The sequence below is a fragment of the Novosphingobium sp. FG90 genome (assembly GCF_057808725.1).
In genome coordinates, this window is record NZ_JBMDIO010000036.1 from 1 (window position 1) to 49,638 (window position 49,638).

The 49,638-nt window shown below is 66.6% G+C and carries 48 protein-coding genes, 1 tRNA gene and 1 pseudogene; 28 read left to right on the forward strand and 22 right to left on the reverse strand.

The window, feature by feature from the left end; genetic code table 11:
* Positions 1-1,417 (forward strand): glycerol-3-phosphate dehydrogenase (locus ACODRZ_RS22060; RefSeq protein ID WP_488986237.1); only part of this gene is annotated, 1,417 nt, incomplete at its 5' end.
* Positions 1,418-1,421: 4 nt separating this feature from the next.
* Positions 1,422-2,900: pseudogene (locus tag ACODRZ_RS22065) on the forward strand (FGGY family carbohydrate kinase).
* A 311-nt stretch (positions 2,901-3,211) separates the two neighbouring features.
* Here ACODRZ_RS22065 and ahpF read toward each other — a convergent pair.
* The 4 genes from ahpF to aroC form a co-directional block, all read right to left on the reverse strand.
* Positions 3,212-4,810: an alkyl hydroperoxide reductase subunit F gene (ahpF, locus tag ACODRZ_RS22070; protein WP_488972574.1), complete on the reverse strand. Its 1,599-nt coding sequence runs from the start codon at positions 4,808-4,810 to the stop codon at positions 3,212-3,214.
* Positions 4,811-4,952: 142 nt separating this feature from the next.
* On the reverse strand, positions 4,953-5,519 hold the full coding sequence (ahpC, locus tag ACODRZ_RS22075) for an alkyl hydroperoxide reductase subunit C (protein WP_008831739.1): 567 nt from the start codon (positions 5,517-5,519) through the stop codon (positions 4,953-4,955).
* 256 nt (positions 5,520-5,775) lie between these two features.
* Complete coding sequence (locus ACODRZ_RS22080) at positions 5,776-6,231, reverse strand: YaiI/YqxD family protein (protein WP_488972573.1); 456 nt, start codon at positions 6,229-6,231, stop codon at positions 5,776-5,778.
* A gap of 148 nt (positions 6,232-6,379) precedes the next feature.
* On the reverse strand, positions 6,380-7,459 hold the full coding sequence (aroC, locus tag ACODRZ_RS22085; RefSeq protein ID WP_488972572.1) for a chorismate synthase: 1,080 nt from the start codon (positions 7,457-7,459) through the stop codon (positions 6,380-6,382).
* Between the two features lie 156 nt (positions 7,460-7,615).
* On the opposite strand from aroC, the gene ACODRZ_RS22090 reads away from it, so the two are divergent.
* From ACODRZ_RS22090 to ACODRZ_RS22105, 4 genes are all read left to right on the forward strand, one after another.
* Complete coding sequence (locus ACODRZ_RS22090) at positions 7,616-7,936, forward strand: antibiotic biosynthesis monooxygenase family protein (protein WP_488972571.1); 321 nt, start codon at positions 7,616-7,618, stop codon at positions 7,934-7,936.
* 108 nt (positions 7,937-8,044) lie between these two features.
* Positions 8,045-8,392, forward strand: coding sequence for an arsenate reductase (locus ACODRZ_RS22095; RefSeq protein WP_488972570.1), 348 nt, complete (start codon positions 8,045-8,047; stop codon positions 8,390-8,392).
* Between the two features lie 55 nt (positions 8,393-8,447).
* Complete coding sequence (pnuC, locus tag ACODRZ_RS22100; RefSeq protein ID WP_488972569.1) at positions 8,448-9,023, forward strand: nicotinamide riboside transporter PnuC; 576 nt, start codon at positions 8,448-8,450, stop codon at positions 9,021-9,023.
* Positions 9,020-9,535 carry an AAA family ATPase gene (locus tag ACODRZ_RS22105; protein ID WP_488972568.1) on the forward strand — a complete coding sequence of 172 codons (516 nt, stop codon included), beginning with the start codon at positions 9,020-9,022 and terminating at the stop codon, positions 9,533-9,535. The genes pnuC and ACODRZ_RS22105 overlap by 4 nt, the downstream gene beginning before the upstream one ends.
* Positions 9,536-9,668: 133 nt before the next feature.
* On the opposite strand, the gene ubiG is transcribed toward ACODRZ_RS22105, so the two are convergent.
* A complete protein-coding gene (ubiG, locus tag ACODRZ_RS22110; RefSeq protein ID WP_488972567.1) occupies positions 9,669-10,418 on the reverse strand; it encodes a bifunctional 2-polyprenyl-6-hydroxyphenol methylase/3-demethylubiquinol 3-O-methyltransferase UbiG in 750 nt (249 codons plus the stop codon).
* Positions 10,419-10,500: 82 nt separating this feature from the next.
* On the opposite strand from ubiG, the gene ACODRZ_RS22115 reads away from it, so the two are divergent.
* Complete coding sequence (locus ACODRZ_RS22115) at positions 10,501-11,760, forward strand: aspartate kinase (RefSeq protein WP_008832616.1); 1,260 nt, start codon at positions 10,501-10,503, stop codon at positions 11,758-11,760.
* Between the two features lie 262 nt (positions 11,761-12,022).
* Complete coding sequence (locus ACODRZ_RS22120) at positions 12,023-14,236, forward strand: glycoside hydrolase family 3 N-terminal domain-containing protein (protein ID WP_488972566.1); 2,214 nt, start codon at positions 12,023-12,025, stop codon at positions 14,234-14,236.
* 197 nt (positions 14,237-14,433) lie between these two features.
* On the opposite strand, the gene ACODRZ_RS22125 is transcribed toward ACODRZ_RS22120, so the two are convergent.
* Positions 14,434-15,957 (reverse strand): catalase, encoded by a 1,524-nt coding sequence (locus tag ACODRZ_RS22125; RefSeq protein ID WP_488972565.1) that lies wholly within the window; start codon positions 15,955-15,957, stop codon positions 14,434-14,436.
* Positions 15,958-16,092: 135 nt separating this feature from the next.
* Between ACODRZ_RS22125 and ACODRZ_RS22130 the strand changes: the two genes are divergently transcribed.
* The 5 genes from ACODRZ_RS22130 (at position 16,093) to ACODRZ_RS22150 (ending at position 19,972) form a co-directional block, all read left to right on the forward strand.
* A complete protein-coding gene (locus tag ACODRZ_RS22130; RefSeq protein ID WP_488972564.1) occupies positions 16,093-16,497 on the forward strand; it encodes a hypothetical protein in 405 nt (134 codons plus the stop codon).
* 116 nt (positions 16,498-16,613) lie between these two features.
* Positions 16,614-17,639 (forward strand): NAD(P)H-dependent flavin oxidoreductase, encoded by a 1,026-nt coding sequence (locus tag ACODRZ_RS22135; protein WP_488972563.1) that lies wholly within the window; start codon positions 16,614-16,616, stop codon positions 17,637-17,639.
* Positions 17,640-17,650: 11 nt separating this feature from the next.
* On the forward strand, positions 17,651-18,505 hold the full coding sequence (gene purU, locus ACODRZ_RS22140) for a formyltetrahydrofolate deformylase (protein ID WP_488972562.1): 855 nt from the start codon (positions 17,651-17,653) through the stop codon (positions 18,503-18,505).
* A 162-nt stretch (positions 18,506-18,667) separates the two neighbouring features.
* The gene (locus ACODRZ_RS22145; RefSeq protein ID WP_488972561.1) at positions 18,668-19,069 is read left to right on the forward strand and encodes a VOC family protein; all 402 of its coding nucleotides are present in this window, start codon (positions 18,668-18,670) and stop codon (positions 19,067-19,069) included.
* A gap of 51 nt (positions 19,070-19,120) precedes the next feature.
* Positions 19,121-19,972 carry a dienelactone hydrolase family protein gene (locus ACODRZ_RS22150; protein WP_488972560.1) on the forward strand — a complete coding sequence of 284 codons (852 nt, stop codon included), beginning with the start codon at positions 19,121-19,123 and terminating at the stop codon, positions 19,970-19,972.
* A 27-nt stretch (positions 19,973-19,999) separates the two neighbouring features.
* On the opposite strand, the gene ACODRZ_RS22155 is transcribed toward ACODRZ_RS22150, so the two are convergent.
* Genes ACODRZ_RS22155 through ACODRZ_RS22165 form a run of 3 tightly spaced genes read right to left on the reverse strand, consistent with a single transcriptional unit; the run spans position 20,000 to position 21,391 of the window.
* Positions 20,000-20,266 (reverse strand): hypothetical protein, encoded by a 267-nt coding sequence (locus tag ACODRZ_RS22155; protein ID WP_488972559.1) that lies wholly within the window; start codon positions 20,264-20,266, stop codon positions 20,000-20,002.
* Positions 20,267-20,268: 2 nt separating this feature from the next.
* Positions 20,269-20,472, reverse strand: a complete 204-nt coding sequence (locus ACODRZ_RS22160; protein WP_488972558.1) for a type II toxin-antitoxin system antitoxin — start codon at positions 20,470-20,472, stop codon at positions 20,269-20,271.
* A 7-nt stretch (positions 20,473-20,479) separates the two neighbouring features.
* On the reverse strand, positions 20,480-21,391 hold the full coding sequence (locus ACODRZ_RS22165; RefSeq protein WP_488972557.1) for an SPFH domain-containing protein: 912 nt from the start codon (positions 21,389-21,391) through the stop codon (positions 20,480-20,482).
* Between the two features lie 287 nt (positions 21,392-21,678).
* On the opposite strand from ACODRZ_RS22165, the gene ACODRZ_RS22170 reads away from it, so the two are divergent.
* From ACODRZ_RS22170 to trxC, 5 genes are all read left to right on the forward strand, one after another.
* Positions 21,679-21,861 carry a DUF465 domain-containing protein gene (locus ACODRZ_RS22170; protein WP_488972556.1) on the forward strand — a complete coding sequence of 61 codons (183 nt, stop codon included), beginning with the start codon at positions 21,679-21,681 and terminating at the stop codon, positions 21,859-21,861.
* Positions 21,862-21,909: 48 nt separating this feature from the next.
* Positions 21,910-22,896: a TerC family protein gene (locus ACODRZ_RS22175; RefSeq protein WP_488972555.1), complete on the forward strand. Its 987-nt coding sequence runs from the start codon at positions 21,910-21,912 to the stop codon at positions 22,894-22,896.
* A gap of 78 nt (positions 22,897-22,974) precedes the next feature.
* Complete coding sequence (locus ACODRZ_RS22180) at positions 22,975-23,922, forward strand: DMT family transporter (RefSeq protein ID WP_488972554.1); 948 nt, start codon at positions 22,975-22,977, stop codon at positions 23,920-23,922.
* 4 nt (positions 23,923-23,926) lie between these two features.
* Positions 23,927-24,475, forward strand: a complete 549-nt coding sequence (locus ACODRZ_RS22185; protein ID WP_488972553.1) for a pseudouridine synthase — start codon at positions 23,927-23,929, stop codon at positions 24,473-24,475.
* 51 nt (positions 24,476-24,526) lie between these two features.
* Entirely contained in the window at positions 24,527-24,970 is a 444-nt protein-coding gene (gene trxC / locus ACODRZ_RS22190) for a thioredoxin TrxC (protein WP_488972552.1), read from the forward strand.
* Positions 24,971-25,267: 297 nt separating this feature from the next.
* Here trxC and ybaL read toward each other — a convergent pair whose 3' ends face one another.
* The 7 genes from ybaL to ACODRZ_RS22225 all read right to left on the reverse strand — a co-directional run bounded on the left by ybaL (position 25,268) and on the right by ACODRZ_RS22225 (position 31,574).
* Positions 25,268-26,947, reverse strand: a complete 1,680-nt coding sequence (ybaL, locus tag ACODRZ_RS22195) for a YbaL family putative K(+) efflux transporter (protein WP_488972551.1) — start codon at positions 26,945-26,947, stop codon at positions 25,268-25,270.
* Between the two features lie 93 nt (positions 26,948-27,040).
* Positions 27,041-27,379 (reverse strand): hypothetical protein, encoded by a 339-nt coding sequence (locus ACODRZ_RS22200; protein ID WP_008833587.1) that lies wholly within the window; start codon positions 27,377-27,379, stop codon positions 27,041-27,043.
* 234 nt (positions 27,380-27,613) lie between these two features.
* Complete coding sequence (gene nadA / locus ACODRZ_RS22205) at positions 27,614-28,600, reverse strand: quinolinate synthase NadA (protein ID WP_488972550.1); 987 nt, start codon at positions 28,598-28,600, stop codon at positions 27,614-27,616.
* A gap of 349 nt (positions 28,601-28,949) precedes the next feature.
* Positions 28,950-29,660, reverse strand: coding sequence for a hypothetical protein (locus ACODRZ_RS22210; protein ID WP_488972549.1), 711 nt, complete (start codon positions 29,658-29,660; stop codon positions 28,950-28,952).
* A 78-nt stretch (positions 29,661-29,738) separates the two neighbouring features.
* Entirely contained in the window at positions 29,739-30,653 is a 915-nt protein-coding gene (locus ACODRZ_RS22215) for an MBL fold metallo-hydrolase (protein WP_488972576.1), read from the reverse strand.
* 94 nt (positions 30,654-30,747) lie between these two features.
* Positions 30,748-31,239 (reverse strand): DUF1465 family protein, encoded by a 492-nt coding sequence (locus ACODRZ_RS22220; protein ID WP_488972548.1) that lies wholly within the window; start codon positions 31,237-31,239, stop codon positions 30,748-30,750.
* Between the two features lie 137 nt (positions 31,240-31,376).
* Complete coding sequence (locus ACODRZ_RS22225) at positions 31,377-31,574, reverse strand: YdcH family protein (RefSeq protein WP_232492982.1); 198 nt, start codon at positions 31,572-31,574, stop codon at positions 31,377-31,379.
* 249 nt (positions 31,575-31,823) lie between these two features.
* Here ACODRZ_RS22225 and ACODRZ_RS22230 point away from each other — a divergent pair, with 249 nt between their 5' ends.
* The 5 genes from ACODRZ_RS22230 to tilS all read left to right on the forward strand — a co-directional run bounded on the left by ACODRZ_RS22230 (position 31,824) and on the right by tilS (position 37,674).
* On the forward strand, positions 31,824-31,979 hold the full coding sequence (locus ACODRZ_RS22230) for a YdcH family protein (protein WP_488972547.1): 156 nt from the start codon (positions 31,824-31,826) through the stop codon (positions 31,977-31,979).
* 143 nt (positions 31,980-32,122) lie between these two features.
* Positions 32,123-34,399 carry a phosphoenolpyruvate--protein phosphotransferase gene (gene ptsP, locus ACODRZ_RS22235; protein WP_488972546.1) on the forward strand — a complete coding sequence of 759 codons (2,277 nt, stop codon included), beginning with the start codon at positions 32,123-32,125 and terminating at the stop codon, positions 34,397-34,399.
* Between the two features lie 151 nt (positions 34,400-34,550).
* Complete coding sequence (locus ACODRZ_RS22240; protein ID WP_488972545.1) at positions 34,551-35,510, forward strand: helix-turn-helix domain-containing protein; 960 nt, start codon at positions 34,551-34,553, stop codon at positions 35,508-35,510.
* Between the two features lie 204 nt (positions 35,511-35,714).
* A complete protein-coding gene (locus ACODRZ_RS22245) occupies positions 35,715-36,707 on the forward strand; it encodes a tetratricopeptide repeat protein (RefSeq protein ID WP_488972544.1) in 993 nt (330 codons plus the stop codon).
* Entirely contained in the window at positions 36,688-37,674 is a 987-nt protein-coding gene (tilS, locus tag ACODRZ_RS22250) for a tRNA lysidine(34) synthetase TilS (RefSeq protein ID WP_488972543.1), read from the forward strand. Before ACODRZ_RS22245 ends, tilS begins: the two co-directional genes overlap by 20 nt.
* A 9-nt stretch (positions 37,675-37,683) precedes the next feature.
* Here the strand turns inward: tilS and ACODRZ_RS22255 are convergent, their stop codons facing one another.
* A complete protein-coding gene (locus ACODRZ_RS22255; RefSeq protein WP_488972542.1) occupies positions 37,684-38,331 on the reverse strand; it encodes a L,D-transpeptidase family protein in 648 nt (215 codons plus the stop codon).
* A 151-nt stretch (positions 38,332-38,482) separates the two neighbouring features.
* Positions 38,483-39,100 (reverse strand): TetR/AcrR family transcriptional regulator, encoded by a 618-nt coding sequence (locus tag ACODRZ_RS22260; protein ID WP_488972541.1) that lies wholly within the window; start codon positions 39,098-39,100, stop codon positions 38,483-38,485.
* 111 nt (positions 39,101-39,211) lie between these two features.
* On the opposite strand from ACODRZ_RS22260, the gene ACODRZ_RS22265 reads away from it, so the two are divergent.
* The 3 genes from ACODRZ_RS22265 to ACODRZ_RS22275 all read left to right on the forward strand — a co-directional run bounded on the left by ACODRZ_RS22265 (position 39,212) and on the right by ACODRZ_RS22275 (position 43,794).
* Positions 39,212-41,575, forward strand: coding sequence for a TonB-dependent receptor (locus ACODRZ_RS22265; protein WP_488972540.1), 2,364 nt, complete (start codon positions 39,212-39,214; stop codon positions 41,573-41,575).
* A 70-nt stretch (positions 41,576-41,645) separates the two neighbouring features.
* Complete coding sequence (locus ACODRZ_RS22270) at positions 41,646-42,512, forward strand: alpha/beta fold hydrolase (protein ID WP_488972539.1); 867 nt, start codon at positions 41,646-41,648, stop codon at positions 42,510-42,512.
* 1 nt (position 42,513) lies between these two features.
* A complete protein-coding gene (locus ACODRZ_RS22275) occupies positions 42,514-43,794 on the forward strand; it encodes a spinster family MFS transporter (RefSeq protein WP_488972538.1) in 1,281 nt (426 codons plus the stop codon).
* 8 nt (positions 43,795-43,802) lie between these two features.
* Here ACODRZ_RS22275 and ACODRZ_RS22280 read toward each other — a convergent pair.
* The 4 genes from ACODRZ_RS22280 to ACODRZ_RS22295 form a co-directional block, all read right to left on the reverse strand.
* A tRNA-Thr gene (locus tag ACODRZ_RS22280) sits at positions 43,803-43,878 on the reverse strand.
* Between the two features lie 77 nt (positions 43,879-43,955).
* The gene (locus ACODRZ_RS22285; protein ID WP_488972537.1) at positions 43,956-45,710 is read right to left on the reverse strand and encodes a DUF885 domain-containing protein; all 1,755 of its coding nucleotides are present in this window, start codon (positions 45,708-45,710) and stop codon (positions 43,956-43,958) included.
* 39 nt (positions 45,711-45,749) lie between these two features.
* Positions 45,750-46,634 (reverse strand): hypothetical protein, encoded by an 885-nt coding sequence (locus ACODRZ_RS22290; RefSeq protein WP_488972536.1) that lies wholly within the window; start codon positions 46,632-46,634, stop codon positions 45,750-45,752.
* A gap of 196 nt (positions 46,635-46,830) precedes the next feature.
* A complete protein-coding gene (locus ACODRZ_RS22295; protein WP_488972535.1) occupies positions 46,831-48,150 on the reverse strand; it encodes a replication-associated recombination protein A in 1,320 nt (439 codons plus the stop codon).
* 82 nt (positions 48,151-48,232) lie between these two features.
* On the opposite strand from ACODRZ_RS22295, the gene ACODRZ_RS22300 reads away from it, so the two are divergent.
* Both ACODRZ_RS22300 and ACODRZ_RS22305 read left to right on the forward strand, forming a co-directional pair.
* Positions 48,233-48,679 (forward strand): hypothetical protein, encoded by a 447-nt coding sequence (locus tag ACODRZ_RS22300; RefSeq protein WP_488972534.1) that lies wholly within the window; start codon positions 48,233-48,235, stop codon positions 48,677-48,679.
* An 82-nt stretch (positions 48,680-48,761) separates the two neighbouring features.
* The gene (locus ACODRZ_RS22305; protein ID WP_488972533.1) at positions 48,762-49,574 is read left to right on the forward strand and encodes a sugar phosphate isomerase/epimerase family protein; all 813 of its coding nucleotides are present in this window, start codon (positions 48,762-48,764) and stop codon (positions 49,572-49,574) included.
* Positions 49,575-49,638 lie beyond the last annotated feature (64 nt).

Genomic DNA, 49,638 nt, shown 5'->3' on the forward strand with positions numbered 1-49,638 from the left:
CCCCCCCCCCCCCCCCCCCCCCCCCCCCGGGCGCGGGGCGAAGGTGCTGGTGCTGGAGCAGGGCGACCTGGCCGGCGGCACCTCGTCCGCCTCGACCAAGCTGATCCACGGCGGCCTGCGCTATCTGGAGCACTACGAGTTCGCCCTCGTGCGCGAGGCGCTGACCGAGCGCGAGCGGCTGTGGAAGATCGCCCCGCACATCATCCACCCGATGCGCTTCGTGCTGCCGCATGTGCAGGGCCTGCGCCCGCGCTGGCTGCTGCGCCTCGGCCTGTTCCTCTACGACCACATCGGCGGTCGCAAGGCGCTGCCCGCCACGGAGTCCATTGACCTGCACCGGCACTCGGCGGGCAAACCGCTCAAGCCGGGGTTCGGCAAGGCTTTCGTCTATTCCGACGGCTGGGTGGACGATGCGCGGCTGGTGGTCCTGAACGCCCGCGACGCGGCGGACCGGGGCGCGACGATCCTGACCCGCACCGGCGTTCAGAAGCTGGAGCGCGAGGGCGGCGTCTGGACCATCCATACCACTGGCGGCACCTTCCGCGCGAAGGCGGTGGTGAACGCAGCAGGCCCCTCGGTGCTCGACCTCGTCGGCCGCGCCGGTGAGCGGACGAAACGCGCGATGCGGCTGGTGCGCGGCTCGCACATCGTCGTGCCGCGCCTGTTCGAGCATCCTTACGCCTACTTCTTCCAGATCCCCGACGGGCGCATCTTCTTCGCGATCCCCTACCAGCACGACTTCACCCTGATCGGCACCACCGACCGCGACCACACCGGCCCGTTGAGCGAGGTGAAGGCGAGCGAGGAGGAGATCGCCTACTTGTGCGAGGCGGCCAACGCCTACTTCGCGAAGTCGATCACCCCCGCCGACGTGGTGTGGACCTACTCCGGCGTGCGCCCGCTGGTGGACGACGGCTCCGGCAAGCCTGAGGCGGCGACGCGCGGCTACGACTTCGACCTCGATCTGGACGGGGAGGGCGGCGCGCCGTTCCTCTCGGTGTTCGGCGGCAAGATCACGACGTATCGCCATCTCGCCAAGGATGCGGTGGAGAAGCTGCAGCCGCTGGTCCCGGCGCTGTCCGGCAAGGACTGGACCGCCACCGCGCCGCTGCCCGGCGGCGACTTCGCGATGGGTGCGATCGATGCGCTGAAGGCCGACCTCGCGCGCGACTACCCGCGCCTCGATGCGGCGACGGTGGACCGCGTGGCGCGGGCCTATGGCACGAAGGCGCGGGAATGGCTGGCGATGGACCCGGGCGAGGACTTCGGCCACGGCCTGACCGGGGCGGAAGTCGATTACCTCAGGGCCAACGAATGGGCGCTGACGGCCGAGGATGTGCTGTGGCGCCGCACCAAGCTGGGCCTCAGGCTCGACGCGGCACAAGCGGCGCGACTGAAAACATACATGGGTGAGTGAGCAAGTGAACGGCGAACACATTCTGGTCCTCGACGAAGGGACCACCTCGACCCGCGCGATCGTCTACGGCGCGGACGGTAGGGTCCTGCACGTCGCGCAGAAGGAACTGACACAGCATTATCCCGCCCCCGGCCGCGTCGAGCACGATGCCGCCGAGATCTGGGACAAGACCTTCGCCTGTGCGCGCGAGGTGATCGCCAAGATGGGCGGCGCGGACCGCATCGCCGCGCTCGGCATCACCAACTAGCGCGAGACGGTGGTGGCCTGGGATCGCCAGACCGGCGAGCCGATCACCCGCGCCATCGTCTGGCAGGACCGCCGCACCGCCGAGATGTGCGCCACGCTGCGCGACGGCGGCCATGAAGCGATGCTGCAGGAGCGGACGGGCCTCGTCGTCGATCCCTATTTCTCCGGCACCAAGATGCGCTGGGTGCTCGATAATGTGCCCGAGGCGCGCGCCTTGGGCGAGCGGCTGGCGCTGGGGACGGTGGAGAGCTGGCTGGTCTGGAAGCTGACCGGGGGCTTGCATGTCACTGACGCCAGCAATGCCAGCCGGACGCAGTTGATGGCGCTGGACGGCGCGGACTGGGATGACGACCTGCTCGGTCTGTTCGGGGTGCCGCGCGGTGCGCTGGGCCGGATCGTCGATACCGCGGGGACGGTGGGCACTTGCGATCCCCAACTGCTTGGCGCGCCGATCCCGATCAGCGGGCTCGCGGGCGACCAGCAGGCGGCGACGATCGGCCAGCACTGCCTCAAGGCGGGTCAGACCAAGGCCACTTTCGGCACCGGCGCCTTCATCCTCACCAACATGGGCGAGACTTTGCCGCGTTCCTCGCACCGTCTGCTCGGCACCGTGCTGTGCCAGCAGGACGGGCGGCGGACGTATGCGCTGGAAGGCTCGATCTTCGTGGCGGGGAGCCTCATCAAGTGGCTGCGCGACGAACTCGGCGTGATCCGCACCGCAGCGGAGAGCGAGACGCTTGCCCGCGCGGTGGCGGACAACGGAGGGGTGCTGTTCCTGCCTGCGCTGGCCGGGCTGGGCGCGCCGCACTGGCAGCCGGATGCGAAGGGCGTCGTCACCGGGCTGACGCAGGGGACCAGCCGGGCGCATATCGTGCGCGCGGCGATGGAATCGATGGCGCACCAGTGCCACGATCTGCAGGCCGCCTTCGCCGCCGACGGTGCTGCATGGACCTCGCTGCGCATCGACGGCGGGATGAGCGCTAACGACTGGATGGCGCAGGATCTCGCCGACGTGCTCGCGCTGCCGGTGGAGCGACCTGCGGACATTGAGACGACCGCGCTTGGTGCGGCGATGCTGGCAGGGGTTGGCGTCGGGCTCCATGCCTCGCTGGAGGACGCGGTGGCGATGGGCAGCGCGTCGAAGCGGTTCGTGCCGGATATGGCCGAGGCGGTGCGCGAAGGCCGGATCGCGATGTGGCAGGCGGGGTTGAAGCGGCATATCGACGGGGTGGGGTAAGGCTTCGTTCAAACGCCCGTCGTTCAAACCCCGTCATCCCAGCGAAGGCTGGGACCGCTGGCCCCATAAAACCCAACCCTCGGCAGGGCTTCTTGACGATAGTTGGTCGTAACAGGCCAGCGGTCCCAGCCTTCGCTGGGATGACGAAGGTGTGCCCTGCGCGCGGGGGCTTCGACAAGCTCAGCCTGAGCGGTTTTAGAGGTGTTCTCTCAAACCCGCTCAGGCTGAGCTTGTCGAAGCCCCATCCGCCCACGAAAACGGGCGGGAATCTTACGATCCCCGCCCGCCTCTCGTTATAACCTCAGCGTCGGTCAGGCCGCCTGAGCCGCCTGCGCGATCTCCTCGGGAGCCTCGTTGCGGATCAGATAGTCGAACGCGGAAAGCGCCGCCTTCGACCCTTCGCCCATGGCGATGATGATCTGCTTGTAAGGCACCGTGGTCACGTCGCCCGCCGCGAAGACGCCCGGCAGGTTGGTGGCGGCCTTCTCGTCGATGACGATTTCGCCGCGGCCCGACAGTTCGACACCCGAGTCCTTGAGCCACTCGGTGTTGGGCACCAGACCGATCTGGACGAACACGCCTTCCAGCTCGACCTTGCGCTCTTCACCCGTGTTGCGGTCCTTGTAGACCAGCGCGTTGACCTTCTCGCCGTCGCCTTCGACCTCGGTGGTCTGGGCGCTGGTGAAGATGTCGACGTTCTTCATCGACTTCAGCTTGTCGACCAGCACCTGGTCGGCGCGCAGCTTGGCGTCGAATTCGATCAGCGTCACGTGGCCGACGATGTTGGCAAGGTCGATCGCCGCTTCGACGCCCGAGTTGCCGCCGCCGATCACCGCCACGCGCTTGCCCTTGAACAGTGGACCGTCGCAGTGCGGGCAATAGGCCACGCCCTTGTTCTTGTACTCGGCCTCACCGGGGACGCCGAGGTTCCGCCAGCGCGCGCCGGTGGTCAGCACTACGGAGCGGGCTTTCAGCGAAGCTCCGTTGGCGAACACGACCTCGTGGTAGCCGCCGACTTCGCTGGCCGGGATCAGCTTCTCGGCGCGCTGCAGGTTCATCACGTCGATGTCGTATTCAGCGACGTGCGATTCCAGCGCGGCGGCGAGCTTGGGGCCTTCGGTGTAGGGGACCGAGATGAAGTTCTCGATGCCCATGGTGTCCTGCACCTGACCGCCGAAACGTTCAGCCGCGATCCCGGTGCTGAAACCCTTGCGGGCGGTGTAGACCGACGCGGCGGCACCAGCGGGACCACCGCCGACGACGAGCACTTCGAAAGGCTTCTTCTCGGCCAGCTTGGCAGCGGCCTTGGCGTCCGCGCCGCTGTCGAGCTTGCCGAGGATTTCCTCGATGCTCATCTTGCCCGAACCCCACATCGCGCCGTTCAGGAAGACGGCGGGCACGGCCATCACGCCGCGCTCCTCGACTTCGGCCTGGAACGTGCCGCCTTCGATCAGCGTCACGTCGGCGTGCGGGTTGTTGAGCGCGATCAGCGTCAGCGCCTGCACCACGTCGGGGCAGTTGTGGCACGAGAGCGAGAAGTACATCTCGAACGTCAGCGAGCCTTCGAGCGCCTTGGCCTGCTCCAGAACTTCGTCCGAGACCTTGGGCGGGTGGCCGCCGGTCCACAGCAGGGCGAGGACGAGCGAGGTGAATTCATGGCCGAGCGGCAGGCCCGCAAAGCGCACCCATGCGCTCGCGTCGCTGGCGCGGCGGATGATGAAACTGGGGCGGCGCGTGTCGTCGCCGTCGAAAGTGGCGGTGACCTTGTCCGAGAGCGAGGCGATGGTGGTCAGCAGCTCGCGGGTCTCGGTGGACTTTGCGTCATCGCCAAGGGAGGCGACGAGCTCGATCGGCTCGCGCAGCATGCCGAGGTATTGCGAGAGCTGTTGCTTCAGGTTGGCGTCGAGCATTGTCTTGGGTCCTTTGGGATTTCGGTGTGAACGGGGCGGTCCGGGGTCCGGGTCCGCGAAAGGCGCACAGGGTGCGGCTCCGGGGAGAGGGAGCCCCGGGCCGCACACCGTCAGTACGCGACCCTAAGGTGTCGCGCGGGTCTTAGATCTTGCCGACGAGGTCGAGCGAGGGAGCGAGCGTTGCTTCGCCTTCTTCCCACTTGGCCGGGCAGACCTGGCCGGGGTGCTCGCGCCAGTACTTGGCGGCCTTGATCTTGCGGACCAGTTCCTTGGCGTTGCGGCCCACGCCCTCGGGGGTGATTTCGACCAGCTGGATCACGCCGTCCGGATCGACAACGAAGGTCGCGCGGTCAGCAAGGCCGACGCCTTCGCGCAGCACGCCGAAGTTGTTGGCAAGGTTGTGGTTCTGGTCGCCAAGGAAGGCGTAGGTGCACTTGCCGATGGCGTCCGAGGTGTCGTGCCATGCCTTGTGGCTGAAGTGCGTGTCGGTCGAAACGCCGAACACTTCGACGCCGAGGCCCTGAAGCGTCGCGTATTCACCGGCGAGGTCTTCCAGCTCGGTCGGGCACACGAAGGTGAAGTCCGCCGGGTAGAAGAAGAACACGGCCCACTTGCCCGCGATGTCGCCTTCGGTGACGTCGAAGAAGTCCTTACCGGCCTGGAAGGCGGTGTTCTTGAACGGCTTGATGGTGCTGCCGACGATACCCATGGATGTAATTCCCTCAGTTGGGTGGTTGAAACTGGTGAAGCTCAGATAGGCCGGGGGTGTGACGATTGTAAGCACGATGATCCGATTGGGCTCATCGGTTCAGGCGATCAATCGGAGACGGATTGTGCGGCTCTGTCGATGAGATGTGGTTTGTGCCGATGGGGCTTCGACAAGCTCAGCCTGAGCGGGTTTCAAAGACTTGCTTTCAACTCCGCTCAGGCTGAGCTTGTCGAAGCCCCCTCCGCTAGACGCGACCTCAGGTTCGGGGTGCTCTCAGCAACCGCACCAGCACTTCGTCCAGCGCCGAGAGAAACCGCGAGCGGTCCTGCTTCGCAAACGGCGGCGGTCCGCCGATGACGTCACCGCCCGCGCGCAAGTCCGCCATGATCGCGCGGGTGGCGATGGCGCTGCCGATCGAACTGGTGGTAAAGGGCTTGCCGTTGGGCGCCACCACGCTCGCGCCCAGCTTCAGACAGCGGTCGGCGAGGAGAATGTCGGCGGTGATCACCACCGAGGTTGCATCCGTATTTTCGACGATCCAGTCGTCGGCTGCGTCGAAGGCGTCGCTTACGACCTTGCGCGAGATCAGCGTGCTTTGCGGCACCCGGATCGGGCTGTTGCTGACGACGACCACCGGCACCTTGTGGCGCAGGGCGACCTTGTAGGTCTCCTCCTTCACCGGGCAGGCGTCGGCGTCGATCAGGATGCGCACGCAAATCCTCCCTGTTCCGCAGGAATGGGGAGGGGGACCGCCGACGCAGTCGGTGGTGGAGGGGTTGAAGCCCCCTCCGTCAGCCCTGCGGGCTGCCACCTCCCCATTGCTTCGCAACAGGGAGGATTCTGCCTAATCAACCGGCCAATCAACCGCACTGGCCGCGGTGGAGCAGCTTGTGGTCGGCCAGCACCAGCGCCATCATCGCCTCGACCACCGGCACGCCGCGAATGCCGACGCAGGGGTCGTGGCGGCCCTTGGTGAACATCTCGGCTGCCTCGCCGTCGCGGGTGATGGTCTGCTGCGGGGTGAGGATCGAGCTGGTCGGCTTGAACGCCACGCGGCAGGTGACCGGCTGGCCGGTGGAGATGCCGCCCGCGATACCGCCTGCGTGGTTCGCCAGGAACTCCGGCGCGCCGTCGGGACCTTCCGCATTAGGCCGCATCGGGTCGGCATTCTGTTCGCCGGAGAGGCGCGCGGCGGCGAAGCCGTCGCCGATCTCGACGCCCTTGACCGCGTTGATGCCCATCATCGCCGCCGCAAGATCGGCATCGAGCTTGGCGTAGAGCGGGGCGCCCCAGCCTGCGGGCACGCCGCTGGCGTAGCATTCCACCACCGCGCCGACCGACGAGCCGGACTTGCGGGCATCATCCACGATCTTCTCCCAGCGCACGGCGGCCGCCGCGTCGGGGCAGAAGAACGGATTGTTGGCGATCTCGGCCTCGTCGAACTTGCCCGGATCGATCATGTCGCCGCCGATCTCGGAGACGTAGGCGAGGATCTTGACCTCGGGGATCACCAGACGCGCCACCGCGCCCGCCGCCACGCGGCTGGCGGTCTCGCGCGCCGAGGAGCGCCCGCCGCCGCGATAGTCGCGGAAGCCGTACTTGGCGTCGTAGGCATAGTCGGCATGGCCGGGGCGATAGGCGACCGCGACCTCGGAATAATCCTTGGAACGCTGGTCGACGTTCTCGATCATCAGGCTGATCGGGGTTCCGGTCGTGCGCCCTTCGAACACGCCCGAGAGGATGCGGACCTGGTCCGGCTCCTGCCGCTGGGTGGTGAACTTCGACTGGCCGGGACGGCGCGCGTCGAGGAAGGGCTGGATCACGCCCTCGTCGATGGCGAGGCCCGGCGGGCACCCGTCGACGACGGCGCCGATGGCGGGTCCGTGGCTCTCACCCCAGGTGGTGAAGCGGAAGAGGCGGCCGAAGCTGTTCATGCTCATGGTGCCTCGCGCCTTGTCGGGAATCGCGCGATTTGTCCAGTGGAGCGCGCATTGTGGCCGAAGCGGCTGCGATCTTCCCGAAGCGGGACAAATCGCAAGTCACAATGGTGCTTTTGATCACTTGTGCAACCGATTGTATCGATGCAGGGAGCAGCCATGTTCCTTGTCATTTTCCGCAACCGCAAGCGCGCCGATATCGACGTTGACGCCTATATCCACGACGCCGTCGCCATGGAGGCATCGGCCGCCGAGCAGCCCGGATTCCTGCTGTTCCGCAGTTATACGGCCGACGACGGCGAAGTGCTGTCGATGTCGGAATGGGAGACGGCCGAGCACGCCGCGGCCTGGTCGCGCAATGCCGAGCATCTCATGGTCCAGCGGCGCGGGCGCGCGGAGTATTACGAGAGCTACACGCTCTACACGTGCGACATGCCGCGCGTGCACCGCTTCGACATGAAGGCCGCGCTTCCGGGGTAAAACTGCGCCGCTTGCCGGTAGGCAGCGCGCCTGGCTTGGTGTATCGCCGCCTTTGAAGCGGGCTCTTTACCATAAATTGTGCCTGCGTTTCAGGACGACAGGTACGGCATGGCGATCGAGTTCTACGGCATCCCCAATTGCGACACGGTGAAGAAGGCGCGCGTCTGGCTCGACGCGAAGGGGATCGCGTACACGTTCCACGACTACAAGAAGGAAGGCGCGGACCCTGAAAAGCTCGCGGCGTGGATCGACGCCGCCGGGCTGGACAAGGTGCTGAACCGCGCCGGGACCACCTTTCGCAAGCTGCCCGATGCCGACAAGGCCGACCTCGACGCCGAAAAGGCGATCGCGCTGATGGTCGCCAATCCCAGCATGATCAAGCGGCCGGTGGCGGAGCATCCCGGCGGCGTGCTCGTCGGCTTCAAGGAGCCGGAATGGGCGGCGGCGCTCGTCTGATCTGGGGGCCTGATCGGGGCCTGATTCGGGGACTGTTTCGGGGGCTGTCGGGGCAATGAACACCGTCGAATGGATCGCGGCCGCGCTGGGTCTTGCCAACATTGCGCTGCTGGTGCGGCGCAGTGTGTGGAACTATCCGTTCGGCATGGCCATGGTCGCGCTCTACGTCGCCGTGTTCTTCGAGGCGAAGCTCTACGGCGAGGCGGGGCTGCAGGTCTTCTTCTTCGTGGCGCAGGGCTGGAGCTGGGTGCTCTGGCTGCGCGCGGCGAAGACCGGCGGCGAGAGCGACGACCGCGTGCCCGTTCGCGTGCTGAGCAACCTCAGCCGGGTCGTCTGGCTGACCGCCACCGCAGCGCTGGCGCTCAACCTCGGCTGGGTGATGCACCGCTTCACCGACGCCTCGCTCCCTTACGCCGACACCGCGATCGCGGGGGCCAGCATCGCCGCGCAGATCCTGCTCGCGTTCCGCCGGATCGAGAACTGGGTGCTGTGGATCGCCGTCGATGTGGCCTCGATCGCGGTCTATGTTCACAAGGACTTGTGGGCGACGGCGGGGCTCTACGTCGTATTTCTCCTGATGTCGGTGCTGGCCTTGCGCGAATGGATCGTCGCCTACAGGACGCAGGCATGAAGACCGTCTGCCTCCATGGCGCCGAGAGCACCGGCAAGTCGGTGCTGTGCGAGCGCCTGCTCGTCACGCGCGGCTGGCCTTTCGTGCCGGAGTACGGCCGCACCTACTGCGAGGAAAACGGTATCGACCTGACGATGACCGACCTTCTCGTCATCGCCGAGGGGCAGGCCCGGCACAACCGCCGGGCGCTGTCGGACGATGACGGCGCGCCGGTGCTGCTGTTCGACACCGACCAGTTGATGACCGCGGCCTGGGCGCAGATGCTGTTCGGCGAAGTGCCCGAAGCGCTGCTGGCCTATCCCAAGGCCGACCTCTACCTGCTGTTCGAGCCCGACGTGCCCTGGCAGGAGGACGGCACCCGCTTCTTCGGCACCGACGACACCCGCGCCCGCTTTGCCGCACTGGCTGAGGAGATGCTGGTGCGTGCGGGGGTGGCGTTCGTGCGTATCGCCGGAACCTGGGCCGAGCGTGAGGCGAAGGCGGTAGCGGCGATCGAGGGGTTGCTGGGGTAAGGTCCCCGAATCCTCCCTGTCGCGAAGCGATGGGGAGGGGGACCGCCGACGCAGTCGGTGGTGGAGGGGGAGAAACCCCTCCGTCAGCGCTACGCGCTGCCACCTCCCCATTCCTGCGGAACAGGGAGGATGCTTACTTCTTCCGCGCCGTCGCGATGAAGTTCAGCGCCAGATCGTCGGACAGGTGCAGCCCCTTGAGCGGCGACCAAGCGATGCCGCGCGGCGTGCCCAGTTCCAGCCCGGCGCCGTCCGCAAGCTCGCGCAGTTCATCAGGCGTCACGAACTGGCTCCATTCGTGCGTGCCCTTAGGAACATGGCCGAGCCGCTCTGCCGCCTCGACCAGCAGCACGCGCGAGCGGGCGGTGCGGTTGGGGCAGGAGAGGATCATCAGCCCGTCGTCCGCCAGCGCAGCGGACAGGTCACCGATGAAGGCGGCCTTGTCGGTGACGTGTTCGATCACCTCCAGCGAGCAGACGAGGTCGTAGCCGGTCAGGCCCAGCGATCCCAGTTCGCCCGCGCGGTAGTCGATCGCCAGCCCGCCCGCCTCGGCATGGGCGCGCGCGGCGGCGGCGTTTTCGGGGGCGGCGTCCACGCCCGTCACCGCCGCGCCCATGCGCGCCAGCGGCTCGCACAGCAGGCCCGCGCCGCATCCGGCGTCGAGCGCGCGCTTGCCCGCCAGCGGCCTGAGCCCGCGCGAATCGGTGCCGAAATGCCCGTCGATCGCCTCGCGGATGAAGCCGAGGCGCACCGGGTTCAGCTTGTGCAGCATCGCCGAAGTGCCCTTCGGATCCCACCACTCGGCGGCGAGGGCGCCGAAGTGCGCGGCCTCCTTCGGATCGATTGTTGCGCGCGAAGCGGGAAGAGAGGCAGTTGCATTGTCCATGATCCCCCCCTAACAGCGCCGCCGACTCTTATCCACACCGGGGCATGTCGCGCCGGTCTTTTCGCAGGGGAGCAACGGCGCCTTGGCACGTATCGTGATGAAATTCGGCGGCACTTCCATGGCCGGGTCCGAGCGCATCCGGCGCGTGGCGGGTATCGTCAAACGCCAGCAGGAAGCCGGGCACGAAGTGGCCGTGGTCGTCTCCGCGATGGCGGGCGAGACCGACCGCCTCGTCAACTTCTGCCGTGAAGCCGATGCGCTCTACGATCCCGCCGAATACGACGTCGTCGTCGCCTCGGGCGAGCAGGTCACGTCCGGGCTCCTCGCGCTGACGCTGCAGTCGATGGGCTGCAAGGCGCGCTCGTGGCTGGGCTGGCAGGTGCCGATCAAGACCGACGACGCCCACGCCAAGGCCCGCATCGAGGACATCGACGCCGAAGCGCTGATCGCCTCGATGGCGTCGGGCCAGATCGCCGTGATCCCCGGTTTCCAGGGCGTTTCGCCCGACAACCGCGTGACCACGCTGGGGCGCGGCGGCTCGGACACTTCGGCGGTGGCCGTGGCGGCGGCGGTGAAGGCAGACCGCTGCGACATCTATACCGACGTCGACGGCGTCTACACCACCGACCCGCGCATCGTCGCCAAGGCGCGCAAGCTGCCGCTGGTGACTTATGAGGAAATGCTGGAACTGGCCTCGGTCGGCTCCAAGGTGCTGCAGACCCGCTCGGTCTCCCTCGCCATGAAGGAGAACGTGCGCGTGCAGGTGCTGTCCTCGTTCATCGACGAGAACGCGCCCGCCGCCGATACCATCCCCGGAACCCTGATCGTCAGTGACGAAGAGCTTGAAGGAAGCGACATGGAACGCCAGCTGATCACCGGCATCGCTGCCGACAAGAACGAAGCCAAGATCACCCTGACCCGCATCGCCGACCGTCCGGGCGCGGTGGCGTCGATCTTCGCGCCGCTCGCGGATTCGAACATCAACGTCGACATGATCATCCAGAACGTCGCCAAGGACAAGGGCGAGACCGACGTGACCTTCACGGTCCCGCAGGCCGACCTCGCCCGCGCGCAGGCGCTGCTGGAAGAGCGCAAGGAGGCCATCGGCTACTACCGCATGATCGCCGAGGGCAACGTGGCGAAGATCAGCGTCGTGGGCGTGGGCATGCGCAGCCACGCGGGCGTTGCGGCGACGATGTTCAAGACGCTGGCCGATCGCGGCATCAACATCATCGCCATCTCGACCAGCGAGATCAAGGTCTCGGTCCTGATCGACACCGATGAGACCGAACTGGCCGTGCGCGTGCTGCACACCGCTTACGGGCTCGACGCGGCCGCCTGATCGCGGCGCTCTCGCGTACCCGCGAAGAATTGAAAAAAGGCGGCGCGGCAAGCGCCGCCTTTTTTCAATTCGGCTATCCGCGCGTCGGATACAGCGCTGTCATAACGGCGAAAGCCCGATAGGGCGCGTGCACAAGTATGCTGATCAGCATTCAACGGAGTAATCGACCTTGCGCCTTTCCCGAATGGTACTTGCCCTGGCCCTGACTTCGTCGCTGGCTCCTGTGGCAGCCGCACCGGTCGTTGCCAAAGAGGCGAAAGTCATGACCGAGGCCGAGGCACGGGCGCGCGCGGAAGCGATGCTCAAGCGGATGACGCTGGAGGAGAAGGCGGGCCAGCTCGTTCAGTATTTCGACTTCGGCGGGGCCACGGTGGCGGATCCGAAGACGACGGCGGTGAACATCGATGCCTCGATCGCGAAGGGCGAGGTCGGCTCGATGCTGTTCGTCACCGATCCGGTGCGCATCAACAAGCTGCAGGAACTGGCGGTGAAGAAGACCCGCCTCGGCATCCCGCTGCTGATCGGCTACGACGTGATCCACGGGCTGCACACGATCATGCCGGTGCCGATCGCCATGGCCGCGTCGTGGGACCCGGCGACGGCGGAGCGCGGCCAAGCCGTCGCGGCATCGGAAGCGCGCGCAGTGGGCATCAACTGGACCTTCGCGCCGATGGTCGACATCACCATGGACCCGCGCTGGGGCCGCATGGTCGAGGGTGCGGGCGAGGACCCGGTGCTCGGCGCGGCGATGGCGGCGGCACAGGTGCGCGGCTTCCAGGGCGGGGCCATCGGTACGCCGGGCCACGTGCTGTCCGGCCCCAAGCACTTCGTCGGCTACGGCGCCTCGTTCGGCGGGCGTGACTACGATGAGGTGGACTTGTCCGAGAACCAGCTGCGCAACACCTACCTGCCCCCATTCAAGGCCGCGCTCGATGCAGGCGCGGGCAATATCATGAGCGCCTACATGGGCCTCAACGGCGTTCCGGCGGCGGCGAACACGTGGCTGCTGACCGATGTGCTGCGCAAGGAATGGGGCTTCAAGGGCTTCGTGGTGAGCGATGCCAACGGCGTCGATTCTCTGGAAAAGCAGGGCATGGCGGGCAGCCCGAAGCAGGCCGCCGTGCGCGCGCTGGAGGCGGGCATGGACCTTGCCATGACGGTGCCCAGCAATCCCTCGCCGATGCTTTCGCTGGTCGATGCGGTGAAGGGCGGCGAAGTGGCCGAAAGCGCGCTCGACGGCCCGGTGCTGCGTTTGCTCGAGACCAAGTATCGCCTCGGCCTGTTCGACAAGCCTTATGTCGATCCCAAGGCGGTGCCCAGGGCCTTCGACGATCCCGCGCACCGCGAAGTCGCGCGGATCGCGGCCGAGCGGTCGGCGGTGCTGCTGGCCAATGCGGGCGGGCTGCTGCCGCTGGACCGCAGCAAGCTCAAGTCGGTGGCGGTGATCGGGCCGCTCGGCGATGCGGGCCACGACATGCTCGGCCCCTGGGTGTTCTCCTCCAACAAGCCGGAGGGCGTCAGCGTCCTTGCGGGCCTGCGCGCCAAGCTGGGTGCGGGCGTGAAGGTGGAATATGCGACCGGAACGGCATGGCCTACCCGCAAGAACCCTTCGTTCTTCGACGCGATGAACAAGCCCGGCGAGCATCCCGCGATCGACGAGAAGGCGGAACTGGCCAGGGCGATCGAACTTGCCAAGGCATCGGACGTCGCCGTCATGGTGCTGGGCGAGGCGCAGAACATGGCGGGCGAATTCGCCTCGCGTTCGGACCTCAAGCTGCCGGGCCATCAGCAGGAACTGCTCGACGCGGTGATCGCCACGGGCAAGCCGGTGGTCGTGGTGCTGGTCAACGGCCGTCCGCTGAGCCTCGGTGATGCGAAGCCCGGCGCGGTGCTGGAGGCTTGGTATCCGGGCTCCGAAGGCGGCAATGCCGTCGCCAACCTGCTGCTCGGCGACGCCAATCCCGGCGGCAAGCTGCCCTTCAGCTGGATTCGCAGCGCGGCACAGGCGCCTTATACTTATGCCTACCTGCCCTCGCACCAGCCCGCGACCGCCGACAAGCGCTACTGGAACGAGGACAATTCGCCGGCCTGGCCCTTCGGTCATGGCCTGAGCTATACGACGTTCTCCTACGGAAAGCTGGCGATGGACCGCGCCTCGGTGAAGCCGGGCGAGCCGGTCACGGTGTCGTTCGACCTCACCAACACCGGCAAGCGTGCGGGCGACGAGGTGGCGCAGCTCTACATCCACCAGCGCGTGGGCACGTCCTCGCGTCCGGTGCGCCAGCTCAAGAAGTTCGCCCGCGTTGCCCTCGCGCCGGGCGAGACGAAGCACATGCAGTTCACCCTGACGGCTGACGACCTGCGCTACTGGAGCGCGGCGGCCAAGGGCTGGGTGCAGGATGACAGTGCCTTCGACGTGTGGGTCGGCGGCAGTTCGAAGGCCGACATGGCGACGACCTTCACGGTGGCGAAGTAAGGGTCTCCTTCTCCTCACTCTCAACCCGCTCAGGCTGAGTTTGTCGAAGCCCCATCAGACGGGGCACTGTGCCTCCCACGCTTCGACACGCTCAGCATGAGCGGGGTGTGGGAGGTGGGGGCATTTGGAAAGCCGGGCACGAAAAAGGCCCCGTGCGCGGATCACCGCACACGGGGCCTTTTTATTCGGCCGTCAAGTCAGTCCGCCAGTTCGGGCACCGGCGAGAGGTCGGCGCTCACGCTCATTCCCAGCGCGGCCGCCACGCCCGCACCGTAAGCCGGATCGCAGCGGGCGCAGTTGTCGATGTGGCGCTGCTTGATGAAGTCCGGCGCGTCGCCCATGGCACGGGCGGTGTTGCCGAACAGGCGCTCTTTTTGGGCATCGTCCATCAGCTGAAACAGTGCGCGCGGCTGGCTGTAGTAGTCGTCGTCATCCTCGCGGAAGTTCCAGAAGTCGGCAGCGCCCGAGAGGCGCAGGGGCGGTTCGCGGAATTCGGGCTGGCCCTGCCACTGGTCGAACGAGTTCGGGTGGTAGTGCAGCAACCCGCCGTAGTTGCCATCGACCCGGCCCTGGCCGTCGCGGTGGTTGTTGAACACCGGGCAGCGCGCCGCGTTCACCGGGATCTGGTGGTGGTTGACCCCCAGACGATACCGCTGCGCGTCCGAATAGGCGAACAGGCGCGCCTGCAGCATCTTGTCGGGCGAGACGCCGATGCCGGGGACTAGGTTGGACGGGCTGAAGGCACTCTGTTCCACGTCCGCGAAGAAATTCTCCGGGTTGCGGTTCAGTTCCATCATGCCGACCTCGATCAGCGGATAGACCTTCTGCGACCAGACCTTGGTGAGATCGAAGGGGTGGAAGCCGCAGGTTTCCGCTTCGGCCTCGTCCATGATCTGGACCATGACCTTCCACTTCGGGAACTCGCCGCGCTCGATCGCCTCGTAGAGATCGCGCTGGTTGCTCTCGCGGTCGCCGGCGACGACTTCGGCGGCTTCGGCGTCGGTCAGGTGCGCGTGGCCCTGCTGGGTCTTGAAGTGCCACTTCACCCAGAACCGCTCGCCCGCCTCGTTGTAGAACGAGTAGGTGTGGCTGGAGAACCCGTCCATGTGGCGGTACGACTTGGGGATGCCGCGATCGCCCATCACGTAAGTGACTTGGTGGAAGGCCTCGGGCAGCAGGGTCCAGAAGTCCCAGTTGTTCTGCGCGCTGCGCATGTTGGTGCGCGGATCGCGCTTCACTGCCTTGTTGAGATCGGCGAAGTGGCGGGGATCGCGCACGAAGAAGACCGGCGTGTTGTTGCCGACCATGTCCCAGTTGCCTTCCTCAGTGTAGAACTTTACCGCGAAGCCGCGAATGTCGCGCTCGGCATCGGCCGCGCCGCGCTCTCCGGCGACGGTGGTGAAGCGGGCGAACAGCTCGGTCTGCTTGCCCTTTTCGGCGAGGAACTTCGCGCGGGTGTACTTCGCAACGTCACCGGTGACGGTGAAGGTGCCGAATGCGCCTGAGCCCTTGGCGTGCATGCGCCGCTCGGGGATCACTTCGCGGTTGAGGTTCGCCAGCTTCTCGATCAGCCAGACGTCCTGCATCAGCAGCGGCCCGCGCGGCCCGGCGGTGTAGGAGTTGGAGTTGTCGACGACCGGCGCGCCGAACTGCGTGGTCAGCGGAGTGGCGGCGCCGTGGCCGTAGGGGCACTTGGGCTCGTCTGAGTTGGATCCGTGCATGTCGGCTCTCCTTTGGTCATGGGCCTTTGGTCATGGATTGGCGTGTGCTGCCTTTTGGCGGCTCTGCTTTAGACCTAACGAAGCCCGCCAAGGCGGAGAAGCTATACGAACATGTAAGAGTAATCGGGAAAGCCGATGAAACTCGATTTATTCTTCGGCTCTTGTGGCCCAGCATGTCGTGCGAAGCGAAACCAGCGTGTCGATGACTTGCAGGTGGCATTCGCGAACTCGGGCCAGATCGCCTTTCTGCGTGGCTTTGCGCACTTCCCCGGCAAGGTCCTGCATCTTCGCGGCGGCAGGCTGGGGCAGTTTGTGACCGAGCATCTCGATTTCCGTGGCGCGTGGGGCGCCGAGACCGGCGGTGGCCTGTGTGCTCAACCGCAGCGCGCCTTCAAGATCCAGGATGTCCTCGAAGAGATGTTCGTCGATCGTTACGCCCTGCGCGGCGACCGCTTCCGGGCCAGACGGTGTCGTAGCGGCGGCGTTCAGCGGCTCGTCGTCCTGGTGCATATCGAAATTGACCCCCTGATTTCCATGTAACTGTGCCTCACCTGAACGAACTTGTCGCCATTTGGTTCCGTCGCTCGCCGCTTGTGTGGTGCGGCTCGTCACCCTATGGCGCACGGCTGAACAAAAATCCGGGCTATGGGAATTTCATGACCGCCTTCACCAAGACTTCCGCGCTGATGGCGCGCGGCTGCGAATTCCTCGGCACCGAGACGGCCATCCTGTGCGGCGCGATGTCGTGGGTGTCCGAGCGCAACCTCGTTTCCGCGATCAGCAATGCGGGCGGCTTCGGCGTGATCGCCTGCGGGGCGATGACCCCGCAGCTGCTCGACACCGAGATCGCCGCCACCAAGGCGCTGACGTCCAGGCCCTTCGGCGTGAACCTCATCACCATGCACCCGATGCTGTTCGACCTGATCGACGTCTGCGCGAAGCACGGCGTCACGCACGTGGTGCTCGCAGGCGGCATTCCGCCCAAGGGCAGCGTCGAGGCGATCAAGGGTAACGGCGCCAAGGTCATCTGCTTCGCGCCCACACTGGCGCTGGGCAAGAAGCTGCTGCGCTCGGGCGCGGACGCGCTGGTGATCGAGGGTTCGGAAGCGGGCGGCCACATCGGCCCCGTCTCGACCTCGGTGCTGGCGCAGGAAATCCTGCCGAGCCTCGCCGCCGACAACCTCGTGTTCGTCGCGGGCGGCATCGGCCGGGGCGAGGCGATCGCCGGATACCTCGAAATGGGCGCGGCCGGCGTGCAGCTCGGCACCCGCTTCGCCTGCGCGAGCGAGTCGATCGCGCATGAAGCGTTCAAGAAGGCGTTCTTCCGCGCCTCGGCCCGCGATGCAATCGCATCGGTGCAGGTCGATCCGCGCCTGCCGGTGATCCCGGTGCGCGCGCTCAAGAACAAGGGCACGGAGGAGTTCACCGCCAAGCAGATCGAAGTCGCGCGCCTGCTGGACGCGGGCGAGGTCGACATGGGCGAGGCGCAGCTCAAGATCGAGCACTTCTGGGCCGGTGCCCTGCGCCGCGCGGTGATCGACGGCGACGTCGAGAACGGCTCGATCATGGCGGGCCAGTCGGTCGGCATGGTCGGCAAGGAAGAGCCGGTGGCCGAGATCATCGCCGCGCTCATGGCCGAGAGCGAGGCCGCGCTGACCAATCGCGGCGCCGTCGCGGCGTAAGGGGCAGGGATATGGCCGAGCCGCTCATCCTCGCCTTTTCGTGTGCCGACCGTCCGGGCATCGTCGCCCGGGTGACGGGCTATCTCGCGCAGATGGGCGCCAACATCACCGAGGCGCAGCAGTTCGACGATCTGGAGCAGGGCCGCTTCTTCATGCGCGTGGCCTTCGATCCGGGCGCGACGGACCGCGAGGATATCCGCGAGGGCTTCGGTCAGATCGCGCACGAATACGGCATGGCCTGGTCGATGCAGCGCCGCGACCGGCCGCGCCGGGTGTTGCTGCTGGTCAGCAAGTTCGACCACTGCCTCGCCGACCTGCTCTATCGCCACCGCATCGGCGAGATCGCGATGGACATCGTCGGCGTCGTCTCCAACCACCCGCGTGAGGCGATCAACACGCTGATGTTGGGGGACATTCCCTTCCACCATCTGCCGATGGCCAAGGGCGAGAAGGCCGCGCAGGAAGCGCAGATCCGCGCCATCGTCGACGAGACGCGCGCGGAACTGGTGGTGCTGGCGCGCTACATGCAGATCCTCTCGGACGAGATGGCGGGCTTCCTTTCGGGGCGCTGCATCAACATCCATCACTCGTTCCTGCCGGGCTTCAAGGGCGCCAAGCCTTATCATCAGGCGCACGCGCGCGGGGTGAAGATGATCGGGGCGACCGCGCATTACGTGACCGCCGACCTCGACGAAGGCCCGATCATCCATCAGGACGTGGAGCCGGTAACGCATTCGGATACGCCCGAGGACATGGTCCGCAAGGGCCGCGACATCGAACGCCGCGTGCTGGCCGAGGCGGTGCGGCTGCATCTGGAGGACCGGGTGCTGCTGAACGGAGCGCGGACGGTGGTGTTCCGGAGCTGAGGCCGGAGTTTTCCGCCTCACACACCGCTCATCCTGAGCTTGTCGAAGGATCGGACGTCAGCGCTATTCCTGCGGGGGCTTCGACCGGGGAGGGGGAATTCCCCTCCCGCTTGCGGGAGGGGGCAGGGGTGGGTACTCCTTGTCTAACCAAGGGAGAGCACCATGCAGGTCAGCGGCATCGATCACGTCAACATCCTGACCGACGACCTCGAAGGCACCGCCACGTTCTACGAGCGGGTGCTGGGCCTGATCCGCAGCGAGAACCCCTCGATCCGCACCGGAGTCGCCGGCTACTGGATGCGCGACGGTGCGGGGCTGCCGATAATCCATCTCGTCGATCGAACGACGGCGCCGGGTCGATACGACGATTACCTGCCCGGCGAATCGACCAACGGCTTTCACCATGTCGCCTTGCGCTGCAGCGGTTTCGACGCCACCCGCGCGAAGCTGGACGAACTGGGCCTCGCCTACCGGTTCAATGACCTGACGCACATCGGCCTGAGGCAACTGTTCCTCGCCGATCCCAATGCGGTGAACTTGGAGTTGAACTTCAACGGCGATTGAGGTCGGGCACGGGGCTCGCTAGGCTGCGGGAAAGCAGCGAAGGGTGAGCCCATGTGTGACGACTACACCGCCGACGACTTCAGCCGCCTCGACCGGCGCGCATTCTCCCTGCTGGGCGCGGGGCTGGCGCTGATCGGCTGCACTGCGATCGCGGCGGAAGGCAGCGGCGAGTTGACCGAACGCATGGTCTCGATCACCACGGCGGACGGGGTGTGCGACGCCTTCTTCGTCCATCCCGGGAAGGGCAAGCACCCGGGCGTGGTCATGTGGCCGGACATAGCCGGGCTTCGCGAGGCCAAGAAGATCATGGCGCGTGGCCTCGCCGCGCAGGGTTTCGCGGTCCTTGTCGTGAACCCCTATTATCGCTCCGGCCCGGCTCCGATCATGAAGAGCTTCGCCGAGTACCGCACGCCCGAAGGACAGGCGAAAGTCGGCCCGATGCGCGCGATGCTCACGCCCGAGGCGATCACCCGCGATGCGAAGGCTTACGTCGCGTTCCTCGACGGGCAGGATGCGGTGGACCCGAAGCGGAAGATCGGCAGCAATGGCTATTGCATGGGCGGGCCGTTCACGGTGCGCACGGCAGCGGCGGTGCCTGGCCGCGTGGGTGTGGCGGTGTCGCTGCACGGGGCGGGTCTGGTGACCGATGCGCCCGATAGTCCGCACCGTCTGCTGGAAAAGACGAAGGCGAGCTACATCTTCGCCATCGCCCGCAACGACGACGCCAAGCAGCCCGAGGTCAAGAACGAACTGCGCAGGGCCGCCGATGCGGCGAAGCGCCCCGCCGATGTGGAAGTCTACGCCGCCGACCATGGCTGGTGCGTGCCGGATTCCCCGGCCTACGACCCGGGCGAGGCGGATCGGGCGTGGAAGGCGATGGTGGCGCTGTTCGCGAAATTGTGAAGGTAGTGATAAAGCGCTGAAAACAGCTCAATCCCCGCCCCAGCGCCACTTCCAGCCGCCGCGCGTATGGCGCGCCACGATGAGCGCGAACACACTTGTCGCCAGCAGGAACAGGGTGAAGGACCCCGCCTTCGCGCCCGTCCCGCCTGACTTGTCGAGCAGCGCGATCCCGCCGAGCACTCCGAAGTAGAGCGCGCAAACGACCCAGCCTTGCCACGCGATCGGCAGCCCGGCGCCATAGCCGAAGCGCTTGGGCGCGAACCAGTCGCCGTCCTCGAACAGCTTGTGCAGCATGGTCAGTCTCCATCCCTGGGCGGGCGTCCGCGCCTTGCGGTCTCGCTCGCCTCCACCCTGATGCCGCGCCGGGCGAGGGCCTCGCGCAGCAGCACTTCGACTTCGGCGTTCACCGAGCGCAGATCGGCCGCCGCCACCCGCTCCAGCGCCGTGTAGAGCGCCGGATCGAGACGGAGCGCGAAGGCCTTCTTGCCGGGGGACGCCATGGCAACCTTACGAGTAGAGCGAGCCGGTGTTGACGACGGGCTGGGTGTCGCGCTCGCCGCAGAGCACGACCATCAGGTTCGAGACCATCGCCGCGCGGCGCTCATCGTCGAGTTCGACCACGTTCTTCTCCGAGAGCTGCGCCAGTGCCATCTCGACCATCGAGACCGCGCCTTCCACCAGCTTGCGCCGTGCGCCGATCACCGCCTCGGCCTGCTGGCGGCGCAGCATGGCTCCGGCGATCTCTGGCGCGTAGGCAAGGTGCGTGAGGCCGCATTCGTCGACGGTCAGCCCCGCCACGCGCAGGCGTTCGATCAGTTCGGTGCGCAGTTCGGCGTTCACCTGCTCATGGCTGCCGCGCAGGGTGATCTCGGCGTCCTCGACGTCGTCATAGGCATAGCGCGAACCGATCGAGCGCACGGCGGATTCGATCTGCACGTTCACGAAGGCCTTGTAATCGTCCACGTCGTATAGCGCCTGCGCGGTGTCGGCAACGCGCCACACCACGTTGGTGGCGATCTCGATCGGGTTGCCGCGCAGGTCGTTGACCTTGAGCTTCTCCGACACGACGTTGTTCGAGCGTACCGAAATCTTGGTCTTGCCCATCCACGGCCAGACCCAGCGCAGCCCGGCGACGCGGTCTGTCCCCTTGTAGCTGCCGAACAGCGTGATAGCGGCCGCCTGGTTGGGCTGGATCATGTAGAAGCCGCTGAGGATCAGCACGTTGGCGATGACGGCGGGGATGATGAAGGCGAGGAAGCCCAGCACCGTAGCCGGTCCCGGATCGCCGCTTGCCAGCGTGACGACGCAGAACAGGATCACCGCGATCAGCACGAGACAGGCGACGAGCATGACGTAGCCGCTCTGGGTGGAGGCGGTCCTCTCCCGGCTGGCGTTGATGGGCAGATGCGAATCGGACATCGGTGAACCCCTCTAAAAGTGATATCACTTTAATATCGAAATCGTGGCTGCCGTCAATCGTGCCTCCCCGAATTCCGGGAGGAATGACTTGAACCCGGAGCGATTCGGTCGTACCAAGGGCTTTGCGGGCCGGGCCCCTCTGGCGCGGCGTGATCGGGATTTTCCCACACGCCTCGTGATGTCGGACCGCATCGGGTGATACCGGTGCAGGTTCAGCATTGTTTTCTTACGCAACCGCAGCGCCGCTCATCCGATCGAACTTCAACCCGTTCGATAGGGATACGATGATGACCGACCGCATGTTTCGCCTGCTGGAGCTCCACCAGAAGCTCGACGCCGCGATCCGCCGCCAGAAGGCGAACCACCGCAAGGACCCGCTTGAGGTCGCGCGGCTGATGAAACGGAAGACCAGGCTCAGGGAAAGGCTGGGGCGGCTGTTGCCGCTGCCGCGCTCGTTCGCCGGCCTCTAACCCTGCGCGTCGGCGCATCCGTTTCCTTCCCGTAAAGGGCGCTCCATCATGGAATTTCTCTTCATGGACTGGCTGGGCACGCCTGCCTGGTTCTGGCTGGCCTTCGCCGCCATGGTCCTTCTTCTCACTGCCTTCGACCTCGGCGTCCTGCACAAGGACGACCGGGAGATGGGCATCGCCGAATCCCTGAAGCTGTCGGTGTTCTACATCGGCATCGCCATGATCTTCGGCGCATGGATCTGGTGGGCCAAGGGCTCCGCACCCGCGATCGACTACTACACCGGCTACTTCATCGAGAAGGCGCTCTCGATCGACAACGTCTTCGTCATATCGATGATCTTCGGCTACTTCGCGATCGCGCCCAAGTACCAGTACCGCGCGCTGCTGTGGGGCATCCTTGCCGTCATCGTGCTGCGCGGCCTGATGATCGCGGGCGGCGCTGCGCTCGTCGCCCATGCCTACTGGGTCATGTATTTGTTCGCCGCGTTCCTGATCTTCACCGGGATCAAGATGCTGTTCACCAGCGACCATGACCCCGACATCGGCAACAATGCCGCGATCCGCTGGATTTCGCGCCATATGCGCGTGACCAAGCAGCACCATGCCGAGCACTTCTTCGTCAGGGAGACCAACCGCAACGGCCGGCTGGTATGGGCGGCGACGCCGTTGTTCCTGGCGCTGGTGGTGATCAACCTGGCCGACCTGGTGTTCGCGATCGATTCGGTGCCGGCGATCTTCTCGATCACCACCGACACCTTCATCGTCTACACCTCGAACATCATGGCGATCCTCGGCCTGCGCGCGCTGTACTTCGCGCTGGCAGCGATGGTGCATCGCTTCCACTACCTGAAGTATGCTCTGGCGCTGGTGCTGGTGTTCATCGGTGGCAAGATCCTGATCGCCGACTTTGCCCTTGGCGGCGCGAAGTTCCCGCCGCTGATCAGCCTTGGCGTGACTCTGGCGCTGATCGCAAGCGGCGTGGGCTGGTCCTTGTGGAAGACGCGCGGGCAGGGAGGGCCGTCGCCGCGGATTTGATCCGGGGCTTCCAGCGGCCATGATGGAGGATGGGCTTGGCGCTTCCATCCTGTCGGGACAGGCTCTAGGACGCCGGGGATGAGCACCGCTCCTGCCTTGTCCGCATTGTCGCGGTCCAGCCCCGGCCACGACTGGACCGCGCGCCACTTGCTCGCGCTGCTGGCCGCGAATGTCGCCCTTGCGCTGGGGGCCTGGCTGGTACGCCTCGCGGATACCGGACCGGTCGCCGCCGGGTTCTGGCGGCTGACCCTGGCGCTTCCGGTGCTCGTGCTGCTCGCCTCGCGTGAACCGGTGATGCAGCGCCGGATGCCGCCAGGTGTGATCGCGCTGGTGATCGCGGCGGGGGTGTTCTTCGCGCTCGACCTTGCCGCCTGGCACTTCGGTATCGTGCGGACCAAGGTGGGCAATGCCTCGCTGTTCGGCAATTCCGGCAGCCTGATCGTGATGGTCTGGGGCCTTGCCACTGCCCGCCGCGCCCCGCGCATGCTGGAGGTCAGCGCCGTCCTCGCCGCGCTGGCGGGGGCGCTGCTGCTGATGGGCGGGTCGCTGGAGATCAGCCGCACCAACCTTGCCGGAGACTTGTTCTGCCTGCTCGGCGGCGCGTTCTACGCGGTCTATATCATCCTGCTGAACGGGGTGCGTCAGGGCCGGGGGCAATATTCGCTCCTGGCGGTATCGACGGCCGCGAGCGTGCCGGTCATGCTGCTTGTCGCGGTGCTGTTGGGCGAGGTTGTTATGCCGCGCGACTGGACGCCGCTGATCGCGCTCGCGCTGTCGAGCCAGCTGATCGGGCAGGGGTTCCTGATCTACTCGCTGCGTCATTTCACCCCGCTGGTGATCGGTTTGGCGCTGATGACCCAGCCGGCGCTGGCGGCGACGGTTGGCTGGCTGGCCTTCGGGGAAACGCTGAGCGGGCTGGATGTCGTCGGCATGATCCTGCTTGCCGTCGCGCTGACGATGGCCCGCGCTGCCGACAGGCCTGCAACCAGCCGGCCCGCCGCCAACAACAGCTCCGCGGAGGACTGAACCGATGGCCCGCCTGATCCTGCTCAACAAGCCCTACGACGTGCTGCCGCAGTTCACAGACCTGAAATCGCCAACTCCGCGCGCGACGCTTTCGGACTTTGTGAAGGTGCCAGGCGTCTATCCGGCCGGAAGGCTCGACCGTGACAGCGAAGGACTGCTGCTGCTTACCGACGACGGGCGCTTGCAGGCGCGCATCTCGAACCCGCGCTTCAAGATGGCCAAGACCTATCTCGTACAGGTCGAGGGTGAGCCGGACGAGGCCGCGCTGGAAGCCTTGCGCAAGGGAGTGATGCTGAACGACGGGCCGACGCTGCCGGCGGGTGCGCGCCGCATCGATGCTCCCGAGCTGTGGCCGCGCAATCCTCCGGTCCGGTTTCGCAAGACGGTGCCCGACTGCTGGATCGAACTGACCCTGCAAGAAGGGCGCAACCGCCAGGTCCGGCGCATGACTGCGGCAGCAGGCCATCCGACGCTGCGCCTCGTGCGCTGGCGGATCGGCGACTGGACGCTCGAGGGGATCGCTCCGGGCGAATGGCGCGAGGTGGCGGTCTGACCCGGGTGCCTCTACATTCGGTCCTGAATCAGGCACCTGGGAGAACCATGCATGTCCGATAGCGCGATCGTCGTTTGCCCCACCTGCACGACTTCCAACCGCGTGCCGGTGGAGCGGCTGGGCGCGGGCGGAAAATGCGGTAAGTGCGGCGGGCTGCTGTTCACCGCCGCTCCGGTGGTGCTGACGTCGGCCAATTTCGATGCCCATGCCGGACGCGGCGACCTGCCGCTGCTGGTGGACTTCTGGGCCGCCTGGTGCGGGCCTTGCCGCCAGATGGCCCCGGCCTTTGCGGCGGCGGCAGCCCAGCTCGAGCCCGAGATTCGCCTCGGCAAGCTCGATACCGAGGCGGAAGGCGCCATCGCCGCGCGCTTTGGCATCCAGTCGATCCCGACCCTGGTGCTGGTCCGCAAGGGCCGTGAGATCGCGCGCAAGTCCGGTGCCATGCCGCCCGGCGCGATCGTGTCCTGGGCGCGGGCAGCGGCGGCTGCGGGGTAGGACCGGGGCGGGCTGGACGTCCCGTGTCGTATGTGATGTATCTGTTCACGGGCGATGGAGTTCGAGTTCGCCCCCTCCAAGGCACGTTCGCATCGAACACTGTCGTCATCCCCGCATTCGCGGGGATGATCACGTTCTGATTGAAGTCGGTGGTGCGTCAGTGCGGCAAAGACGGGAAGGTGTCGTAGCCCGGCACCGCCCCGTGGTTCATCACGCAGGCGGTCGGGACGGCGACGGCCAGTATGATCCCGCCCCAGACCGCCCACTTGAACCAACCGGGCGGTTTTCTCCTCGCCCTCATGCCGATTTGACGTCCGGCACCGCAGCGATGCGGCTGGCGCTGGCGCCGATCAGTTCCAGCATCTGCCGTGCGATCTCCCGCTCGCCCAGCACCACCTTGTCACACCCGTGCTCCACGAGATGCGCGAACTGCGCGTCCGAGTGGGCGCGGGCGATCACCGAGAGGTCGGGGCGCAGCTTGCGGGCGGCCTCGCAGATCGCGCCCGCCTCGAAGCCTTCGGGGATGGCGATGAGCATGCGGTGGGCGCGCTCGATGCCCGCTTCCCTCAGGACGTCGGGTTCCACCGCGTTGCCGGTGATGACCTCGAAGCCCTCGGCGCGGGCCTCGCGGGCGAGATCGCTTTGGGCTTCGATGAGCAGGACCGCGGTCGGCGCGGCGCGCAGGGCGTGGGCCACCAGCTTGCCGACGCGGCCATAGCCGACGAGGATGACGTGCTCCTCGCGCTTTTTCTCGTGCTCGATCTCGGTTCGTTCGGCGTCCTCTTCCAGCTGCTTCTTCACCGCGCTGGTGCTGCCGACCGCGAAGTTGAAGATGAAGGGATTGAGGAAGATCGAAATGATCGCGCCCGCCAGGATCAGGTCGCGCCCTGCCTCGGGTAGCAGGCCAAGGCCCGCTCCCAGACCGGCGAGGATGAACGAGAACTCGCCGATCTGCGCAAGGCTGGCGGAGATCGTCAGCGCCTTGTCGTTCTCGTAGCCGAAGGCGCGTACGATCAGCCAGGCGGCCAGCGACTTGCCGACGACGATCGTCAGCACGGTGACCAGTAGCGGAATCGGCTGCTCGGTCACCACCGAGGGGTCGAACAGCATGCCCACCGAGACGAAGAACAGCACCGCGAAAGCGTCGCGCAAGGGCAGCGTTTCCTCGGCGGCGCGGCGGGACAGCTGGGTTTCACCCAGGATCATGCCTGCGAAGAAGGCACCCAGCGCGAAGCTGACGTCGAAGGCATAGGCCGCCCCGAACGCCACGCCGAGAGCCACCGCAAGGACGGCAAGGCGGAACAGCTCGCGCGATCCGGTGTGGACCACCCAGTGCAGCGCCCAAGGCAGCACGCGGCGCCCGACGATCAGCATCAGCGCCACGAAGCCTGCGACCTTGAGGAGCGTGGTCGAGATCACCCATGGCAGGCTTGCCGCGCCGTCGCCTCCCGAGAGGCCCGAGGCCAGCGCAGGCAGCAGCACCAGCGCGAGGACCATGACCAGATCCTCGACGATCAGCCAGCCGACGGCGATGCGTCCGCGCTCGGTCTCGACGAGGTTGCGGCTCTGCAGCGCACGCAGCAGCACCACGGTACTCGCCACCGAGAGCGCGAGGCCGAAGACGAAGCCGGCAGCAAGGCCCCAGCCCATCATATAGCCGATGCCGATGCCCAGCAGGGTCGCGACGGCGATCTGCACCAGTGCGCCGGGGATGGCGATGTTCTTCACCGCCAGCAGGTCCCGCAGCGAGAAATGCAGGCCGACGCCGAACATGAGGAGGATCACGCCGATCTCGGCGAGTTCCTGTGCGAGCCCGGCATCGGCGACGAAGCCGGGCGTGAAGGGGCCGACCATGACGCCGGCGAGAAGGTAGCCTGCGATGGGGGAGACCCGCAGGCGGTGGGCAAGCGCCCCCATGAAGAAGGCGATCACCAGACCGGCAACGATGGTGCCGATCAGGGGAGTGTGATGAGGCATTGGATGTCCCGTGCTTCGCTGCCGGGACGCGCTGGAATGCGCCGCTCCGGCCTTGCTGAAACTGTCGGATCGGCATTGCGATCCGGCGGCGTGTCAGGCGAAGGGCGGGGCTCTGGGTTGCGACAGCGCGCAGCGCCAGCCGGGCGGGCCGGAGGCTGCGGCCGGGGCGGGGCAGGCGCGGGCGTCCCGTGCTTTCCGGTCCTGGGAAGAGGCGGCGAGCAACATCCCCCTGCCGAGCGGGTCACGCTGGGGGGCGAGCTTGCGCACGGCAGCCACACGCAGGGAGTGGCCGGTCGATACCTCGACCGTGGAAGGGCTGAAGGCGGAGCCGGAAGCGCGGGCCTCGATCGGGATCAGTGCGTGCGCGAAGACGGCGGCCAGCAGCAGCAGGCACCAGACCTTCAGTTTCCTCAGGATGAGGACGTCACGCAAGTTTCAGGGCTCCCCGGTTCGTTCCCATACAACATAGGAAGCGCAAAGAGGTTTCGCCAGTTCCTCCCCCCAACGGGGGAGGGGGACCATGCGAAGCATGGTGGAGGGGCACCCTCGGGATTGCCTAACCCGTGCTGCGCGTCCCGGGAAAAGCGTTGTCCTTCGAGGGTGCGCGATCCGGCGCGTGCCCCTCCACCACTCTTCGAGTGGTCCCCCTCCCCGTTCCGGGGAGGATCAGCGCGCGCCCAGGTCGCCTTTCCCGATCGTGCCGCTGGCCATCTCCAGCATGCGGTCGAGGCTCTTCTTCGCCGCCAGACGCAGCGGTTCCTCGATCTCCACCCGCGGCGAGAGGTCGCGCAGGGCGATGTACAGCTTTTCGAGGTTGTTGAGCGCCATGTAGGGGCAGATGTTGCAATTGCAGTTGCCGTCCGCACCGGGCGCGCCGATGAAGGTCTTGTTCGGGATCGCCAGCTGCATCTGGTGGATGATGTGCGGCTCGGTCGCCACGATCAGCGTGTCGCCGGGCATCGTCTTCGCATACTGCAGGATGCCGCTGGTGGAGCCGACGTAATCGGCATGGTCGACGATGTGCGGCGGGCATTCCGGGTGCGCGGCGATCGGTGCGTTGGGGTGCTCGGCGCGCAGTTTCAGCAGTTCGGTCTCGCTGAACGCCTCGTGCACGATGCACACGCCCGGCCACAGCAGCATCTCGCGGTTGAACTTGCGCGCAAGGTAGCCGCCGAGGTGGCGGTCGGGGCCGAAGATGATCTTCTGGTCCAGCGGGATCTGCTGCAGGATCGTCTCGGCGCTGGAACTGGTGACGATGACGTCGGACAGCGCCTTAACCTCGGTCGAGCAGTTGATGTAGGTCAGCGCGATGTGATCGGGATGCGCCTCGCGGAAGGCCTTGAACTTCTCCGGCGGGCAGGAATCCTCAAGGCTGCAGCCGGCGTTGAGGTCGGGCAGCACGACGATCTTGTTCGGGGAGAGGATCTTGGCGGTGTCGGCCATGAACTTGACGCCGCAAAAGGCGATGACGTCGGCGTCGGTTTCCGCCGCCTTGCGGCTGAGTTCAAGGCTGTCGCCCACGAAGTCGGCAAGGTCCTGAAGCTCGGGCTTCTGGTAGTAATGGGCGAGGATGACCGCATTGCGTTCCTTGCGCAGGCGCTCGATCTCGGCGCGCACGTCGATGCCTGAGAGGTCGGCGGGCATTACGGTCATGGTCGTTCCTGTACATCCTCGCCCGAACCTTGCTGCGGGCGGGGTCTATCTAGGGACGCTGGCCCAAGGACCCAAGCGGAATTTTCAGGCGATGGGTAAGGCGGTTCTGATCAAATGAGGGCGCGGCGGAATGCTTTTTCGCGGCAAGCGGATTTTCCGGTTGCGTCCCGTTGCGGCCGTGCAAACATGATCGTCATCCCAGCGAAGGCTGGGACCGCTCACGTCATCACGCTGCTGCTCGGCAAGGCCGGCATGAATTTCGCAATACCCTGTCGACAGGGGCGATCATGGTCACAGCGGTTCCAGCCTTCGCTGGGATGACGGGATTGGTACAGAGGTAGCTTCCGCTTCAGGCGGTAAACCTGCCCGCGAAGGCGATCCACGGCGGTGTGATCGCCAGCCATTCGACTAAGACGTGGGCGAGCACGACCGCCAGCCCGGCGGTCACGGTGGCGGGATGGACATGCCCGCTCTCGCGCCGGTCATGGCGCACGATCAATGCGACGACGCCAAGCTGGATCGCCATCGACAGCCATTCGCCCCAGGGCATGATGAAAGGCATCGGCAGCACCCGGCCGAGCGCGGGCTCCATGATCAGGATGGTGGAGCCCAGCATCAGCCGCTTGTGCCAGTCCGGCTGTCCGCGCCGCGCCACTGCGGCGATGACGAGCGCCGCGAAGACCAGCACCGAGACATGAACCAGTGCCAGGAAATAGGCGGGCGTGAAAAACGGCGGGAACATGCCGGTGCGAAGGCCCGCGAGGCAGGTGAGGCTGGCCAGCACCACGATGGTCGGCAGCATCACCGCGCTCGCCCAGCCAAGCCGCCGGTGCAATTCCAGTCCGGCGCCGGTCCCAAGCAGCGCCTGCGTCACCGCGAGCGCCAGCCATGCCAGCATCGCCGCGCCATGGACGTGAAAGATCACCGGCACTTGCGCGTAGGGCACGAAGCCGCGCAGACCGAATTGTGCAAAGCCGAATACGATGAACAGGCTGACGCCGATCATCATCTTCGCCCAGAACGAGAGACGCGATACCCGCGCGTCGGCAGCCGTTGCCATGAATTGCCCTCCACCCTTTCGATGGTGGCGGATAATACTGCCTTGCGACTTATTGGGGCAATACTTGTCGACGAACGACTAATTCGCGGCGATGAGCGTCCACTCGTCTTCGCGTTGCATTGTAATGCCACGCTTTTCCAGATCGATCAGATGGGCCAGAACCGAGCGTCCGGCGGCGGGCCAGAGCCTTTCGTCGACGCCCTTGTACATCAGCGGCACCATCTCCGCGATCCGGGTGACGCCCGATTCGATCTGGCGCAGGATCTGCCGCTCGCGCTGGCGGCGGTGGCCGATCATGCCGCGCACCAGTTGGCGGGGCTTCTCCACCGCCGGACCGTGGGCAGGGTAGTAAACGGTGTCCTGCTCGCGCTCGTAGAGGCGGGCGAGGCTGGCCATGTAGGCGGTCATGTCGCCGTCGGGCGGCGAGACGACACTGGTGGACCAGCCCATGACGTGATCGCCGGTGAACAGCGCGCCGGTTTCTTCTCCATCGCGTTCCAGCGCGAAGCACAAGTGGTTGGAGGTATGTCCCGGCGTCGCCACCGCGCGCAGCGTCCAGCCGGTTCCGGTCACCGCCTCGCCGTCCGCAAGCACGCGGTCGGGGGCATAGCTTTCGTCGAACGAGGCATCGGCGCGTGGGCCGTCGTCGCTCAGCACCAGCGGCGCGCAGCCGACGATCGGTGCCCCGGTCAGCGCGGCCAGCGGAGCGGCCGCGGGCGAGTGGTCGCGGTGCGTGTGGGTGCAGCAGATCGCGACCACACGGTCGTCGCCGATCGCGGCCATCAGCGCGTCGAGATGCTCGGTGTCGTCGGGACCGGGATCGATGACCGCGACGTCCCGGCTGCTTTCGCCGGCACCGGATCCCCCGACCAGATAGGTCTGGGTGCCGGTGAAGGTGAAGGGCGACGGATTGCGCGCCAGTACGCGCCGGACCAGCGGGCCGATGGGTTCGGCCACGGTGTAGGGCCGGTCGATCTCAGCAGGAGCGTTCATGCGCGCGATATGGGGCGAATGGAGCGCCATGTCGACCTCGGGACGGTCGTGGCGGCGGCATGTGGAACCGTGTGGAGCCGTGTCGCCAGCGGTTTTACACCGCGATCCGGCTCTCGATCCGGCCCTCGATCCGTTCGCGCAACTGCTCGATCGCGCTGAAGGCGGCGGGAGTCGTCAGCCGCCAGAACTGGTCGAGGCGCAGCAGACGCTCGTAGAACATGCGTGTTGCCTCGACCAGCCGGGCGGTGGCGGGCTCCAGCAGGACGGCATGGGCCGGGTCGGACTGAAGCAGGGCGGGCGACAGGCGGCCGTGGCGTCGCAGTTGCAAGTCGCTGATCTCGCCCATGAAAAAGGCGCGTTGATTGAGCAGCCAGGCGATCGCGTGCATCATCCGGGTGGTCGTGCGCAGCCCCTCGCTCGACAGCGCCACGCGCGACTGGTCCTCATCGATGCGTCCCCGGTCGGCGCAGGCCGCGTCGAGCCGGCCGGACAAGCTGAATGCCGCACGCACCTCGTCGGAGAGGACGAGGGCCTCGCAATAAAGCGCCTCGACGATGCGCAGGTTGATGGTTGCCGGTTTCGACATGCCCTTTGCTATTTCCCAGCCGGGAATCGGCGGCAAGCGGTGCGAGTCGATAATCCGGCGCAAATATGAGCCTGTCCCTGAACGGCACGCCTCCGGGGTGAACGCAAGTTAATCCCGATCGCGCGGAAATGGAGAAATCAGGCGATGATGTCGGGGATCAGGTAGTCTTCGATCTGCGCGATCTGGTCCTTGAGGCGCAGCTTGCGCTTCTTGAGTCGCGCGATCTGGAGCATGTCGCCGCCACCCGCGTTCATCAGCGCGTCGATAGCGGCGTCGAGGTCGCGGTGTTCGACTTTCAGGATTTCGAGGCGTTTGCGCATTTCCTCTTCGGTCACGCCGGAATTCCTTAAGTATCAAGCCTGTGTAACGGCGGGACCGAATCCTGCCCAACGCATGATTCACGCGATTCACCGATATGAAGCAAGAGGGGTCTTCGCAAGGTGCTCCGGATGTGGTTCCTTGGTTTTTGCGCCGGCCCACCAGTGTCGAGTCGCCCAGTCAGGTCGCTCGTCATGGCTCTACAAGAGCACCGTTCGCAGTTTGCCTTAAGGCAAGGGTCCGGCCCCTATAAGGAGGAACGTCCAATGGATAATTCGCACGTCAGCGCTCTGCAGCTCAAGCATGCCGGTATCGAACGGCAGATCCACGAGGAATTGAGCCGCCCGATCCCTGATGCCGCAATCGTCCAGTCCCTCAAGAAGCGCAAGCTTCGCATCAAGGAGGAGATCGGGCGGTTCTGATCGCCGATTTCCAGTCTTGTAGAGGGTCCTGAGCGCGGAGAATTCCACCGGACAACCGGGAATCTCGCAATATCACCCGCATAAGCTGAATCGACGGCATCCGCTGCGTTCCCAAAGCCATGACTTTGCGTTACGCCAAAGGAATGACCAGTGGAGCCGTCGAAGCAGCCCGGACCATCCTCACCAGCCTTCACGAGGTGATGGCGTCGCGCAGTAATGCGCAGACAAAGCTCAACAACGTCGTGGAAGTGATAGGTGAGTGCCTCAACAGCGAGGTCTGCTCGATCTATCTCCTTCGTGAAGGCATGCTCGAACTCTTCGCGACGCGCGGCCTCGCGCAGGAGGCGGTCCACGTCACCCGCATGGCGGTGGGTGAAGGTCTGGTGGGCTCCATCGCTGACCGGATCGAGACGCTGAACCTGGCCGAAGCGGCCGCGCATCCCGACTTCATGTATCGCCCGGAAACGGGCGAGGATAAGTTCCACTCCTTCGCCGGCGTGCCGATCGTTCGGCGCGAACGTGCTGTTGGCGCACTCTGTGTCCAGCACGTCGAGCCGCGCCGCTACGAGGAAGTGGAGATCGAGGCGCTGCAGACGGTGGCGATGGTTCTGTCCGAACTCATCGTCAATGCCGACCTCATCGACGAGGAGGACGCCCGCGCGCTCACTGCCGCCCAGACCGGGCCGGAACAGCTGCGCGGCCTGACGCTGGTGAAGGGCCTCGCTTCGGGCGTCGCCGTCTACCACCAGCCGCGCGTCACCATCGAGCATATCGTCGCCGAAGATACCGAGGCGGAGCGCCAGCGCGTCATTCTCGCTTTCGACCGCATGCGTGAGCAGATCGACCGGATGGCCAACCAGGCCGAGTTCGGCATGGGCGGCGAGCATGAGGAAGTGCTCGAGACGTACCGCATGTTCGCCTACGACGAAGGCTGGACGCGCCGCATCAACGAGGCGATCGACAGTGGCCTGACGGCCGAAGCGGCGATCGAGCGCGTGCAGCAGCGCACCCGCATGCGGATGCGCCAGATCGACGACCCGCTGCTCGCGGACCGCATGCACGACCTGGAGGATCTGGCGAACCGCCTGTTGCGGATCGTCTCGGGCCAGATCGGCACGGCGGCCTCGATGGGACTGCGCAACGACGCGATCCTGATCGCGCGCAATCTCGGGCCAGCGGAACTGCTGGAATACGACAAGCGGCGCCTGAAGGGTGTGATCCTTGAAGAAGGTTCGCTCACCAGCCACGTCGTCATCGTTGCCCGCGCCATGGGCATCCCGGTGCTGGGCCGCGTGCGGGGGCTGCGCGGGGTCGTTCGCGAAGGCGATCCACTGCTGCTCGACGCCGACCAGGGGACGACGATGGTGCGCCCGTCGGCCGGTGTGGTCGAGGCGTTCGAGGCCCGCTTCGCCCGCAACCGGGAGCGGCAGGCGGTCTATGCCGGCATGCGCGACGTTGCTGCGACCACGCGCGACGGCACGCGCATCAAGGTGATGATCAACGCGGGGCTGCGGGACGATGTCGCCAATCTCAACCTCACCGGGGCGGACGGGATCGGCCTGTTCCGGACCGAGTTCCAGTTCCTCGTTTCCGCCACGCTCCCCCAGCGCGAGAAGCAGACGCGCCTCTACCGCGACGTCATGGATGCGGCAGGGGATCGCCCGGTGGTGTTCCGCACGGTCGACATCGGCGGTGACAAGACGCTCCCCTACCTGCGCCACGACGACGGTGAGGGGGAGGAGAACCCCGCGATGGGCTGGCGTGCCCTGCGCGTGGCGCTGGAGCGCGACGCGCTGCTTAAGGCGCAGGCCCGCGCGCTGCTGGAGGCGGCGGCGGGGCGGCCGCTCAACGTTATGTTCCCCATGGTCGCAGAGCCCTGGGAATTCGACGCCGCCAAGGCCGTGTTCGACGGCCAGCTCGCCTACCTGCGCCGCCAGAAGAAGGTATTGCCCGAGGCCATCCGCTACGGCGTGATGCTGGAGGTGCCCTCTCTGGCCGAGCAGCTCGATTTGCTGGCGCCGAAGATTTCTTTCCTTTCTATCGGCACGAACGACCTTACCCAGTTTCTCTTCGCGGCGGACCGCTCGAACCCCAAGCTGGCCGAGCGCTACGACTGGTTGAGCCCGGCGATCCTGCGTTTCCTGCGCCGCGTCGTGCGCACGTTGGACGGTACTTCGGTGGACATCAGCGTATGCGGCGAGATGGGCGGGCGGCGGCTTGAGGCGCTGGCGCTGCTGGGCCTCGGTATCCGGCGCATGTCGATCACCCCGGCGGCGGTCGGCCCGATCAAGGAGCTTGTCGGCAAGGTCGATCTGCCCGCGATCACGGCTGCGATGGAACGCTGGCTTGCCGCGCCTCCGGCCGATTTGCGCGGCGCAATGGTGGCCTGGGCGGCGGAGCGGGACATCTCGATCGACTGATTTGCAGTTCCGTTCCGGTCTCGGCCGGGGCGGACAATGATTTTGCCCTATAAATTTGACCGGAACAGGTAGGGCCTGATTGACATTATCCGGTCAGACGGTTTGGTTAGGCGCCGATCAGGTCGCATTTACCACGCCAAACGGAGCGGAATTGGAAAACGTCGAAACCCAGGGTCTTGCGCGTGGACCGCAGAGCGTCGGAAGCCAGCTTCGTGCAGGCCGCGAGGCGCTGGGCAAGAGCCGTGCGGATATCGCGTCCCAGACCAAGATCGCCGAACGCCACCTGATCGCGCTGGAGGAGGACCGTCTCGGCGATCTGGCCGCGCGTACTTATGCGGTGGGTTTCGCACGCACTTACGCGCGCGCCATCGGCCTCGATGAGCGGATGATCGCTGCCAAGGTGCGCGAACAGCTCGATCACGATGCCGGTGAGCGCGTCGAATATGTGCCGAGTTTCGAGCCGGGTGATCCCGCGCGCGTTCCGACGCGCGGCCTCGCCTGGGCGGCGGTGATCGGTGTGGTCGTCGTGGTCGGCGCGCTCCTGCTGTTCTGGAGCAACTTCCTGTCGCCCGAAGGCCAGCTTCCCGATCTTGTTGCAGAGCGGACTGCGGTTCCGGCTGCGCCCAGGGCCGCGGCTCCCGCCGCTCCGGCTCCGGCCCCCACTGGCGGTCCCGTCGTGCTGACCGCGACGGGCGACAAGGTCTGGGTCAAGGTGACGGACGCCAAGGGAGACCAGGTGCTGCAGAAGGAACTCGCGAAGGGCGAGAACTGGGCCGTGCCTGCCGGGGCTACCGGCCTGCAATTGCGCACCGGGCGGCCCGACGCCTTGCAGATCACCGTAGGCGGCAAGGCGATCCCGCCGCTTTCGACCGAGCCGCGTCTCGTGTCCGGCGTCTCGCTGGCGGCGGCCGACCTTCTCGCACGTGGCGCCGCTCCGGCGGTTCCGGGCGCAGGTGCGTCGCCGGCTGCGACTGCAACCGGCGCCCCGGCTCCGGTTGCGACGCGCGTGCCGGCGCGCCGCCCGGCTCCCCGTCCGGCGGCCAGTGCCGCTCAGCGCGAACCTGCCGAAGTGCCGACACCGGAATCGCTGCTGCCCCCTACGGCGCAGTAACTATCGGGGTACTGAACATCCGGGGCAACAAGCATCCGGACGGCCGCTTTCCACGACTTTCCGAGCGGCCGCGCCTCGACAGGCGAGGGCGGCTCGGGCAACACCCGTAATCGGTCCATTGGTTAATTCCCGGTTTCACCCTCCGCTGCCATGGGGCGGCCATGGTTCGGGTAATGATGGCCCCGGCATGGAGATGATTTGGCGATGAAACGTACCCTTGGCGCAATCGGCGGCACCGCCCGCGCGCAATGGCTGGCCACGGCGGCGCTGGCATCGGTCCTGTTCGGCGCGGCCCCGGCCATTGCGCAGGACGCCAACACCAACCTGCGGCTCAACAAGGTAGAGGCCGAAGTGCGCGCCCTGCAGCGCAAGGTCTTCCCCGGAGCCGACGGCAAGTTCTTCGAGCCCCAGATCAACGCCGCTCCCACGCCGACCCCGACGCCTGGCGCCCCTTCGACCACGCCGCTCTCCGACGTTCTGACGCGAATGGACGCCGTCGAAGCGCGGATGGCGCAGCTGACCGCGCAAGTCGAACAGAACACCAACCGCATCGGCCAACTGGAAGCAAAGCTGGCGGCTGCTGCTCCGGTCCAGTCCGATTTCGTGCCCGGACCCGGCGCGACGGCCCCGGCAGTATCCGGGCCTGTGCTTTCAGCACCTGCAACCTCCGGCCCGGCGCCGCTGCCGACGCCCGTGGCCGCCACGCCGCGTCCGACGCCTGCTCCGGTAGCGACTGCACCCCGGCCGACTGCCCCTTCAAACTCGCGGATCGACGGCGTCAAGGCCATCGTCAAGCCGCAGAGCGGCGATCCGGGCGATGACGAATACAGCTATGGTTTCCGCCTCTGGGAAGCCAAGTATTATCCCGAGGCGCAGCAGCAGCTGAAGCTCTACCTCGAGAAGTATCCCAAGCATGCGCGCGCCAGCTTCGGCCGCAACCTGCTGGGCCGTGCCTATCTTGACGACGGCAATCCGGGCGAGGCGGCCAAGTGGTTCCTGCAGAACTTCCAGACCGACAAGCGCGGCGATCGTGCTTCGGATAGCCTGCTGTATCTTGCCGTCTCGATGAAGCAGCTCAAGGACACCAAGCGCGCCTGTATCGCTCTGGCCGAGTTCAGCGAGACTTACGCGGCCGAGGCGGCCGGGCGTCTGGCCGGTATCTACAACACCACGCGCAATGGACTTGCCTGCAACTGAGATAGACCGTTTTCGCGCCGGTCTGTCCGCGATCTGGGCTGACCGGATCGAGGACGGGGCGGCGCGGCTTGGCGTCGCGGTGTCCGGTGGGCCGGACAGCCTCGGCCTGTTGCTGCTTGCCCATGCGGTGCTGCCGGGGCGAGTGGAAGCGGCGACCGTGGACCATGGGCTACGCCCTGAAAGTGCGGGAGAGGCGGGAGAAGTCGCTCGCGTTTGCGCCGGTCTATCCGTTCCCCACGCAACGCTGGCGGTGAACGTCGCGCCCGGCAACGTGCAGGCGGAGGCGCGGCTCGCGCGCTATGAAGCCATGGCGGGATGGGCGGCGGAGCGGGGTCTGGCCGCTCTGGCAACCGCGCATCATGCCGACGATCAGGCCGAGACGCTGCTGATGCGGCTCAACCGGGCCAGCGGGGTCGCCGGACTGGCCGGCGCGCGCGGGCGCGGCAGGGTGCCGGGCACGGACGTGCTGCTGCTGCGCCCGGTGCTCGACTGGCGGCGCGCCGAACTGGGCGGGGTCGTGGAAGCGGCGGGGCTTGTGGCCGCGCAGGACCCGAGCAACGCCAACGACCGCTTCGACCGGGTGCGCATCCGCAAGGCACTGGCCGATGCGGACTGGCTGGACGTCGCGGCCCTTGCTCGCAGCGCGGCGCATATAGCGGAGGCCGACGCGGCGCTCGACTGGATGGCGGCGCTGGAATGGCGATCCTGCGTGAAGAAGGAGCCGATGGGCCTCAAGTATCGCCCGCAGGCCCCGCGTGCGGTGATCTTGCGCGTGGTGGCGCGAATCGTCCAGGAACTCGACGGCGAAGAGGCGCGTGACAAGGTGCGGGGCGGGGCGATCGCTCGGCTGGTCGATGGTCTTTCGGACGGTCAGCCCGCATCCATCGGCAACCTCGTAGCGCGGCCCAATGCAGGCGGGTGGAGTTTTGCCAAGGCGCCGACGAGGGCGCCAAGGCGCAGTCACTGAACGTCAGCTCTACCCCCCGACGAGGCTGTCGCCCATGCCGACCTGCTTGCCGCGCGTGATGTAGACCTTGTCGCCGATCTTCGTGGTGTCGAACAGCTTCGCCGCAAAGGCGTCCGGCATGCCCACGCAGCCGTGGCTCGCGTAGCCCAGCGCCACGTCGGAGCCGTGCAGGGTGATGCCGTCGTTGGTCAGGCGCTGCATGTAGGGCATCGGCGCGCCGGTGTAGATGTTGGAGACGTGGTCCTTGTCCTTCTGTGTGATCGGGAAGATCCCCAGCGGGGTCGGCTTGTCCGCAGTGCCGAGCAGGACGGCGGCGGCGCCGATCTCGTAGCCACCCCGGAAGACCGAGATCACGCGGGCCTCGAGGTCCACCGTCACGACGATGGGGCCGGGGGGCACGTCCTTTTCGTCCCAGTGCCATTCGCCGTATTTGATGGCGCCCTTGATCGGCAGGATTCGCTTGATGACGAAAGGTTCGTCCTTCGCCGGGACTGGCTTGGGCGTCGGATGGGTTACGGGTTGGGCTGGTGGTTGCGCAAGTTTGGCTTCGGCCAGAGAGGCGGGCGCGGGCTTGTCCGGCTCGGCGGCGACGATCAGCACTCCGACGATGGCGGCAAGGGCGACGAAGCCCGAGGCGAGGAAGATGCGCGCGTCCACTTGGTAAATTTCCGATCCCTTTGGCGAATCCGCTTCTGGCAGGACTGCCTTAGCATCGCGTAAATGGCGGTTAGGCGCCAGTATAACGCTGCAGTGGGCAACGCATTCCGTCATTGCTTCGCTGCGCTTGCAATGACGTGGACGATGCAAGCTAACGCTTTGCGATGCCGTCCCGCAGGATCGAGTTTGCCAGTTCCGCGATCTTCTCCGCGTCCGCATCGTCCCACACCGCGTAGCGCAGGCCGAGGAAGACGTTCATCCCCATGATCGCCCAGGCATGGGCCTCGCCCAGGTCCTCGCGCAGTTCGCCCTTGCGGATGCCTTCGGACAGACGTTCGTGAATGCGGGTGGCGGTGGACTGGTAGTGCTGGCGGAAGCTGGCCGGATCGACGAATTCGCACTCGTCGATGATGCGGTAGATTTCCTTGTGCTCGGCCGCGAAGCGCAGGAACCCGATCAGTGAGGCGCGCTCGGTCTCCAGCGCGGGCAGGTCCTGCTGGCGGGCATTGCGCGCCGCTTCGCGCACCTTGCCGGACAGATCGTCCACCAGGGCGCGGAAGATTTCGTCCTTGGAATTGAAGTAGGTGTAGAAACTGCCCAGCGCCGTGCCCGCCCGGCGGGTGATGCCGGTGATCGACGCCTCGTGGAAACCGTGTTCGCCGAATTCGAAAGCGGCTGCATCCAGCAATTTGCGCAATGTCCGGCGACCGCGTTCCGTGCGCGGAATCTTGGCGGCCGAACCTTCGGCGGGGGGCTGCTCTGTGCTCACGATGACACAGTTAGACCGGTCTGCGGTTCATGGCAAACATTCAAAGTTGAAAATCGATTCAAGTATCAATATGCATGGCTTCAACAAGAAGCGTGAATGGGAGTGTCTGTGATGCGCAAGGTGCGATTCCTCGCGATTTCCTCGAGTGTGCTGGCTTTGTCGGGCGGTTTCGTGACGCCCGCCATGGCGCAGGACGCGGCCTCGACCCCGGCGGCGACAACCGCAGCGGAAGCAGAAGTTGGCGGCGGCGACATCATCGTCACGGCACGCCGCCGCGAGGAGCGCCTGGTCGACGTGCCGATCGCGGTGTCCAGCTTCAGCGGTGACCAGCTGGCGAAGTCCGGCGCGGTCGATATCACCGAGGTAGCCAACGTATCCCCGAACGTCACGCTGGAGCCGTCGCGCGGCACCAACTCGACGCTTTCGGCCTTCATCCGCGGCGTCGGCCAGCAGGACCCGGTTTCCGGCTTCGAGCAGGGTGTGGGCATCTACCTCGACGATGTGTACCTCAATCGCCCGCAGGCGGCCGTGCTCGATATCTACGACGTCGAGCGGATCGAAGTCCTGCGCGGGCCGCAGGGCACGCTCTATGGCCGAAACACCATCGGCGGTGCGGTGAAGTACGTGACGAAGCAGTTGCCGAAGGACTTCTCCTTCAAGGTGAAGGGGACTTACGGCAGCTATGACCAGGCGGACCTGATCGCCACCGCCTCGGCGCCGGTCAGTGACCTCATCCGCGTCGGTGGATCGGTGGCGCGCCTGTCGCGCGGGGGCTTCGGCAAGAACCTGACCACCGGGCAGGACAACTACAACAAGGATATCTGGGCGGGTCGGGCCAGCGTGGACATCGGCGGCTATGGGGAGCCGGTGCTGATCCGCATCTCAGGCGACTACACCAAGGACAAGTCGAACGCGCGCGGCGGCCATCGCCTGATCCCGGGCTACGTTTCGGGCGCGCCGGTGCTGGACGATGTCTACGATACGCGCGGCGGTCTCAACGATCCGCGGCAGGAGGTGGAGGCCTATGGCCTGGCGATCAACGCCACCGCCGAACTGACGGACAAGCTGACGTTCCGCTCGATCAGTTCGTGGCGCAAGGACAACTCCGCCTCGCCGATCGACTTCGACGCTCTGCCTGCCGTCGATGTGGACGTGCCCGCTTACTACCGCAACGAACAGATGAGCCAGGAAGTCCAGTTGCTGTGGGACGACGGCGGCATGGTGCAGGGCCTGCTGGGCGCCTACTACCTGACCGCCAAGGCCGACACTGACTTCGATGTGCGCTTGTTCACCGCGCTCAACGGCCTGACCGCCTTCACCCGGGCCAATGTCGACACCAACACGTTCGCGGTGTTCGGCGACTTCACGTTCAACTTCACCGAGCAACTGAGCCTGGCGGTCGGCGGGCGCTACACCTGGGATGAGCGCAAGGCGCAGATCCTGCGGCAGAACTACCTTGGCGGCGGTTCGCCGGTGTTCGGCGGGGCAGGAGTGCCGCTGGGCGCGCCGAGCACCAATTTCTCCGGCAAGGCGAAGTTCGACAAGTTCACGCCCCGCGCCTCGCTCAGCTTCAAGCCGACGCCGGACCACAACATCTACGCAAGCTTCAGCCAGGGCTTCAAGGGCGGCGGCTTCGACCCGCGCGGCGTTGGCGTCAACGCACCGGCCGCCACGCCCGGGGCTCCCACCGACGCAGAAATTGCCGACTACCTGAGCTTCGATCCGGAAACGGTCGACAGCTACGAGATCGGCTACAAGGGCAACCTGCTCGGCGGTGCGCTCTACATTGCGGCGGCCGGGTTCTACATGGACTACAAGGACGTGCAGATCCCGGGCTCGGCCGGTTGCACGGTGGGCGGCCTGCCGACGTTCTGCGGCATCATAACCAATGCCGGCAAGGCGCGCTTCAAGGGCTTCGAACTGGAAGCCAATGCGCGGCTCGGGCGTGACCTCGTGTCACCGGGGGACCGCCTGAACCTCTCCGGCTCGCTCGGTTACATCGATGCCGAGTACCGGGAATACATCGCCAACATCGCATCGACCCCGACGGACGTTGCCGAGTATCGCAAGGTGCAGAACACCCCCAAGTGGACGGCCAGCGGCACGCTGGCCTATTCGACCCCGGTGGGCGACGGCGATCTCGATGTCAGCACGACCTACTCGTACCGCAGCAAGGTCTATCAGTTCGAGATTCCCAATCCCTATCTCGACCAGAAGGGCTTCGGACTGCTGGATGCCAGCCTCGTCTACACGGCGCCGGGTGGCCGCTGGAGCCTTGGCGTCCATGGCAAGAACATCCTCGACAAGCGCTACAAGACTTCGGGCTACACGTTCCTCGCGACCAACCCGGTGACGGGCGAACTGCTGACGGCGCCCAGCGGCCGGTTCGTGCCCTCGCTCGGCACCGAAGGCACGCTGACCGCCTATTACGGCAACCCGCGCCAGGTCTTCGCGACCGCGACGCTGGCGTTCTAAGAGTGCCGGGGGCCGTCGTCCCGGACCCTGGCGTCCGGGACGACGAGGCCGCGCGATGAAAGGATACCTCATGGACTACCGTGTCCATCGCTACCGCAGCGCCGACGGACGGCTGGACCTCGTCGCGCGGGATTATGCCGCCGCCGAAGGGGCGCCGGTGCTGCTGATGATGCATGGCCTCACCCGCAACAGCGCGGACTTCGAGCCGCTCGTGGCCAGACTCTCCGGGCGCTACCGGATGATCGTGCCCGACCAGCGCGGGCGGGGGCTCTCGCAATGGGATACCGACCCCGTGCAGTACCGGCCGGACGTCTATGCGCAGGACATGCTGGCGCTGATGGACGGCCTTGGCGTGGAGCGGGCGGGACTGGTCGGCACCTCCATGGGCGGGCTCATGGCGATGGTGATGCAGGCGCTGCGGCCGGAGCTGGCGCAGGCGGTGGTCTTCAACGACATCGGACCGGTGCTCGATCCGGCCGGCCTTGCACGCATCCAGGGCTATGTCGGTCCCGGCGGGGCGATGGCCGACTGGGCCGAGGCCTCTGCCCGGACGCGCGCGATCAACGCCTCCGCCTTCCCGGACTATGGCGACGGGCAGTGGGATGCCTTTGCCCGCCGTGTCGCGCGGGAGAACGCCGACGGCAGCGTATCCTTCGCCTACGATCCCGCGATCTCTGAAAGCATAGCGGGCGACGATCCCTCCACCGTGCCGCCGGACCTGTGGCCTTTGTGGGACCTGCTGGACGCGGTGCCGGTACTGGTCGTGCGCGGTGCCTTGTCGGACCTGCTGAGCGCAGCGACCGTGGAAGAGATGGCGCATCGCCATTCGGGGTTCTATGCCGCGTTCGAGGTGCCGCGCGTCGGCCATGCCCCGATCCTCGACGAACCGCTGGCGCTCGCCGCGATAGAGGCATTCCTCAAGGAGCACGTGACCTGACATGAGCGATACCGCCGTCCTCGACGAACCCCGGACCGCAATCTCGCCGCAAGGCACGTCGCCCCGGCTGGTGCTGGCGATGCTGCTGCTGGTCTACGTGTTCAACTTCGTCGACCGGCAGATCCTCTCTATCCTCGCCGCGCCGATCCAGGCGGACCTCAAGCTCGACGATGCGCAGATGGGGATGCTGGGCGGCCTTGCCTTCGCGATCCTCTATTCGACCCTCGGCGTGCCGCTGGCCTGGGTCGCGGACCGCACGAGCCGTTCCTGGGTCATCACCGGATCGCTGGTGGTGTGGAGCGTGTTCACCTCCCTCTGCGCTCTGGCGACGGGGTTTTGGCACATCTTCCTCGCCCGTCTCGGCGTGGGCGTGGGTGAGGCGGGCGGCGTCGCCCCCAGCTATGCGGTGATAGGCGACCATTTCCCGAGCGAGCGGCGCGCCTTCGCGCTCTCGGTCTATTCGCTGGGTATTCCGCTCGGCTCGGCTGCGGGGGTTATGGCGGGCGGCTATGTGGCGCAGGCGGTGGACTGGCGCACGGCGTTCCTCATCGTCGGCCTGTGCGGCATCCTGATCGCACCGCTGTTCAAGCTGGTGGTGAAGGACAAGCCGCGCCCTGTTTCCACGCCGACCGTGCGTTTCGGTGATGTCTTCGCGACGCTGGCGCGCAAGCGGGCGTTCTGGTTCCTCAGCTTCGGCGCGGCGTCCAGTTCCATGCTCGGCTACGGCGTCGCCTTCTGGCTGCCGAGCCTGCTGCAGCGCAGCTTTCACCTGAGCCTCGTCGAGACCTCGTGGTTCTTCGGTGCGGTGCTGCTGCTGGGCGGCACCGTGGGGGTGCTGACCGGCGGCGCGCTGGCGGATCGGCTGGGGAAAGGCGACCGGGCATGGTACGGCCGCGTTCCCGCGATCGGCTTCGTCTGCGCGGTGCCGCTCTATGCGGGCGGAATCTGGACGACCAGCGTGCCCGTGGCCTTCGTGCTGTTCCTGATCCCGCAAGTGTTGGCCTACTTCTGGCTCGGCCCGGTGACGGGCGCGATCCAGCACCTCGTCGACCCGCCCGCCCGCGCGACGGCCTCGGCGCTGTTCCTGCTGATCAACAACCTGATCGGTCTTGGCGGCGGCATCTACGCGCTGGGTGCGCTGTCGAAGGCGCTGGCGCCGGTATGGGGCGCCGAATCGCTGCGCTATTCGATGCTGTTCGCGCTGGTGCTCTACCTGCTGGCGGCGCTGCTGATGACGCTGGCGGGGCCGGGATTGCGCAGGGAGTGGGTTGTGGAGAAGTAGGCGAAAGGTGGTGCCGGCTACAGGATTCGAACCCGTGGCCCCCTGATTACAAATCAGGTGCTCTACCAACTGAGCTAAGCCGGCTACCGTTCGCGAAATGGTGCTTCGCGAAGCAAGTCCGGCGCCCTTACCGCGAGCGGGGGGCGCCGGTAAAGCCCAAATCAGAACACGGCGTGCGGGGCTGCCTCGTTCATCATCGTCTGGCGCAGCAGCGGGATCGCCGGGCCGCCGTGGCTGAGGAACTCGTCGTGAAACGCCTTCCATGCCGAGCGCCCGCCGCGCGTCGCGGTCCAGTCGGTGCGCAGCCTGCGGATCATCAGCTTGCCCAGCGTGTAGTTGAGGTAGGCCGGATCGTATGTGCCGCGCGCGGCCTGCTGCTCGGCGGTGCCTTCGTCCTGGTAGCATTGCTCCATGAACATCTGCTTCGACTGCGCCTGAGTCATCCCGCGCGCATGCAGGCCGATCGCCGAGAGATAGCGGCAGTTGCGCAGGAGCGCGTTGGAGATCTGGCCGACAGCCACGCCCGGGTCGCCGTCTCCCAGCCCTGCCTCCAGCATCATCTCCTCGGCATAGTGCGCCCAGCCTTCGGCGAAGGCGTAGCCGACGAACAGCTTGCCGACGATCGAGGGCGCCGCGTTCGAATGGAGGAACTGCAGGTAATGTCCCGGCATCACCTCATGGACGGTGGTGAACAGCAGGTCCGCCTTGCCGGGGATATAGTCCATCTGCATCTGCTTCGACCACGTCGGGTCCGGCGGCGAGATGTAGTAGATCGACGAGCCGCCGTTCTCCAGCGGCCCCGGCGGGTCGATGTAGGCGGAGTTCGCGCGGTTGTAGGGCGGGCTTTCCTCGACCATCGCCATTTTCGTGCCGGGGATCGTCGCGATGTCGCGACTGCGCACGAAGTCGGCGAGCTGTGGGATTTCGCGCCGGGCCTCGGCGACGGGGCCGTCCTCGGGCTTGTCGGCGCGCATCTTGTCGAAGCACTGCTGGATGGTCTTGCCCGGCGTGTACTTCGCGCAGGCCAGTTTCAGCGCCTGCTGGTTGCGCAGGAGATCGGCCTTGCCTGCCGCCTCCAGCGTATCGAGCGTGGCATCGACGCCTTCGGTCGCGAGGACCATGCGCGCAAACTTGTCGGCGCCGAGTGCGAAACCTTGCGTCGGCGTGGCCTTGGCGACCTGATCGGCGACGCCCTTCATGGCGACGGCGGCGGCTTCGGAGGCGGTCTTGAACTCGGCCTGCAGCGCCGGGTCGGTGACGTCGGCGAAGGCGGCGCGGGCATCGCCGCGGTAGTAGTCGGCAAAGCCGCCGAAGCCGTCAGTGCCCAGCTTGATGAAGCTGGCGGGCATCGCGGCGGGCAGGTTGGCGCGGATGTTGGGGGCTTGCGCGGCGACAGATTTGAAGAACGCGATCATCGCCTTCATCCGCGTCGGCTTGTCGGCATAGTCGCGGCTGACGTAGACGTTCGGGTCGAGGCCGCCGTTGATGTAGTAGGCGGGGTTGGTGTGCGGCTGGTCGGCGTCCTCCAGCCAGAACAGCTGGCCCTTGGCGACCTGCACCAGATAGTCGCGCTCGAAGCGGTCGGCGGGGGAGAGATGATCGAATTTGCCCGCCTCGTCGATGACGGAGTGCAGGAAAACCGCGCGCGCTTTGAGGCCGGCCTCGCTCCAGTCGGGGAGCTTGCCGTCGTACTGGTGTGCGCCTTCGTAGATTGCGAAGGCGGGGTCTGTCTCGAACCAGCGCTCTATGGTTCGCTGGACGAATGGTTTCCAGGCTTGGGTATCTGCATTGACAGCAGCTACTTCAGCATTGGCCGCGTTGACGAAGTCACGGATATCCGAGTTCGCGTTGCTCGTTGTCGTCGCGCAGGCGCTAAGGGTGAGGCAGGCGATGCCCGCCAGCAGGATGGACTTCATGGGGGTGAGGCTCCCTGTTCCTATGGGAGCGGTTGTGCGTCAGCGCGCGCCGAAGGTCCAGCCCTCGGTACGGGCGAGTTCGGGTGTGAGTTCAGCGGGTTGCCACAGGGCCTCGCGCGGGGCGGCGACGCGCAGCCAGGCGGCGGTGAGGAGGGCGTCGGCGCTGTGGTCGTCGATCGGGCCGCTGCCGCCGGTCGGGCGCGAACCCAGCGCGGAGAGGGCGGTATCGAGCGCGGCGTGGTCGGTCATCTTGGCGCGGCCTGCCAAGCGTCCTGCGGCGACGGCGGCGAGGGTGGTGTAGATCTCGGTCACCACCGAGCCGCTCGCAGGCAGCGGGTCGATCGGCCAGACCGGCACGCGGCCGTCAAGGCGGTGGAGCAGGCGCATGCCCGTCAGGCTCGACTTGCCGACTTGCGCCGCGCCCACGAGGTTGAAATTGGAGTAGGGGCGGCATCCGGCGCGGGCCTGCGCTTCCTCGGTCACGCGCATGCGGCCGCGCTTGTGGAGCGCGCCGGGGAGGTGGAAATGCGCCCCCTCGCGCCCGCCGTGGCGGCGGAAGTAGGCGCTGAGATCGATGTGATCGACGAAGCTGGCGGCCGAGAGGTGCAGGTCTTCGGCGCAGATGGCGTCGATCAGCGCCCAGAGCGCGCGGGCATCGCGCGGGCTGTCGGCCCAGCCGGGGAAGAACGCGCCCGCGTCGGCGAAGGGCAGCGATAGGCCGAGGTCGAGGCCGACGAGGGTGCCTTGCGGCAGGCGGTTCAGCAGCAGGTCGAGCACGTCGGCGCGAGACCAGTGCGCGTGGCTGGCAGGGCGCAGCAGGCGGGGCGCGGCGTCCCCGCTCTCGCACAGGGCGACGGCGATGCCTTTCTGGCGCTCGCCCAGCGCGCCGGACCAGTCGATGGCGATGAAGTGGCGGAAGTGCATGGGTTATCCTGAGCGGGAATGCGACGCGATTGTATCCACGTTTCCGTCACCCTGAACTCGTTTCAGGGTCCATCAGGCAGCCTCGTCTGCAACGTGATTTCACCAGCCGCCTGTGCCGGTGGTGAAGCCGGGGGCGGAACACTCCGCACCATGGACCCTGAAAAGAGTTCAGGGTGACGGGGCGTTATCAGCAAGGTCACTCCGCCCGCCGCTCGGCGCGCTTCCTGTCCCACCATTCGAGGCGCTTCTTCACCTCGCGCTCGAAGCCGCGTTCCACCGGCTCGTAGAAGGTCTGCGGCCCCATCTCCTCGGGCCAGTAGTCGTCGCCGGAGAAGGCGTCGGGCGCGTCGTGGTCGTAGGCGTAGTCCTTGCCGTAGCCGATGTCCTTCATCAGCTTGGTCGGCGCGTTGAGGATGTTCTGCGGCGGGCTTACCGACCCCGTCTCTCGCGCCGTCTTGAACGAGGACTTGAACGCCATGTACGCCGCGTTCGACTTGGGTGCGGTCGCCACGTAGATGCACGCCTGCACGATCGCCAGCTCGCCCTCCGGGGAGCCAAGGAACTCATACGCCTGCTTGGCGGCAAGGCACTGCACCAGCGCCTGAGGGTCGGCCATGCCGATGTCCTCGCTCGCCATGCGGACGAGGCGGCGCAGGACGAACAGCGGTTCCTCGCCCGCCGTCAGCATCCGCGCCATGTAGTAGAGCGCGGCCTGCGGGTCCGATCCGCGCACCGATTTGTGCAGCGCGGAGATGAGGTTGTAGTGCCCGTCGCGGTCCTTGTCGTAGACCGCCACGCGCCGCTGCAGGAACTGGCCGAGGCCCGCCGGATCGAGCGGCTGCGGAATCTTCGCCGCATAGAGCGTTTCGGCCTGGTTGAGCAGGAAGCGCCCGTCGCCGTCGGCCGAGGCCACCAGCGCCTCGCGCGCTTCGGCCGTGACGGGCAGGGGGCCTTCCAGTTCCTCGCCCTTGGTCAGCAGCGCATTCAGCGCGGCGGCGTCGAGGCGGTGGAGGATCAGCACCTGCGCGCGGCTGAGGAGTGCGGCGTTGAGCGCGAAGCTGGGGTTCTCGGTCGTGGCGCCCACCAGCGTCACGGTGCCGCGCTCCACGAAGGGCAGGAAGCCGTCCTGCTGGGCGCGGTTGAAGCGGTGGATCTCGTCCACGAACAGCAGCGTGCGCTGGCCTGCCTTGGCGGCGATGTCGGCTTCGGCGAAAGCTTTCTTGAGGTCCGCCACGCCCGAGAACACCGCGGAGACGGCGGCGAAGCGCATACCCACGGCGGCGGCGAGCAGGCGCGCGATGCTGGTCTTGCCGGTGCCCGGCGGCCCCCACAGGATCATCGAGGACAGCCGCCCCGCCGCCACCATGCGCCCGATCGCGCCTTCGGGGCCGGTCAGGTGCTCCTGCCCGACGACTTCGGTAAGGTCGCGCGGGCGCAGGCGGTCGGCGAGCGGCGCGTCCTCGCGCAGCGCGTCGGGGGTCGAGGGGGGGATGTCGTCGGCGAAAAGGTCGGCCATGCAAGGCTACTTAGCCATTCGCGCGGCGAATTGCATCGCCCTCTTCGCGGGAGTATCCTGCTTCCCTGCAGGGAGAGGCGTAATGGCAGGGACGACGGACAGATACGTGACGCGGCCGGGCTGGTCGTTCTGGGCTGTCGCCGTCCTGGCGGTGCTGTGGAATGCGTTCGGCTGCCTCGACTTCACCATGACGGCATCGCGCAATCCCGACTATCTGGCGCAAGTCCCGCCCGAGATCGTCGACTGGCTGGATTCCGCTCCGACCTGGACGCTGTTGCCCTGGGCGCTCGGTGTGTGGGGCGGCCTTGCGGGAAGCCTGCTGCTGCTCGCCCGGTCGGGCTGGGCGGTCGGTGCCTTCGCGGCGTCGCTGCTCGGGCTCGCGGTGTCGCAGGCCTGGCAGTTCTCGGCGGGGATGCCGGCCAGCATGACCACGCCGGGAATGCTGGCGATGACTGCGGGCATCTGGATCATTGCCCTGGCGCTGCTGTGGTTCGCGTGGGACAAGCGCCGCGCGGGCGTGCTTCACTGACGACAGACTGACACCGAAATCACATTCCTTGCCCACCGTCCTCGCGGTATGGCAGCGGTGACGGGAGAGGGGAATCGCTGCCATGCCACATCCGCTGGGGATCGAACTGCTGACGGTGCTGGGGCTTGGGCCGGTGGAGCACGTGACGCTCGCGGCAGACCTCGGCTGCAAGGCGGTGTCGATGGGGCTCGGCCAGTTGCCCGAGCGGTTCAACCCGCACGGCTATGCCCCGTGGTCCCTGCGTGACGACCCGGCGCTGCGGCGTGATCTGAAGGCGGTGCTCGCCGACAGGGGTATCGCGATCAGCATTGCCGAGGGGCTTGGCGTATCCGCCGGGGCCGACGCGGCGGAGCGGGCGGCCGACATGGACATCTTCGCCGACCTCGGCGCCTTGCGCATCAATGCCGTCGACATGGGCGTGGAGCGGGCAAGGGCCTTCGACCAGCTCGCCATGCTGGCGCAGATGGCCGACGAGCGCGGGATGGAATTCTCGATCGAGTTCACGCCGGTCTTCACCATCCGCTCGCTGCCCGAGGCGCTGGAGGCGGTCGAATACATCGGAAGCGGAAAGGCTACGGTGCTGATCGATACCATGCACTTCTTCCGCTCAGGCGGAACGGTACGGCAGGTGGCGGAACTCGACCCGGCGCTGATCGGCCATGTCCAGCTCAGCGACGTGCCGCGCAAGGGTGCCGATGACTACATGGCCGAGGCCATGAGCGGGCGCATGATCCCGGGGCAGGGTGAACTGCCCTTGCGCGAATTCGTGGAGGCGCTTCCGCGCGGGCAGGTGCTGGGACTGGAAGTGCCGTTGATGGCCGCCGCCGCCAGCGGACGCGATGCGCGCGACTACGTGGGCGAGATCGTCAAGCGCACACGCGAGTTTCTCGCCTGAGGGCGACGGGGTTGACATTTATCGCCAAATAGGTTACAAGCCCCAGCATCCGATCCGGCGATGA

Coding starts and splice junctions, on each gene's coding strand:
- ahpF (WP_488972574.1), bottom strand. CDS start 4,810: ATGCTCGACGCCAACCTGAAGCAACAGCTCTCGCAATACCTCGGCATG.
- ahpC (WP_008831739.1), bottom strand. CDS start 5,519: ATGGGTATCGTCGGCAGCACCATCAAGCCGTTCAAGAACACCGCCTTC.
- aroC (WP_488972572.1), bottom strand. CDS start 7,459: ATGAGCATGAACAGCTTCGGCCGCCTCTTCCGCTTCACCACCTGGGGT.
- ACODRZ_RS22090 (WP_488972571.1), top strand. CDS start 7,616: ATGTTCCTTGTCATTTTCCGCAACCGCAAGCGCGCCGATATCGACGTT.
- ACODRZ_RS22095 (WP_488972570.1), top strand. CDS start 8,045: ATGGCGATCGAGTTCTACGGCATCCCCAATTGCGACACGGTGAAGAAG.
- pnuC (WP_488972569.1), top strand. CDS start 8,448: ATGAACACCGTCGAATGGATCGCGGCCGCGCTGGGTCTTGCCAACATT.
- ACODRZ_RS22105 (WP_488972568.1), top strand. CDS start 9,020: ATGAAGACCGTCTGCCTCCATGGCGCCGAGAGCACCGGCAAGTCGGTG.
- ubiG (WP_488972567.1), bottom strand. CDS start 10,418: ATGGACAATGCAACTGCCTCTCTTCCCGCTTCGCGCGCAACAATCGAT.
- ACODRZ_RS22120 (WP_488972566.1), top strand. CDS start 12,023: ATGACCGAGGCCGAGGCACGGGCGCGCGCGGAAGCGATGCTCAAGCGG.
- ACODRZ_RS22125 (WP_488972565.1), bottom strand. CDS start 15,957: ATGCACGGATCCAACTCAGACGAGCCCAAGTGCCCCTACGGCCACGGC.
- ACODRZ_RS22130 (WP_488972564.1), top strand. CDS start 16,093: ATGAAACTCGATTTATTCTTCGGCTCTTGTGGCCCAGCATGTCGTGCG.
- ACODRZ_RS22135 (WP_488972563.1), top strand. CDS start 16,614: ATGACCGCCTTCACCAAGACTTCCGCGCTGATGGCGCGCGGCTGCGAA.
- purU (WP_488972562.1), top strand. CDS start 17,651: ATGGCCGAGCCGCTCATCCTCGCCTTTTCGTGTGCCGACCGTCCGGGC.
- ACODRZ_RS22145 (WP_488972561.1), top strand. CDS start 18,668: ATGCAGGTCAGCGGCATCGATCACGTCAACATCCTGACCGACGACCTC.
- ACODRZ_RS22150 (WP_488972560.1), top strand. CDS start 19,121: ATGTGTGACGACTACACCGCCGACGACTTCAGCCGCCTCGACCGGCGC.
- ACODRZ_RS22155 (WP_488972559.1), bottom strand. CDS start 20,266: ATGCTGCACAAGCTGTTCGAGGACGGCGACTGGTTCGCGCCCAAGCGC.
- ACODRZ_RS22160 (WP_488972558.1), bottom strand. CDS start 20,472: ATGGCGTCCCCCGGCAAGAAGGCCTTCGCGCTCCGTCTCGATCCGGCG.
- ACODRZ_RS22165 (WP_488972557.1), bottom strand. CDS start 21,391: ATGTCCGATTCGCATCTGCCCATCAACGCCAGCCGGGAGAGGACCGCC.
- ACODRZ_RS22170 (WP_488972556.1), top strand. CDS start 21,679: ATGACCGACCGCATGTTTCGCCTGCTGGAGCTCCACCAGAAGCTCGAC.
- ACODRZ_RS22175 (WP_488972555.1), top strand. CDS start 21,910: ATGGAATTTCTCTTCATGGACTGGCTGGGCACGCCTGCCTGGTTCTGG.
- ACODRZ_RS22180 (WP_488972554.1), top strand. CDS start 22,975: ATGAGCACCGCTCCTGCCTTGTCCGCATTGTCGCGGTCCAGCCCCGGC.
- ACODRZ_RS22185 (WP_488972553.1), top strand. CDS start 23,927: ATGGCCCGCCTGATCCTGCTCAACAAGCCCTACGACGTGCTGCCGCAG.
- trxC (WP_488972552.1), top strand. CDS start 24,527: ATGTCCGATAGCGCGATCGTCGTTTGCCCCACCTGCACGACTTCCAAC.
- ybaL (WP_488972551.1), bottom strand. CDS start 26,947: ATGCCTCATCACACTCCCCTGATCGGCACCATCGTTGCCGGTCTGGTG.
- nadA (WP_488972550.1), bottom strand. CDS start 28,600: ATGACCGTAATGCCCGCCGACCTCTCAGGCATCGACGTGCGCGCCGAG.
- ACODRZ_RS22210 (WP_488972549.1), bottom strand. CDS start 29,660: ATGGCAACGGCTGCCGACGCGCGGGTATCGCGTCTCTCGTTCTGGGCG.
- ACODRZ_RS22215 (WP_488972576.1), bottom strand. CDS start 30,653: ATGAACGCTCCTGCTGAGATCGACCGGCCCTACACCGTGGCCGAACCC.
- ACODRZ_RS22220 (WP_488972548.1), bottom strand. CDS start 31,239: ATGTCGAAACCGGCAACCATCAACCTGCGCATCGTCGAGGCGCTTTAT.
- ACODRZ_RS22230 (WP_488972547.1), top strand. CDS start 31,824: ATGGATAATTCGCACGTCAGCGCTCTGCAGCTCAAGCATGCCGGTATC.
- ptsP (WP_488972546.1), top strand. CDS start 32,123: ATGACCAGTGGAGCCGTCGAAGCAGCCCGGACCATCCTCACCAGCCTT.
- ACODRZ_RS22245 (WP_488972544.1), top strand. CDS start 35,715: ATGAAACGTACCCTTGGCGCAATCGGCGGCACCGCCCGCGCGCAATGG.
- tilS (WP_488972543.1), top strand. CDS start 36,688: ATGGACTTGCCTGCAACTGAGATAGACCGTTTTCGCGCCGGTCTGTCC.
- ACODRZ_RS22265 (WP_488972540.1), top strand. CDS start 39,212: ATGCGCAAGGTGCGATTCCTCGCGATTTCCTCGAGTGTGCTGGCTTTG.
- ACODRZ_RS22270 (WP_488972539.1), top strand. CDS start 41,646: ATGGACTACCGTGTCCATCGCTACCGCAGCGCCGACGGACGGCTGGAC.
- ACODRZ_RS22275 (WP_488972538.1), top strand. CDS start 42,514: ATGAGCGATACCGCCGTCCTCGACGAACCCCGGACCGCAATCTCGCCG.
- ACODRZ_RS22285 (WP_488972537.1), bottom strand. CDS start 45,710: ATGAAGTCCATCCTGCTGGCGGGCATCGCCTGCCTCACCCTTAGCGCC.
- ACODRZ_RS22290 (WP_488972536.1), bottom strand. CDS start 46,634: ATGCACTTCCGCCACTTCATCGCCATCGACTGGTCCGGCGCGCTGGGC.
- ACODRZ_RS22295 (WP_488972535.1), bottom strand. CDS start 48,150: ATGGCCGACCTTTTCGCCGACGACATCCCCCCCTCGACCCCCGACGCG.
- ACODRZ_RS22300 (WP_488972534.1), top strand. CDS start 48,233: ATGGCAGGGACGACGGACAGATACGTGACGCGGCCGGGCTGGTCGTTC.
- ACODRZ_RS22305 (WP_488972533.1), top strand. CDS start 48,762: ATGCCACATCCGCTGGGGATCGAACTGCTGACGGTGCTGGGGCTTGGG.